The organism is Aestuariimicrobium sp. p3-SID1156, assembly GCF_025144225.1.
GTDB lineage: Bacteria > Actinomycetota > Actinomycetes > Propionibacteriales > Propionibacteriaceae > Aestuariimicrobium.
On sequence record NZ_JALXXB010000012.1, the window covers coordinates 1 to 56,426 of the forward strand.

At 67.3% G+C, this 56,426-nt stretch carries 54 protein-coding genes and 2 riboswitches (1 of these 56 running past the window's edge); of the genes, 30 read left to right on the plus strand and 24 right to left on the minus strand.

Annotation, left to right across the window (positions count from 1 at the left end; translation table 11 throughout):
* The coding region (locus tag M3G03_RS11380) for an HNH endonuclease signature motif containing protein (protein ID WP_259810007.1) at positions 1-559 on the plus strand (559 nt) is incomplete at its 5' end.
* A 31-nt stretch (positions 560-590) separates the two neighbouring features.
* Here M3G03_RS11380 and M3G03_RS11385 read toward each other — a convergent pair.
* Entirely contained in the window at positions 591-2,096 is a 1,506-nt protein-coding gene (locus tag M3G03_RS11385) for a bifunctional ADP-dependent NAD(P)H-hydrate dehydratase/NAD(P)H-hydrate epimerase (protein ID WP_259810009.1), read from the minus strand.
* Positions 2,093-2,446, minus strand: coding sequence for a holo-ACP synthase (locus M3G03_RS11390; protein WP_259810011.1), 354 nt, complete (start codon positions 2,444-2,446; stop codon positions 2,093-2,095). Before M3G03_RS11390 ends, M3G03_RS11385 begins: the two co-directional genes overlap by 4 nt.
* 82 nt (positions 2,447-2,528) lie before the next feature.
* Positions 2,529-2,645: riboswitch (SAM riboswitch) on the plus strand.
* A 91-nt stretch (positions 2,646-2,736) separates the two neighbouring features.
* Between M3G03_RS11390 and metB the strand changes: the two genes are divergently transcribed.
* The 4 genes from metB to M3G03_RS11410 are packed head-to-tail and all read left to right on the plus strand — an operon-like array spanning position 2,737 to position 8,780.
* On the plus strand, positions 2,737-3,909 hold the full coding sequence (gene metB, locus M3G03_RS11395) for a cystathionine gamma-synthase (RefSeq protein WP_259810012.1): 1,173 nt from the start codon (positions 2,737-2,739) through the stop codon (positions 3,907-3,909).
* Positions 3,906-7,547: a methionine synthase gene (metH, locus tag M3G03_RS11400; RefSeq protein WP_259810014.1), complete on the plus strand. Its 3,642-nt coding sequence runs from the start codon at positions 3,906-3,908 to the stop codon at positions 7,545-7,547. The genes metB and metH overlap by 4 nt, the downstream gene beginning before the upstream one ends.
* Positions 7,548-7,565: 18 nt before the next feature.
* Positions 7,566-8,339, plus strand: coding sequence for a methylenetetrahydrofolate reductase (locus M3G03_RS11405; RefSeq protein WP_259810016.1), 774 nt, complete (start codon positions 7,566-7,568; stop codon positions 8,337-8,339).
* 36 nt (positions 8,340-8,375) lie between these two features.
* Complete coding sequence (locus M3G03_RS11410; protein WP_259810017.1) at positions 8,376-8,780, plus strand: GNAT family N-acetyltransferase; 405 nt, start codon at positions 8,376-8,378, stop codon at positions 8,778-8,780.
* A 35-nt stretch (positions 8,781-8,815) separates the two neighbouring features.
* Here the strand turns inward: M3G03_RS11410 and glmS are convergent, their stop codons facing one another.
* Entirely contained in the window at positions 8,816-10,660 is a 1,845-nt protein-coding gene (gene glmS / locus M3G03_RS11415) for a glutamine--fructose-6-phosphate transaminase (isomerizing) (RefSeq protein ID WP_259810019.1), read from the minus strand.
* 91 nt (positions 10,661-10,751) lie between these two features.
* Here glmS and coaA point away from each other — a divergent pair, with 91 nt between their 5' ends.
* Positions 10,752-11,702, plus strand: a complete 951-nt coding sequence (coaA, locus tag M3G03_RS11420) for a type I pantothenate kinase (protein ID WP_259810021.1) — start codon at positions 10,752-10,754, stop codon at positions 11,700-11,702.
* Positions 11,703-11,711: 9 nt separating this feature from the next.
* Here the strand turns inward: coaA and glmM are convergent, their stop codons facing one another.
* From glmM to rplM, 4 genes are all read right to left on the minus strand, one after another.
* Positions 11,712-13,067 (minus strand): phosphoglucosamine mutase, encoded by a 1,356-nt coding sequence (glmM, locus tag M3G03_RS11425; protein ID WP_259810023.1) that lies wholly within the window; start codon positions 13,065-13,067, stop codon positions 11,712-11,714.
* Positions 13,068-13,084: 17 nt separating this feature from the next.
* Positions 13,085-14,362 carry a TerC family protein gene (locus M3G03_RS11430; RefSeq protein ID WP_259810024.1) on the minus strand — a complete coding sequence of 426 codons (1,278 nt, stop codon included), beginning with the start codon at positions 14,360-14,362 and terminating at the stop codon, positions 13,085-13,087.
* Positions 14,363-14,632: 270 nt separating this feature from the next.
* Positions 14,633-15,163, minus strand: a complete 531-nt coding sequence (gene rpsI, locus M3G03_RS11435; protein WP_259810026.1) for a 30S ribosomal protein S9 — start codon at positions 15,161-15,163, stop codon at positions 14,633-14,635.
* Positions 15,164-15,187: 24 nt separating this feature from the next.
* On the minus strand, positions 15,188-15,631 hold the full coding sequence (rplM, locus tag M3G03_RS11440) for a 50S ribosomal protein L13 (protein ID WP_259810027.1): 444 nt from the start codon (positions 15,629-15,631) through the stop codon (positions 15,188-15,190).
* Positions 15,632-16,036: 405 nt separating this feature from the next.
* Here rplM and M3G03_RS11445 point away from each other — a divergent pair, with 405 nt between their 5' ends.
* The 12 genes from M3G03_RS11445 to M3G03_RS11500 all read left to right on the plus strand — a co-directional run bounded on the left by M3G03_RS11445 (position 16,037) and on the right by M3G03_RS11500 (position 27,768).
* Entirely contained in the window at positions 16,037-17,257 is a 1,221-nt protein-coding gene (locus M3G03_RS11445) for a glycoside hydrolase family 125 protein (protein WP_396121955.1), read from the plus strand.
* Positions 17,248-17,976, plus strand: a complete 729-nt coding sequence (trmB, locus tag M3G03_RS11450) for a tRNA (guanosine(46)-N7)-methyltransferase TrmB (protein WP_396121954.1) — start codon at positions 17,248-17,250, stop codon at positions 17,974-17,976. The genes M3G03_RS11445 and trmB overlap by 10 nt, the downstream gene beginning before the upstream one ends.
* Positions 17,973-18,827 carry a tRNA pseudouridine(38-40) synthase TruA gene (truA, locus tag M3G03_RS11455; protein ID WP_259810031.1) on the plus strand — a complete coding sequence of 285 codons (855 nt, stop codon included), beginning with the start codon at positions 17,973-17,975 and terminating at the stop codon, positions 18,825-18,827. Before trmB ends, truA begins: the two co-directional genes overlap by 4 nt.
* Complete coding sequence (locus tag M3G03_RS11460; RefSeq protein ID WP_259810032.1) at positions 18,824-19,426, plus strand: class I SAM-dependent methyltransferase; 603 nt, start codon at positions 18,824-18,826, stop codon at positions 19,424-19,426. The genes truA and M3G03_RS11460 overlap by 4 nt, the downstream gene beginning before the upstream one ends.
* Before the next feature lie 120 nt (positions 19,427-19,546).
* On the plus strand, positions 19,547-19,756 hold the full coding sequence (locus tag M3G03_RS11465; protein ID WP_259810033.1) for a CsbD family protein: 210 nt from the start codon (positions 19,547-19,549) through the stop codon (positions 19,754-19,756).
* A 123-nt stretch (positions 19,757-19,879) separates the two neighbouring features.
* Positions 19,880-20,986, plus strand: a complete 1,107-nt coding sequence (locus M3G03_RS11470) for a prenyltransferase/squalene oxidase repeat-containing protein (RefSeq protein WP_259810034.1) — start codon at positions 19,880-19,882, stop codon at positions 20,984-20,986.
* 41 nt (positions 20,987-21,027) lie between these two features.
* A riboswitch (cobalamin riboswitch) is annotated at positions 21,028-21,167 on the plus strand.
* Between the two features lie 112 nt (positions 21,168-21,279).
* Positions 21,280-22,413: a hypothetical protein gene (locus M3G03_RS11475; RefSeq protein WP_259810035.1), complete on the plus strand. Its 1,134-nt coding sequence runs from the start codon at positions 21,280-21,282 to the stop codon at positions 22,411-22,413.
* Positions 22,413-23,471, plus strand: coding sequence for a hypothetical protein (locus tag M3G03_RS11480; protein WP_259810036.1), 1,059 nt, complete (start codon positions 22,413-22,415; stop codon positions 23,469-23,471). Before M3G03_RS11475 ends, M3G03_RS11480 begins: the two co-directional genes overlap by 1 nt.
* Complete coding sequence (locus M3G03_RS11485) at positions 23,468-24,652, plus strand: energy-coupling factor transporter transmembrane protein EcfT (RefSeq protein WP_259810037.1); 1,185 nt, start codon at positions 23,468-23,470, stop codon at positions 24,650-24,652. Before M3G03_RS11480 ends, M3G03_RS11485 begins: the two co-directional genes overlap by 4 nt.
* Positions 24,649-26,250 carry an ABC transporter ATP-binding protein gene (locus M3G03_RS11490; RefSeq protein WP_259810038.1) on the plus strand — a complete coding sequence of 534 codons (1,602 nt, stop codon included), beginning with the start codon at positions 24,649-24,651 and terminating at the stop codon, positions 26,248-26,250. The genes M3G03_RS11485 and M3G03_RS11490 overlap by 4 nt, the downstream gene beginning before the upstream one ends.
* 13 nt (positions 26,251-26,263) lie before the next feature.
* On the plus strand, positions 26,264-27,043 hold the full coding sequence (locus tag M3G03_RS11495) for an ECF transporter S component (RefSeq protein WP_396121956.1): 780 nt from the start codon (positions 26,264-26,266) through the stop codon (positions 27,041-27,043).
* Between the two features lie 107 nt (positions 27,044-27,150).
* A complete protein-coding gene (locus tag M3G03_RS11500) occupies positions 27,151-27,768 on the plus strand; it encodes a superoxide dismutase (RefSeq protein ID WP_259810040.1) in 618 nt (205 codons plus the stop codon).
* A gap of 42 nt (positions 27,769-27,810) precedes the next feature.
* Here M3G03_RS11500 and M3G03_RS11505 read toward each other — a convergent pair whose 3' ends face one another.
* Complete coding sequence (locus M3G03_RS11505; protein WP_259810042.1) at positions 27,811-29,091, minus strand: serine hydrolase; 1,281 nt, start codon at positions 29,089-29,091, stop codon at positions 27,811-27,813.
* A 71-nt stretch (positions 29,092-29,162) separates the two neighbouring features.
* On the opposite strand from M3G03_RS11505, the gene M3G03_RS11510 reads away from it, so the two are divergent.
* Together M3G03_RS11510 and M3G03_RS11515 are read left to right on the plus strand one after the other, a co-directional pair.
* Positions 29,163-29,303 carry a Fe-Mn family superoxide dismutase gene (locus M3G03_RS11510; protein WP_259810044.1) on the plus strand — a complete coding sequence of 47 codons (141 nt, stop codon included), beginning with the start codon at positions 29,163-29,165 and terminating at the stop codon, positions 29,301-29,303.
* 207 nt (positions 29,304-29,510) lie between these two features.
* Complete coding sequence (locus M3G03_RS11515) at positions 29,511-30,152, plus strand: hypothetical protein (RefSeq protein WP_259810045.1); 642 nt, start codon at positions 29,511-29,513, stop codon at positions 30,150-30,152.
* Positions 30,153-30,349: 197 nt separating this feature from the next.
* Here the strand turns inward: M3G03_RS11515 and M3G03_RS11520 are convergent, their stop codons facing one another.
* The 3 genes from M3G03_RS11520 to M3G03_RS11530 form a co-directional block, all read right to left on the minus strand.
* Positions 30,350-30,973: a transglutaminase domain-containing protein gene (locus M3G03_RS11520; protein ID WP_259810178.1), complete on the minus strand. Its 624-nt coding sequence runs from the start codon at positions 30,971-30,973 to the stop codon at positions 30,350-30,352.
* Between the two features lie 2 nt (positions 30,974-30,975).
* Positions 30,976-32,097 carry a glycosyltransferase gene (locus M3G03_RS11525; RefSeq protein WP_311197551.1) on the minus strand — a complete coding sequence of 374 codons (1,122 nt, stop codon included), beginning with the start codon at positions 32,095-32,097 and terminating at the stop codon, positions 30,976-30,978.
* 134 nt (positions 32,098-32,231) lie between these two features.
* Complete coding sequence (locus M3G03_RS11530) at positions 32,232-33,314, minus strand: ROK family transcriptional regulator (protein WP_259810047.1); 1,083 nt, start codon at positions 33,312-33,314, stop codon at positions 32,232-32,234.
* A 79-nt stretch (positions 33,315-33,393) separates the two neighbouring features.
* On the opposite strand from M3G03_RS11530, the gene M3G03_RS11535 reads away from it, so the two are divergent.
* From M3G03_RS11535 to M3G03_RS11550, 4 genes are read left to right on the plus strand one after another with little or no spacing between them, the layout of a single operon-like run.
* Entirely contained in the window at positions 33,394-34,641 is a 1,248-nt protein-coding gene (locus tag M3G03_RS11535) for an ABC transporter substrate-binding protein (protein ID WP_259810049.1), read from the plus strand.
* A gap of 23 nt (positions 34,642-34,664) precedes the next feature.
* Positions 34,665-35,636 (plus strand): carbohydrate ABC transporter permease, encoded by a 972-nt coding sequence (locus tag M3G03_RS11540; RefSeq protein WP_259810050.1) that lies wholly within the window; start codon positions 34,665-34,667, stop codon positions 35,634-35,636.
* Complete coding sequence (locus M3G03_RS11545; protein ID WP_259810052.1) at positions 35,636-36,517, plus strand: carbohydrate ABC transporter permease; 882 nt, start codon at positions 35,636-35,638, stop codon at positions 36,515-36,517. The genes M3G03_RS11540 and M3G03_RS11545 overlap by 1 nt, the downstream gene beginning before the upstream one ends.
* The gene (locus tag M3G03_RS11550) at positions 36,514-38,265 is read left to right on the plus strand and encodes an alpha-glucosidase (RefSeq protein ID WP_259810054.1); all 1,752 of its coding nucleotides are present in this window, start codon (positions 36,514-36,516) and stop codon (positions 38,263-38,265) included. Before M3G03_RS11545 ends, M3G03_RS11550 begins: the two co-directional genes overlap by 4 nt.
* Positions 38,266-38,330: 65 nt before the next feature.
* Here the strand turns inward: M3G03_RS11550 and rplQ are convergent, their stop codons facing one another.
* From rplQ to infA, 7 genes are all read right to left on the minus strand, one after another.
* Positions 38,331-38,813: a 50S ribosomal protein L17 gene (gene rplQ, locus M3G03_RS11555; protein WP_259810056.1), complete on the minus strand. Its 483-nt coding sequence runs from the start codon at positions 38,811-38,813 to the stop codon at positions 38,331-38,333.
* 51 nt (positions 38,814-38,864) lie between these two features.
* Positions 38,865-39,872, minus strand: coding sequence for a DNA-directed RNA polymerase subunit alpha (locus tag M3G03_RS11560; protein ID WP_259810057.1), 1,008 nt, complete (start codon positions 39,870-39,872; stop codon positions 38,865-38,867).
* A gap of 133 nt (positions 39,873-40,005) precedes the next feature.
* On the minus strand, positions 40,006-40,611 hold the full coding sequence (gene rpsD, locus M3G03_RS11565) for a 30S ribosomal protein S4 (RefSeq protein WP_259810058.1): 606 nt from the start codon (positions 40,609-40,611) through the stop codon (positions 40,006-40,008).
* 27 nt (positions 40,612-40,638) lie between these two features.
* Complete coding sequence (gene rpsK, locus M3G03_RS11570; RefSeq protein WP_259810059.1) at positions 40,639-41,043, minus strand: 30S ribosomal protein S11; 405 nt, start codon at positions 41,041-41,043, stop codon at positions 40,639-40,641.
* 59 nt (positions 41,044-41,102) lie between these two features.
* Positions 41,103-41,474, minus strand: a complete 372-nt coding sequence (gene rpsM, locus M3G03_RS11575) for a 30S ribosomal protein S13 (RefSeq protein ID WP_259810060.1) — start codon at positions 41,472-41,474, stop codon at positions 41,103-41,105.
* Between the two features lie 324 nt (positions 41,475-41,798).
* Entirely contained in the window at positions 41,799-41,912 is a 114-nt protein-coding gene (rpmJ, locus tag M3G03_RS11580) for a 50S ribosomal protein L36 (protein WP_002514836.1), read from the minus strand.
* A 153-nt stretch (positions 41,913-42,065) separates the two neighbouring features.
* A complete protein-coding gene (infA, locus tag M3G03_RS11585; protein WP_203569059.1) occupies positions 42,066-42,287 on the minus strand; it encodes a translation initiation factor IF-1 in 222 nt (73 codons plus the stop codon).
* Between the two features lie 145 nt (positions 42,288-42,432).
* Between infA and M3G03_RS11590 the strand changes: the two genes are divergently transcribed.
* Positions 42,433-42,717, plus strand: coding sequence for a YciI family protein (locus M3G03_RS11590; RefSeq protein ID WP_259810140.1), 285 nt, complete (start codon positions 42,433-42,435; stop codon positions 42,715-42,717).
* Positions 42,718-42,732: 15 nt separating this feature from the next.
* Here M3G03_RS11590 and M3G03_RS11595 read toward each other — a convergent pair whose 3' ends face one another.
* From M3G03_RS11595 to M3G03_RS11605, 3 genes are read right to left on the minus strand one after another with little or no spacing between them, the layout of a single operon-like run.
* Positions 42,733-43,107 carry a DUF1707 domain-containing protein gene (locus tag M3G03_RS11595; RefSeq protein WP_259810141.1) on the minus strand — a complete coding sequence of 125 codons (375 nt, stop codon included), beginning with the start codon at positions 43,105-43,107 and terminating at the stop codon, positions 42,733-42,735.
* Positions 43,108-43,116: 9 nt separating this feature from the next.
* Positions 43,117-43,767 carry a YigZ family protein gene (locus M3G03_RS11600; RefSeq protein WP_259810142.1) on the minus strand — a complete coding sequence of 217 codons (651 nt, stop codon included), beginning with the start codon at positions 43,765-43,767 and terminating at the stop codon, positions 43,117-43,119.
* Positions 43,764-45,845 carry a prolyl oligopeptidase family protein gene (locus tag M3G03_RS11605; RefSeq protein WP_259810143.1) on the minus strand — a complete coding sequence of 694 codons (2,082 nt, stop codon included), beginning with the start codon at positions 45,843-45,845 and terminating at the stop codon, positions 43,764-43,766. Before M3G03_RS11605 ends, M3G03_RS11600 begins: the two co-directional genes overlap by 4 nt.
* Positions 45,846-45,918: 73 nt before the next feature.
* On the opposite strand from M3G03_RS11605, the gene M3G03_RS11610 reads away from it, so the two are divergent.
* Positions 45,919-47,079 carry a GNAT family N-acetyltransferase gene (locus tag M3G03_RS11610; protein WP_259810144.1) on the plus strand — a complete coding sequence of 387 codons (1,161 nt, stop codon included), beginning with the start codon at positions 45,919-45,921 and terminating at the stop codon, positions 47,077-47,079.
* A 9-nt stretch (positions 47,080-47,088) separates the two neighbouring features.
* Here M3G03_RS11610 and map read toward each other — a convergent pair whose 3' ends face one another.
* The 3 genes from map to secY are packed head-to-tail and all read right to left on the minus strand — an operon-like array spanning position 47,089 to position 49,833.
* Complete coding sequence (gene map / locus M3G03_RS11615; protein ID WP_259810145.1) at positions 47,089-47,940, minus strand: type I methionyl aminopeptidase; 852 nt, start codon at positions 47,938-47,940, stop codon at positions 47,089-47,091.
* Between the two features lie 4 nt (positions 47,941-47,944).
* The gene (locus tag M3G03_RS11620) at positions 47,945-48,529 is read right to left on the minus strand and encodes an adenylate kinase (protein WP_259810146.1); all 585 of its coding nucleotides are present in this window, start codon (positions 48,527-48,529) and stop codon (positions 47,945-47,947) included.
* Positions 48,526-49,833, minus strand: a complete 1,308-nt coding sequence (gene secY / locus M3G03_RS11625; protein ID WP_259810147.1) for a preprotein translocase subunit SecY — start codon at positions 49,831-49,833, stop codon at positions 48,526-48,528. Before secY ends, M3G03_RS11620 begins: the two co-directional genes overlap by 4 nt.
* Before the next feature lie 302 nt (positions 49,834-50,135).
* Between secY and M3G03_RS11630 the strand changes: the two genes are divergently transcribed.
* From M3G03_RS11630 to M3G03_RS11645, 4 genes are all read left to right on the plus strand, one after another.
* Positions 50,136-51,980 (plus strand): ABC transporter family substrate-binding protein, encoded by a 1,845-nt coding sequence (locus tag M3G03_RS11630; protein WP_259810148.1) that lies wholly within the window; start codon positions 50,136-50,138, stop codon positions 51,978-51,980.
* A 351-nt stretch (positions 51,981-52,331) separates the two neighbouring features.
* On the plus strand, positions 52,332-53,894 hold the full coding sequence (locus tag M3G03_RS11635) for an ABC transporter permease (protein WP_259810149.1): 1,563 nt from the start codon (positions 52,332-52,334) through the stop codon (positions 53,892-53,894).
* Complete coding sequence (locus M3G03_RS11640; RefSeq protein ID WP_259810151.1) at positions 53,891-55,237, plus strand: ABC transporter permease; 1,347 nt, start codon at positions 53,891-53,893, stop codon at positions 55,235-55,237. The genes M3G03_RS11635 and M3G03_RS11640 overlap by 4 nt, the downstream gene beginning before the upstream one ends.
* On the plus strand, positions 55,234-56,426 hold the 5' portion of the coding sequence (locus M3G03_RS11645) for an ABC transporter ATP-binding protein (protein WP_259810153.1). It continues 745 nt past the right edge of the window; 1,193 of the gene's 1,938 nt are visible here — the first part of the coding sequence; it begins with the start codon at positions 55,234-55,236; its stop codon lies off the right edge, out of view. Before M3G03_RS11640 ends, M3G03_RS11645 begins: the two co-directional genes overlap by 4 nt.

The window sequence follows — 56,426 nt, forward strand, 5'->3', positions numbered from 1 at the left end:
GGGGCGCAAGGGTTCGGTGCCGCCGAACCTGCTCGCCCACATCACCTGCGATGGTTCAGTGCGTCCGGTCTGGGAGAGGGAGGGGGTGCCTGTGTCGGTGGGCCGCACCCAGCGGATCGTGCCGCAGCGGACTCGTCGCCTGGTGGAGGATCGCGACGGGGGCTGTCGCTACCCGGGATGCCCCGCCACCGGCTTCCTGGAGAACCACCACATCGTGCCGTGGAGCGAGGGCGGGGCCACCGACATGGATTCACTGGTGTCGCTGTGTTCCTTCCATCATCGGGAGCACCATCGCGGCCAGTTCACCATCAGCGGGAACCCCAACACCCCCGATGGCCTGGTCTTCCTGACCAGGGACGGCTGGCGGATCGGCAAGTACCTCCCGCAGACGCCGCTGGACCTACCCGAGAAAGTCCCCCGGCCACGGTATGGCACCGGAGGCGCCGTGCGCGGGGAACGACTCGACTACGGCGCAGTGTACTTCCGTGATCCCGCCACCGACGCCCTGCCCGACCCCATCGCCGATCGTGACATCGACTACCCGACGGACGACCCCTGATGCTCGAGTGACGTGCGGATCACATCCCGGGTCAGCCGTGGGGTGCGTCGTGGTCGTGAAGCTCGGCCTCTTCGTGGACTTCGTGCGCAGCAGGCCGGTCGGGTGTCGACGTCCATGAGGCGATGACGTCAGGGAAGTGCTCCACGAGCCGATCTGGAGGCCACGGCCCGGGGTGGGCGCTCGCGGTGAGTGCCTGCAGGCTGGCCGCCACCGCAGCCGCCCTGGCGGCGTCCATACCGCTGGCCAGCAGCGCCCCGCAGGCACCAGCCAGCACATCCCCCGATCCGGCCTGACCGGTCCAGGCGGGTCCGCGCACGGCCAGCCACACGGTGCCATCGGACTGTGCGATGTACTGGCTGGCGCCCTTGAGCAGGACCGTCGTGCGCCACCGGGCCGCAGCCTGGCGGGCGTGGCCGATCGGGTCCGCCTCCACGCGCTCACGGTCGACTCCCAGCAGCGTCGCGAGCTCGCCGGCGTGGGGGGTGAGCAGCGAGCCGCTGGGAAGCTTCGACGGTAGGTCCAGCAGGGCGCCAGCGTCCAGCACCATCGGGACGCCGTCGGCCAGGCGCTTGACCAGCCTCTTCGTGTCGGCCTCCGGCCAGCCCGAACCACAGACCCAGGCCTGGACCCGTCCCTCGCCCGGCACGATGGAGGGGTAGCGGTTGATCACCCGATCGACCACCTCGCGGTCCGCCGCATGCCGCACCATGCCGCAGCCGGTGAACAGCGCGCCAGCGGCCCCGAGGAAGGCGGCGCCCGGGTAGTCGGTGGAGCCGGTGTCCAGGCCGACCACCCCACGGGAGTACTTGTGCGAGGACGAATCCGGGAAGGGGTACCACTGCGCGAGGTCGGAGGACTCGACCTGCCAGATGGCGCTCGGTTCCCCGTCGGCGGTTTCCATGCCCATCCCGGGGTCCACGCCGATGTCGATCAGGTCCACCATTCCACACCGATCCGCCGCCGGAGCAGCCAGCTGGCACACCTTGTGCGCGATGAAGGTGACGGTGCGGTCGGCCCGGAACGAGGGCGCGCCGCCGGCGGTCACGCGGTCGGCGGCCAGCCCGCTGGGCACATCCACGCTCAACACCGGGACGCCCGCAGCCCGGGTGGCGTCCGCGAACTTCTCCACGGTGTCGGTCAGCCCCCGGCGACTCCCTATTCCGGCCACTCCGTCAATGACCAGGGCAGCGCCATCCAGGGCATCGAGGGCCTCCGCACGCGACACCAGTCGGGCCCCCGCCTGCAGGGCCGCCTTCAGGCCGCCGGGATGGGTCTTGTCGGCAACCGCCCAGACCAGTACCTCGGCGTCCAGCTCGGCGGCAGCAAACAGCGCGTCCCCGGCATTGTTCCCCTGACCAGCGGCCACGACCACCCACGGGCGCTCACCGCTCACTACTCCCCCATGCCGGGCCAGCATCCGGCGCGCGACCTTTGCGACCGCCGTGGCGGCGCGTCCCATCAGGTCGACCCCGGGGTGGTGGCTCCAGAAGGCCTCCTCGGCGCGGCGGATCTGGTCGGCGGTCAGGATCGGCCTCATGGTCGCTCCACGATGACGTAGGCAATGGCCAGACCAGCGTCGTGGCTCAATGACAGATGCGCAACCGTACCGCCGACCTGCTCGAGTCGGGCGGCGACAGTGCCCCGCAGCTGAAACTCCGGGCGTCCGTGGTCATCGTTGACGACCTCACAGTCCTGCCAGGACATCCCGCCCGGCGAGCCGAGCGCCTTGGCCAGCGCCTCCTTCGCCGCGAAGCGAGCCGCCTGGGAGGCCAGCGGTCGCCCCGCCTCTCGTGGGGTGAGGAGGCGTTCGGCGATGCCGGGACGACGCTCTAGCATCTGCTGGAAACGTTCGACGTGGCACACGTCGACCCCGACCCCGATGATCATGCCCACACACTAGTGGAGCCCGGACTCCCAGTGGCTGAGACGGATTTCTCACGCGATGGTGAAGGGCGCTAACGTGATGAGTCATCCATCACGACCGACCGAGGGACCAGGCCCGTTGACGTCGGGGCAGCCTCCGAGGGGAAGCTTCGGAAAGGTGCCACCTCCTGCGGGTCCGATGCCGGGTACCGAAAGATGGGTTGGGTCCTGCCCCCGTTCCGGGCAACCCTTCCCTGCTTTCCTGCCTGGGGTGAACCGCTCGACGTGGCGGTCGATACCTGGAGGAAGGCACCATGACTGAGCTCACCCGGCTGACCCGCGGACTGCGTACCGGCATCGACACCGACACCGCCCACGGCGCGGTCGTCCCTCCGATGTACCTGTCCAGCAACTTCAGCTTCGAGGGCCTGGGCATGGGACGCACCTACGACTACAGCCGCTCCGGCAACCCCACCCGCGACCAGCTGGCGGACGCGCTGGCGACGCTGGAGGGTGGGTGCGGCGCAGTTGTCACCTCCAGCGGAATGTCGGCGGTCACCCTGGTCGCCCTCGCGCTCGGCTCAGGGGGCACGATCGTCATCCCGCATGACTGCTACGGCGGCACCTGGCGCCTGTTCACCCACCTGGCCGCCCGGGGCCTGATCCGTCTCGAGACCATCGACTTCACTGACACCGCCCAGCTGGCCGGTCTGGGCGACCTCCACCCCGACGTGGTGTGGCTGGAGACGCCCTCCAATCCGCTGCTGCGAATCACCGACATCGCCGAGGCTGCCCGGGTGGCCCATGCCGCCGGTGCCCTCGTGGTGGCGGACAACACCTTCTGCTCGCCGCTGCTGCAGCGTCCCCTCGCACTGGGCGCCGACGTGGTGGTGCACTCCACGACCAAGTACATCAATGGGCATTCCGACGTGGTCGGGGGCGCCGTGGTCGCCGGAAGCGAGGAGCTGCAGGAGAAGCTCGCCTTCTGGGCCAACACCCTCGGAGTCACCGGAGCCCCCTTCGACAGCTACCTGACCCTGCGCGGGGTGCGCACCCTGTCGGCGCGGATGCGCGTCCACCTCGAGAATGCCCGCGCGGTGGTCGACCTGCTCACCAGCCACCCGGCCGTCTCGGCGGTGCACTACCCCGGCCTCCCCGACCACCCGGGCCACGAGCTGGCCAGCCGCCAGCAGGAGGACTTCGGCGCCATCGTCTCCTTCGAACTCGCCGGCGGTCGGGACGCGGTGGCTCGCGCTGTCCAGGGCCTTCGATGTTTCACCCTCGCCGAGTCGTTGGGCGGGATCGAATCACTGGTCGCCCATCCGGCCTCGATGACCCATGCGTCGATGACTCCCGAAGCGCAGGAACAGGCCGGCATCACCGAGGGGCTGCTGCGCCTCTCGGTCGGCATCGAGGGTGCCACCGACCTGGTCAACGATCTGCGCGAGGCACTCGACCGCAGTGCCGCCGATGGGAACCAGCCATGAGTCGGGTCCACCACCTCCGCTCCCAGGCCGAGGAGCGCATCCTCATCCTCGACGGCGCCTGGGGATCCATGCTCCAGCAGGAGCCCCTCACCGAGGAGGACTTCCACGGCGACCGCACCGACTCCGACCCCACAACCCGCGATCGCACCCTCAAGGGCAACTTCGAGCTGCTCAACCTGTCGCGCCCGGACGTGATCGAGAAGGTGCACCGCGCCTACTTCGAGGCCGGGGCCGACATCACCACCACCAACACCTTCTCCGCGACCACCATCGCCCAGGCCGACTACGGCACCCAGGCGCTGGTGACCATGATCAACGAGCACGGCGCGCGCATCGCGAGACGGGCAGCCGAGGCCGCCCAGGCCGCCGATGGGCGTCCCCGATTCGTCGCGGGAGCCGTTGGACCCACCAACCGCACCGCCTCGCTGTCGCCCGACGTCGAGCGGCCCGAGCTGCGCACCGTCACCTACGAGCAGCTGCGCGCGGCCTACCGCGAGCAGGTGGACGCGCTGCTGGCGGGGGGCGCTGACCTCATCCTGGTGGAGACGGTCTTCGACACCCTCAACGCCAAGGCCGCGCTGCACGCGATCGCGGACGCCGGAGAGGCGCTGGGGCACACGATCCCGATCATGCTCTCGGGCACCATCACCGACGCGTCCGGACGCACGCTGTCGGGGCAGACGCCGACCGCCTTCGCGATTTCCACCGAGCATGTCGACCTGTTCTCGATCGGCTTGAACTGCGCCCTCGGTCCCGAGGCGCTCCGCCCGCACCTGCGTGAGCTGAGTGCCGCCTCGGAGGCGCTGCTCTCCACCCACCCCAATGCCGGGCTGCCGAATGCCTTCGGCGGTTACGACGAGACCCCCGAGCAGATGGCCGAGGTGCTCGGGGGGTTCGCCCGCGAAGGGCTGCTCAACATCGTCGGCGGCTGCTGTGGCACCACCCCCGACCACATTCGCGCCATCTCCGAGGCCGTCGACGGTGTCACCCCGCGCCCCCGACCGCAGTTGCCCGCGCAACTGCGTGCCAGCGGCCTGGAACCCTTCGTCCTCACCCCCGAGACGAACTTCGTCAACGTCGGCGAGCGCACCAACATCACCGGCTCGCCGAAGTTTGCCAAGGCCGTCGCCGCCCAGGACTGGGACGCGGCCCTCCAGATCGCGCGCCAGCAGGTCGAGAACGGCGCCCAGCTGGTCGACGTGAACGTCGACGAAGGCATGGTCGACGGCCCGGCGACGATGACCCATTTCCTCAACCTGATCGCCTCCGAGCCCGAGATCTCCCGGGTGCCGATCATGGTCGACTCCTCCCGGTGGGAGGTCCTGGAAGCCGGCCTGCGCTGCCTGCAGGGCAAGGGCGTGGTGAACTCGATCTCGCTCAAGGACGGCGAGGAGGCATTCCTGGCACGCGCCGCCCTGGTGAGGCGCTATGGCGCCGCCGCGGTGGTGATGGCCTTCGACGAGAAGGGTCAGGCCGACAACCTTGAGCGCCGCATCGAGGTCTGCTCGCGGGCCTACCGCCTGCTCACCGAGCACGGCTGGCAGCCCCAGGACATCATCTTCGACCCCAATGTGCTGACCGTCGCCACGGGCATGAGCGAACATGATCGCTACGCCCTGGACTTCATCGAGGCCACCCGCTGGATCAAGGAGAACCTGCCCGGCGCGCTGGTCAGCGGCGGCATCTCCAACATCTCCTTCAGCTTCCGCGGCAACAATGCGGTGCGCGAGGCGATGCACGCGGTGTTCCTCTACCACGCCATCAACGCCGGACTCGACATGGGCATCGTCAACGCCGGCATGCTTGCGGTCTACGACGACATCGACCCGGTGCTCCGCGAGGCCGTCGAGGACGTCATCCTGGCCCGGCGCCCCGATGCCACCGAACGCCTGCTGGAGATGGCGGAGGGCTTCCGTCGCGACAAGACTGCCGGAGTCCCCGTGGAGGAGGCGGCGTGGCGAGCGGCGCCTGTGGCCGAGCGGCTGCGGCACGCGCTGGTGCAGGGCATCGCCGACTTCGCCGTCGAGGACGCCCAGGAGGCCTACGAACAGCTGGGTTCCCCTCTCGCCGTGATCGAGGGCCCACTGATGGACGGCATGGACGAGGTCGGCGACCTGTTCGGCAGCGGACGCATGTTCCTGCCGCAGGTGGTCAAGTCTGCCCGCGTCATGAAGAAGGCCGTCGCCCACCTGGAGCCGCTGTTGGAGGCCGAGGCCGCCGGCCGTGGCGGGCGTTCGAAGGGGCGGATCGTGATGGCGACGGTGAAGGGTGACGTCCACGACATCGGCAAGAACATCGTCGGGGTGGTGCTGGCCTGCAATGGCTACGAGGTCACCGACCTGGGCGTGATGGTGCCGGCGGAGAAGATCCTCGACACCGCCGCCGAGATCGATGCCGACCTGATCGGGGCGTCCGGATTGATCACCCCCAGCCTGGACGAGATGGTCAGCCTGGCCACCGAAATGCAGCGGCGCGGGGTCACCACGCCCCTGCTGATCGGCGGCGCCACCACCTCGGCCGCGCACACCGCAGTCAAGATCGACCCCGCCTATGAGGGCATCGTCGTGCACGTGGCCGACGCCTCTCGGTCGGTGCAGGTCGCCTCCGAGGCCATCGGACGCCCGGAGTCGCTGCGTGATCGTCTTGCGCAGACCTACGGGGAGCTGCGCGAACGGCATGGCCACCGCGAGGTGAAGCTGGTCGACTTCGACCAGGCGCGGGCTGATTCGCGCGGGGTGTCGACTGCGACCCAGCCGGCGCCGAACTGGCTCGGGGTGAAGCGGATGGCCCCGGGCCTGGAGCAGCTGGCCGAGATCATCGACTGGACCCCCTTCTTCACCGCCTGGGAGCTGCGCGGCAGCTACCCCAAGATCCTGGATGATCCGAAGGTGGGTGAGCAGGCGCGGGAGACCTTCGCTGACGGCCAGGCGTGGTTGCGTCGCATCATCGACGAGGACCTGTTGGAACCGCGCGGAGCCGTCGGACTGTGGCCGGCCCACCGCCACAGCAACGGCGAGGACATCATCCTCGACACCGGCGGCGGGTCGAGCGAGACCTTCTTCGGGATCCGGCAGCAGAAGCTGCGCGAGGGCGGGGAGTACGCCTCGATCGCGGACTTCGTGGCACCCGAGGATGACCACCTCGGGGCGTTCGCGGTGAGCATCCACGGCGCCGAGGAGCTCGCGACCAGGCTCCGCGAGCAGGACCATGACGACTACGGCGCGATCATGGTCCAGGTGCTGGCCGACCGGCTCGCCGAGGCCTTTGCTGAATGGGTGCATCGCGAGGTACGCCGCGACCTGTGGGGTTACGCCGCCGAGGAGGACCTTCCCCTGCAGGAGCTGATCCGCGAGCGCTACCAGGGAATCCGGCCCGCGCCGGGGTACCCGGCACAGCCTGACCACACCGAGAAGATGACGATCTGGCGCCTGCTGCAGGCGTCCGAGTTGGGCATGGAACTGACCGAGCACCTGGCTGTCACGCCCACGTCGGCGGTCTCGGGGCTGATCATCGGGCACCCCGATGCGCGCTACTTCGCGGTGGGGCGGATCGGTGAGGACCAGCTGACTGACTACGCCGAACGCAAGGGCTGGACGATTGAGGAGGCCCGGCGTTGGCTCGGGCCGCTGCTCCGGTGACGGGCCGAAGGACGGACGATGACACGAATCTCAGTGGAACTGGTGCCACGCTCGATCGAGGCGTTATTGGCCGAAGCCGGCGGGCTGGCCGAGCACGCGCCCTGGGCCGACACCATCAATATCCCCGACCTGACCCGCTTCGAGTTGCGGGCCTGGGACGCGTGCGCGGAGCTGCTGGGCAGCATCTCGCACCCCTCCGGCGGGGCGTACCGGACGATCCCTCACATCCGGGCGGTCGATTTCGACCCCGACCAAGACCTGCCCTTCGTTGCGACACTGCTGGAACACGGCATCGACGAGGTCGTGGTGATCTCCGGGGACGATGGCGAGTGGTTCCGGCCCAGCTACCCGGTGGACGCCGTCGACGTGGTGCGACGCTTGAAGGGCGAGCTGCCCGAACTGACGGTCTGGGCAGGCTTGGACCCCTACCGGCAGGGTATCGCTGACGAGCTGCGCTATGTGCAGCGCAAGATCGCCGCCGGAGCCCAGGGCCTGTTCACCCAGCCCTTCTTCGACCTGAACCTGGTCCGGTCGTGGGCCTCGGTGCTGCCGCGCGACCTGCCGGTGTGGTGGGGGGCAACCACCGTCACCACCCCGGCGAGCATGGGCTACTGGCGTCGGCGCAACCTGGCCGCGTTCCCCACCGACTTCCAGCTCACCCTGGAATGGCAGCGGAACTTCGCCCAGTCGCTGATCAGGGAAGCCTGCGAGATGGGCCAGAACGTGTACCTGATGCCGGTGCGCACCTCGACGGCCGACTACCTTTCGGGTATCGAGGTGCCGAAAAACTGATGGTCGTCCACTCTGGTCAGCGCTAGCGTTGGCGCCATGATCGAGTACGTGACCCACCGTGAGGCCGTCAGCCCCGACATGGTCGAAGGCTTTTTCGTCGGCTGGCCGGAGCCTCCTTCGGCGGAGACGCTCATCCAGGTGATGGACGACAGCTATCGCCGCATCTGGGCGGTGGAGGACGGGCGCGTGGTCGGCTACGTCAACGCGATCAGCGACGGGGTCCTGAACGCCTTCATCCCTTGGCTGGAAGTGCACCCCGACCACCAGGGGCGCGGCATCGGGGGCGAGCTGGTGCGGCGGATGGTGGCGTCCCTGGAGGGGATGTATGCCATCGACCTGATGTGTGAGGCCGATCTGGTGCCGTGGTACGAGGACCTCGGCTTCCAAGGAGCGACCGGCGCGGTGATGCGAAACCGCTCAGCCCTCCAGCGCCACCCCTGAGCGGTGAGGTCAGTGGGCGAAGGCCGGGGGTCAGATCACTCCACGGTGACGGACTTGGCCAGGTTCCTCGGCTGGTCGACATCGTGGCCCAGCTGGGTGGCCAGTTCGCAGGCGAAGACCTGCAGCGGGATCGTGGCCACCAGCGGCTGCAGCAGGGTCGAGACCCGAGGCAGCGTGAACCAGAGGTCGGCGTAGGGCTCCACCACGGTGTCCCCCTCCTCCGCGAGCACGATGGTGCGGGCCCCCCGAGCGCGAATCTCCTGGATATTGGAGACGACCTTCTCGTGCAGCTGGTCGCGTCCCTGCGGGGGGACCACCACGAAGACCGGCAGGCCCTGGTCGATCAGCGCGATCGGGCCATGCTTCAGCTCGCCGGCCGCGAAGCCCTCGGCGTGCAGGTAGGCGAGCTCCTTGAGCTTGAGCGCACCCTCCAGGGCGACCGGGTAGCCGACATGGCGGCCCAGGAAGAGGATCGACTTCTCGTCCTTGAGCTGGGCAGCAAGCTCCATGACGGGCTCGATCGAGTCGAGCACCTGCTGAATCTTTTCCGGCATGCCCATCAGCTCGTCCATGATCGACTTGATCTCGTCGCCGTACTTCATGCCGCGCACCTGGGCCAGGTAGAGGCCGAGCAGGTAGCAGGCCACCACTTGGGTGATGAAGCCCTTGGTCGAGGCGACGCCGATCTCGGGGCCGGCGTGGGTGTAGATCACCGCATCCGACTCGCGCGGGATGGTTGCCCCGTTGGTGTTGCAGATGGCGATGACCTTGGCGTGCTGCTCGCGGGCGTGGCGCACGGCCATCAGGGTGTCGGCGGTCTCACCGGACTGGGAGATGGTGACCACCAGGGTCATCGGGTCGATGATCGGATCGCGGTAGCGGAACTCGCTGGCGATCTCGACCTCACAGGCGATACGGGTCCAGTGCTCGATGGCGTACTTGGCGACCATGCCGGCGTAGAAGGCGGTGCCGCAGGCGACGATGACGATCTTGTTGATGCGCCGCAGCTCCTCAGGGCTGATCCGGATCTCGTCCAGCACCAACTCGCCACGGGCGTTGAAGCGGCCCAGCAGCGTGTCGGCCACGGCGCGCGGCTGCTCGTAGATCTCCTTGCGCATGAACCAGTCGTAGCCCTGCTTCTCGGCGGCCGAGAGGTCCCAGTCGACGTGGTAGGGGCGGGTCTCGGCGGGGTTGCCGTCGAAGTCGGTCACCTCGACGCCCTCGCGGGTGATGGTGACGACCTGGTCCTGGCCCAGTTCGATCGCCTCGCGGGTGAACTCGATGAAGGCCGCCACGTCGGAGGCCAAGAAGTTCTCGCCCTCGCCCAGGCCCACCACGAGCGGGGAGTTGCGGCGCGAGGCCACCACGCGCGAGGGGTCCTCGATGTCGAAGGCGACCAGGGTGAAGGCGCCGGTCAGGCGGCGGGACACGTTGCGCAGGGCCTCGCTGACGTCGATGCCCTTGGCGACCTCACGGCCCAGCAGCTGGGCGGCCACCTCGGTATCGGTCTTGGAGAGGAACTCGATGCCCTCGGCCTCCAACTCCGCGCGCAGCTCGGCGAAGTTCTCCACGATGCCGTTGTGCACCAGCGCGACGCGGCCGTTCTGCGACAGGTGCGGGTGTGCGTTCTCGTCGGTGGGGCCGCCATGGGTGGCCCAGCGGGTGTGGCCGATACCCTGGGTGGCCTCGGGGATCGGATGGGCCTCCAGCTCGGCCTCCAGGTTGGCCAGCTTGCCCGACTTCTTGCGGGCCTCGATGCCCTCCGGCCCCGGTACTGCGATGCCGGCGGAGTCGTAGCCACGGTATTCGAGACGGCGCAGGCCGCCGATCACGACGTCCCGCGCGTTGCGATGGCCCACGTATCCCACGATTCCACACATGGCAAGAAACGTACACGACCTGTGAGCGCACCCCAAGTCGACCAGCCGGGGCCCCGCGCCGTGAGGCTCCCCTTCGTGAAAAGCTAGCGGAATGGAGCCGCACGACTCGCACGCATCGCCCTATGTGGAACTCTCCCGCCAGGAGTGGGCTGACCTGGCCGACCATACCGACATCGACCTGGACGAGTCGACGCTGGAACGGCTGCGTTCCCTGGGCGACCCCACCGACCAGGTGGACGTGCGCGAAGTCTACGTGCCCCTCACCCAGCTGCTCCACCTGCACATCCGCCACACCGGGCACCTGTACCGGGCCTCCAACGCCTTCCTCGAGCTCGACGTCGAGCGAACGCCCTTCGTCATCGCCGTGGCCGGGTCGGTCGCGGTCGGCAAGTCCACCACTGCCCGCCTGCTGCAGGAGCTCCTGCGCCGCGCGCCGGGCTCACCACGGGTTGACCTGGTCACCACCGACGGATTCCTCTACCCCAACGCGGAGCTGGAGAACCGCGGCATCCTCGCGCGCAAGGGTTTCCCGGAGAGCTACGACCGTCGCGCCCTGCTGCAGTTCGTCGCCGACGTGAAGTCAGGACGCCACGAGGTGAAGGCTCCGGTCTACTCCCACCACTCCTATGACATCGTGCCCGGCGAGTTCCAGGTGGTCACCAAGCCGGACATCCTCATCCTCGAGGGGCTCAACGTCCTGCAGCCGGCCCGCGTCCACAGCGATGGGCATGCCGGCCTGGCGGTGAGCGACTACTTCGACTTCTCGGTCTACGTGGACGCCGACGAGGACGACATCAAGCGCTGGTTCCTCGAGCGGTTCATGGCGCTGCGCCCCCAGGCCATCTCGGACCCGAACAGCTTCTACCGCCAGTTCGCCCACTACACCGACGAGCAGGCCACGGAGATGGCGATGACCGTGTGGGCCGAGATCAATGGACCGAACCTGGAGTTGAACATTCGCCCAACCCGGGAGCGGGCCACCGCGATCCTCCACAAGGGCCCTGACCACGGGGTTGAGCGCATCCACATCCGGAAGGTGTGACCGGCGGGCTCAGAGGCTGGCGCGTTCCCTGACCAGCTCGGCGAGCCGGTCAGCGACCTCCTGGGCGCGCTCGGTGGACTCCGCCTCGACCATGACGCGCACGACGGGCTCAGTGCCCGAGGGTCGCAGCACCACGCGTCCGGAGGTGCCCAGCTCGTGGTTGGCCCGGGCGACGGCACCGTTGATCTCGGGGTCGATGCCGGCGCGCAGCTTGTCGACGTTCTTCACATTGATCAGCACCTGCGGCAGGCGGGTCATCACGCCGGCCAACTCCTTCATCGACTTGCCGGTGCGCGCCATGCGAGCGGCCAGGTGCAGGCCGGTGAGGACACCGTCGCCGGTGGTGGCGAACTCCGACATGATCACGTGGCCGGATTGCTCCCCGCCCAGCATGAAGCCATTGGCGTTCATGGACTCCAGCACGTAGCGGTCGCCGACCTTGGTCTGGTCGACCTTGATGCCGTTGTCGCGCATGGCGTTGACGAAGCCGAGGTTGCTCATGATGGTGGCAACCACCGTGTTGGAGGCAAGCTTGTGTTCCTCCTTCAGCGCCAGTGCCAGGATCGCGAGGATCTGGTCGCCGTCCACGTCATTGCCCTCGGCGTCCACGGCCAGGCAGCGGTCGGCATCCCCGTCGAAGGCCAGACCGAGGTCGGCCCCCTGCTCCACCACCACCCTGCGCAGATCGTCCATGTGGGTGGAACCGCAGTTCTCGTTGATGTTGAGGCCTGAGGGAGTGTTGTGGATCGCGACCACCTCGGCGCCCTGGGTCTCGAAGGCAGCCACCGCCGTCATCGAGGAGGCACCATTGGCGCAGTCGAGGACGACCTTGATGCCCTCCAGGCTGGAGTCCCGACCGAGGCTGGAGACCAAATGCGCGACATAGGCCTCGAGGGCACCCAGGTCGTCGCTGACGCGACCGACGTCGGCACCGACCGGGCGAGCCCAGTGCTCGCCCATGCGCTGCTCGATGGCGTCCTCGAGGGCATCGTCGAGCTTGGCGCCACCGGTGTTGAAGAACTTGATGCCGTTGTCGGGCATCGGGTTGTGGGACGCCGAGAGCATGACGCCCAGGTCAGCCCGGTACTCGTTGACCAGATAGGCGACCCCGGGGGTGGGCACGATGCCCACCCGGATCACGTCGACCCCCGCCGAGGCGAGGCCGGCCACGACGGCAGCCTCCAGGAACTCACCGCTGGCGCGCGGATCCCGTCCAACCAGAGCGCGGGGGCGGGCCTTGTCCTTGAACAGACCCACCTCCCCCAGCACGTGGGCGGCGGCGACCGAGAGGTCGAGCGCGAGTTCAGCGGTCAGGTCCGTGTTTGCCTTGCCACGGACGCCATCAGTTCCAAAGAGTCTGGCCACCGGGCCAGCCTAGCGCCTCAGTCCTGGTTGACTCGCACAGTCATCGGACGCGCGGGACGTTCTCGGCGACCGATGCGGAGACCGGGGAAGTAGGTGGTTTCCTTGTTGGACACCCGCTGGTCGTGGAGTTCGCGGGCCGCGGAGAACAGGTCCATGAGCTCGTCCTCCCCCCGCACCTTCTCCAGGTGCTTGGCGGGCAGCAGGGAGATGGTGGCCATCTCCTTCAACAGCCGCGCATAGGTGATTTGCATCGACGCCTCGTCGGTCTTGTAGGTGTCGTCGAGGTACTCGATGGCGTAGCGGCGAGCGTTGTTGACCGCAGTCTGCGCCTTGCCCTTCGGTGAGACCAGCGAGGCGATGATGGTGATCGCCAGCACGCCGATGATCACGCTGAGCGACAGACCGATGCTCACCTCGACGACGTGCACCGGCTCGCCGCCGTTGATGAAGGGCACATTGTTCTCGTGCAGTGCGTGCAGGATGAGCTTGACGCCGATGAAGGCCAGGATGGCCGACAGGCCGTAGCTGAGGTAGATGAGCCGGTCGAGCAGTCCGTCAATCAGGAAGTACAGCTGCCGCAAGCCCATGAGCGAGAAGGCGGTGGCGGTGAAGACGATGAAAGTTGACTGGGTCAGGCCGAAGATCGCCGGAATCGAGTCCAGGGCGAACAAGATGTCGGTGCCGCCGATCGCCACCATCACCAGCAGCATCGGGGTCATCACCTTCTTGCCGTTCTCGATGGTGAACAGCTTGTCTTTGTCGTAGTAGTCGGTGGTGTGGAAGATCTTGCGCGCAGTGCGGATGATGAAGTTGTTGGCGTCGTCGTCGTGCTCGTCCTCGCCTTCCTTCTTCAACATGTTGCCGGCAGTCAGCAGCAGGAACAGGCCGAAGATGTAGAAGGCGGCCGAGAAACGGTTGATGATGGCAGCGCCCACAAAGATGAAGGCGGTGCGGGCGATCAGGGCGAACACGATGCCGAACAGCAGCACCTTCTGCTGGTCAGCACGGGGCACCTTGAAGCTGGCCATGATGATCAGGAACACGAACAGGTTGTCGACGCTGAGTGCCTTCTCGGTCACGTAGCCAGCGAAGTACTCCGCCCCTGCCTGGTGGCCGCCGAAGGCCCACAGGCCCAAACCGAAGGCGACGGCGAGGCCGACGTAGATCGCCGACCACACGGCTGCCTCACGCAGCGTTGGAATGTGTGCCTTGCGCACGTGGAAGACAAAGTCGAACAGCAGCAGGGCCGCGATCAGGACGACTGTGCTAATCCAGACATAGGTGGGGACGTTCACTCAAGCTCCAGAGAGTTGTGCAGGGGCGGAAGGGCCAGGAACCAGAGCCGCCGCGAGGGTGCGAAGGCACCACCCAAGGACCGCAGGAATCCACGGAGCTTCACGGAGGTCTGGGAACGGGACCAAAGGGGTCACGCGTTCGGACGGGCGGCGAGCCACCCACAACAAGGCAACACTACCACCGCACGCAAGAACCCCGAAAACGCACAACCCCGACAACGCAGAACCCCCGCTCCGGGCGGGGGCTCTGTGGAGTACGTCAGTACAGGATCAACGCTTCGAGTACTGGGGAGCCTTGCGGGCCTTCTTGAGACCAGCCTTCTTGCGCTCCTTGATACGGGCGTCGCGGGACAGCATGCCGGCCTTCTTCAGGGCGGGGCGGCTGGCCTCCTCATCGATCTGGTTCAGCGCACGGGCGATGCCCAGACGCAGTGCACCGGCCTGGCCGGACGGGCCCCCACCCTGCAGGCGAACGACGATGTCGTAGGAACCCTCGACACCGGCGGTGGTCAGCGGCTCGGTCACGATCTGCTGGTGCACCTTGTTGGGGAAGTAGTCCTCCAGGGTGCGGCCGTTGATGGTGATGGTGCCGGAGCCGGGGGCGAGGCGAACGCGGGCGATGGCCTCCTTGCGGCGTCCGGTGCCGGTGCCAGCGGCGATCACGGCCGGCCGGCTCGCAGTGCCGGCGGCAGCGGCCGGGTTGGAATCGCTGCGGTAGGCGATCTCACGATCGTTCTCGTCGGTGAACGCCTGTTCGGCGTCGTAGTCGACGTTCTCGTCAAGTTCAACAGTGTCAGTCACGGTCTGTCCTCAGGTCTTCGCAGATCACTGGGAGATCTGGGTGATCTCGTACGGCTGGGGCTGCTGGGCAGCATGGGGGTGCTCGGGGCCGGAGTAGACCTTGAGCTTGGAGATGAGCTGGCGGCTCAGCTTGTTCTTGGGCAGCATGCCCCACACGGCCATCTCGACAGCCTTGCGGGGGTCCTTGGCCAGCAGCTCGCCGATCGGGGTGGCGGTGAGACCACCAGGACGGCCGGAGTGGCGGTAGCGCAGCGAATCGGTGCGCTTGTTGCCCGACAGCGCGATCTTGGAAGCGTTCACGATGACCACGAAGTCACCACCATCGATGTGGGGTGCGAAAGTAGCCTTGTGCTTGCCGCGAAGCAGGGTCGCTGCGGTCACGGCGAGGCGGCCGAGGACGACGTTCTCGGCGTCGATCACATGCCAGTTCCTGGTGATCTCGCCAGGCTTGGGGCTGTAGGTAGTCACGGTCAGGGACCATCTTCCAGTAGTTTGCGTGGACGGACGTGGTGCGCCGGCTGCTCAGACCCCACTGCGGCTGCGGTTCCCCAGCAGCGTCCAGTGTCGGGCAGGCTCAGGCGCGACAGCGCACAAGGTTACCGCCCGAAGCAGCCAGCGCAAAATCGGCGCAGCCCACCGCGGAGGCCTGTTGAGTTCTTGTCGGGGCGGCCCTGTAACGTGACCTGCGTGAACTCGCCGCGTTGGGCCCAACCGCACCGGTGGGGCGGCCTGCTTCGCGGACTGTCCCAGTTTGCCACGCGCCCACGCCAGGTCGACGCCCGGGAACTGCTGGACAGACTACCGGTGACCCAGCCTGCCAGTGCCGAGGTGCTCCAGGTCATCGGCACGTACGCCGACAGGATCAATGGGGCCATGGGCTCCCCCACCCATGGTCGCCTGTTCACCCGGCTGATGCTGAACACGTGGCAGACCACCATCACCAGGGGCAGCGACGGTTCGGCCTTCGTGATCACCGGTGACATCCCGGCGATGTGGTTGCGTGATTCCGCAGCACAGATGCGGCCGTTCATCCCCCTGGCCGTCGAGTCGGTGGAGATTGCGGCCTGCCTCGAGGCGATCGTCGCCAAGCAATGGGAGTGCATCGAGCGCGCCCCCTATGCCAATGCCTTCAATGCCGGCCCCACCAATGACTCCTGGCATGCCGGCGACCTGTGCAGCAACCCATGGGTGTGGGAGGAGAAGTACGAGATCGACTCGCTTGCCTTCCCCGTGCAACTTGCCTGGCAGCTGTGGCGGGTGAGTGGACGCGACGAGGTGCTCGACCCCCTGCGGCACCGTGCCCGAATCGTGGTCGACCTGTGGCGCACCGAGCAGGACCACGCCGAACGCTCCCCCTACCGCTTCGTGCGCCCCGGCACCAGCGACACCCTGGCCCGGTGGGGCCGGGGCGGTCCGGTGGCTCGCACCGGCATGACATGGTCCGGTTTCCGGCCCAGCGATGACCCCTGCACTTTCGGTTACAACATCCCCGGCAACCTGTTCGCGGTCCACGCCCTGGAACTCGTCGCCGACATGGCCACCGAGGCCTGGCAGGACGAGGAGCTCGCCATCGAGGCCAGCAGTCTGGCCGACGAGATCCGCGAAGGCGTGATGAAGCACGGGATCGGCCCCGAGCGCGTCCTCGCCTATGAGGTCGACGGCCTGGGCAACCAGCTGATGACCGACGACGCCAACATGCCCAGCCTGTTGTCCCTGCCGCTCACCTCCAGCATCTCCCGACATGACCCCCTCTACCGGTCGGCGCGGAGGTTCGTCCTCTCACAGGCCAACCCGCAGTACTTCCTGGGCACCCACGCGTCCGGGGTCGGCAGCCCGCACAGCCCCGAGGGCTGGGTGTGGCCGATCGCGCTGGCGGTGCAGGGCCTGACCTGTCGGACCGATGACAAGTTCCGGTTGCTCGCGACCCTGGCCCGCACGGACGGCGGGACCGGCATGATGCACGAGAGCTTCAACCCCCACGACCCCCAGGAGTTCACCCGCCCCTGGTTCAGCTGGGCGAACTCGATGTACTGCGAGCTGGCCCTGGCCACTGCTGATGTCACCCTCGACGACGTGACCCGGAGATGGCAGTGAGCGAGCGGGTCCACCGCGAGATCGTCTCCTTCGTCCGCCGCTCCGCTCGGATGAACCCGAGCCAGCAGAGGGCCTGGGAGCGCTACTCCCCCACTCATGTCGTTCCCGTGGAACGGCGCGGGACGAGCACCTCCGTCGCCGAGCAGCCCGTGCCCGACTGGGCTGCGATCTTCGGACGCGAGGCTCCGCTGGTGGTCGAGATCGGCTCGGGCACCGGCGATTCCCTGGTGCCGATGGCGGCCGGGCGCGCCGAGGCCAATGTGGTGGCCTTCGAGGTCTTCGAGCCAGCCGTGGCGAGCACCCTGTCGAAGATGGGCCGGGAGGGCGTCGACAATCTGCGGATCGTGGTCGCCGACGGCGCGCAGGGTCTGGCCACCCTCTTCCACCCCGGGCAGGTCAGCGAGCTGTGGACCTTCTTCGCCGACCCCTGGCACAAGAGCCGCCACCACAAGCGCCGTCTGGTGAGCCCCGAACTCGCGGCCACCGTCACCCGCCAGCTCGCCCCCGGGGCGCTGTGGCACCTGGCCACCGACTGGGAGGACTATGCCCAATGGATGCGCGAAGTGCTCGACCCCTTCCCCGGTGTGGAGAACGTGCACGCCGCAGAGGGCGGCTGGGCCCCACGACTCGCGGCGCGTCCCCTCACCAAATACGAACGTCGCGGGCTGGACGTCGGACGCGAGATCCATGACCTCACCTATCGCGTGATGCCCCGATGAGGCTTCGGCTCGACCTCGCCTACGACGGCACCGACTTCTCCGGATGGGCCACCCAGCCCGGGCTTCGCACGGTGCAGGGCGAACTCGAGGGCTGGATCACCCAGGTCCTCCGCCTGCCCGAACCTGCGCAGCTGGTGGTCGCCGGGCGAACAGATGCGGGCGTCCATGCCACCGGCCAGGTCTGCCACCTCGACCTGCCCGAGGGCTGGCGCGTGCCGGTGCGCGACGGTGAACGAGAGGACGTCGACGCCCTGCTGGGGCACCGGCTGCGGCGCGTGCTGCCTGCCGATGTCGTGGTGCACGCGGTTCGGCCGGTCCCCACCGACTTCGACGCCCGTTTCTCGGCGCTCTGGCGCCGCTACACCTATCGGGTGTGGGACGAGCGGACCCACCGTGACCCGACCCTGCGCCGGCGTTCGGCCACGGTGCGCGGCAGCCTTGACGTCGACGCCATGAACTCCGGCGCCCAGGTCCTGCTCGGGCTCCACGACTTCGCCGCCTTCTGCAAGCCCCGACAGGGAGCCACCACGATCCGCACCCTGCAGCGGCTGGAGGCGGTGCGCAACGAGGCCGGCGAGGTGGTGGTGATGGTGGTGGCGGACGCTTTCTGCCACTCCATGGTGCGTTCGCTGATGGGGGCGCTGTGTGCCGTGGGGCAGGGGGTTCCCAGCCGGGTGCGCCGCGACGAGGAGTGGCTCGCCGCCTTGTTGCGAGCGACAGGGCGGGACTCCTCGGTCCTGATGATGCCCGCGAGTGGCCTGACCCTCAGCGAGGTGGGTTACCCTGCCGAGGACCAGCTCGCCGCCCGAGCGGTCCAGGCCCGCCGACGCCGAGACGAGGAACCCGCGTGAGCCACTACTTCACCTCCCCGGACGGACCCCAGAAGCAGCGGGAGATCCGGGCGTCCATCTGGGGTCGGGACTACACCTTCACCACCGCCAACGGTGTCTTCTCGGGGACGCGGCTCGACCCCGGCACGGCGACACTCTTCCGCGAGACCGAACCGCCGCAGCGTCCGGGTCGCTTCGCCGACATCGGCTGCGGATTCGGCCCCATTGCCCTGGCCCTGGCGACCGAGTGCCCGGGGGCTGTCGTCGATGCAGTCGATGTGAACGACCGTGCCCTGGCACTGACCAGGCTCAACGCAGAGAACCTGGGCGTGGTGGACCGCGTTCGCGTCCTGCGCCCCGAAGACGTGGGACGCGACGCCCAGAGCGACCAGCGCTACGACCAGCTCTGGTCGAATCCGCCCATCCGCATCGGGAAACCAGCCCTGCACGCCTTGCTGCTGGAGTGGCTGCCTCGGCTGGCGCCCGGCGGACAGGCCTGGATGGTCGTGAGCAAAAATCTGGGGGCGGACTCGTTGCAGCAGTGGATTGGTGCCCAGGGCTGGTCGTGCGAGCGTGCGGCATCGTCGAAGGGATTCCGCATCCTGCACGTCGAGGGCTGAGCGACCCTCACCCGACGAGAATCGTTTCTCGTTTCCCAGCGCGGAGCGGGTCGAGCGCCTAGCGTGGAACACACGGCTGGATGACACCATCCGGACGCCACCTACAGAAAGGACCACACCATGGGACTGGGTGACAAGATTTCGAACAAGGCCGAGGAGCTCTCTGGCAAGGCCAAGGAGAAGTACGGCGATGCCACCGACAATGCAGGCCTTCAGGCAGAGGGTCTGGACGACCAGGCCGATGCCCGCGTGAAGCAGGCCGGTGAGGACGTGAAGGATGCCGCCAAGGATGTGGCTGACCACGCTTCCGACGCCAAGGACCGCTTCTGAGGCGCCATTGTCCTGATTCCGGATAGCCCCCCACCACGATGTGGGGGGCTTTCCCGTCTCCGGTCCGAATCAAGTAGCGTGACCTGCGGGCCCGCAAGCTAGTGGGCCATTGAAAGGATCCCCATGAACCTCCGCACCCGCCTCGCGGCGCTCGCCTGCGCCGCCTCTCTGGGCCTGACCGGCCTGTCCCTGGCTCCCATGGCTCAGGCCACGATCCGCCCTGCCATCTCGGTCGCCGCCATCGAGGGCTACTGCCCTGCTGACGTCGAGGTTGCCGCCGTCGAGTGGGTCGCCTCCCTGTGGGAGAACAAGAAGGACGCCTTCACCGCCGGCTTCACCGCCGAGTCGGTCTTCGCTCTGGCTGCCGTCGGAGCCGAGGAGGGTCTCATCGACGAGCTGCTGGCACACCTGAGGACGCTGGCTCCGAAGTACACCGAGAACCCGGGTGGCGCTGCCAAGCTCGCGATCGCCCTGCAGGCGATGGGCGAGGACCCTGAGAACTTCGCCGGCCTGGACCTGGTCAAGATCATGCAGGACGCGCTGGCCAAGGACCCGACCGCCGAGGGCATCTACAACCTGCCCTACGTCGTGATCGCCCTGGTCCGCGAGGGTGTCGAGGTCCCCGATGCCGCAGTGAAGGCCCTCCTCGAGTCGCAGGACGCCTCCGGCGCCTGGGGCTTCCAGGACTGGCAGGACAAGACCAAGTTCGTCGCCGACGCCGACACCACCGGCGCTGTGCTGATGGCGCTGGCCGGGCTGGAGGAGGTCGCCAAGGAGGCCAAGGCCACCGATGACCAGGCCGCCGTCAAGGCTGCCGCTGCCAAGGGCATCGCCTGGCTCTCCTCGACCCGCAACGCCAAGGGCTACTGGGACGGCTACTCCCCGGTCAACACCACCGCCATGGTCCTGATGGGCCTGCGGGCCTGGGACAAGGATGAGGCCGAGACCAAGGCCTTCGACTACCTCCTCAAGGCCCAGGAGCAGGCCGGCGGCAAGGGCTTCCCGAACTCCCCCACCGGCACCGAGCCCGAGCTCTACGCCACCGTGCAGGCGATCCAGGGCCTGAGCGACATGACCCTGCTCAACCTCGAGTGGGCCATGGCTGAGTGCGCGGACGTCGAGACCTCGGCGACGCCGACCGCCAGCGCGACCGCCACCCCGACCGCAGGCGCCAGCACCAGCACCAGCACCAAGCCGACCCCGGGCACGATGCCCAAGACCGGCAACTGAGCTGGGACGTATTCCCACCACCATCCACGGATCGGGCTCTGGTGTCGCACACCGGAGCCCGATCCGTTACATTTGGCCCTGCATGGACACGGAGGGGAATCCGGTGCAAACCCGGAACTGACCCGCAGCCGTGAGGGAGAAATCCCGAGTCGGAATGCCTTCGCGTCCATCGACCCTTGTGCATGACTTCCTGTCATGTCCGTCGTGGCCAGCGGACCGGGTCTGGAGCATTGAGTCTTCGGGAACCGTCGTTGGCATCGTGAACCGCCACAGGTTCCTGAAAGGACTCTGCCGTGTCTCTTCGTACTCGCCTCGCCGCTGCCGGGTTTGCGGTGGCGCTCGGCCTCGCCCCCTACGCTGCTCCCGCCCAGGCCACCGCACCCACGTTCGTGCTGCCGGCTGCCGGCTCGGTCTGTGCTGTCTCCAATGACAGCGCCCGCCAGGCCGCCGACTGGCTGGCCGCTTACTGGAAGGACCACAAGGCCCAGATCGGCGGGGGCCAGCTGGCTGACGCCATCATCGGCATGTCGGCCTCCGACAGCCACCCCGACGTGGTCGCTGAGATGGTCGCCAAGCTGAAGACCGAGGAGTACCCCACCTATGGTGCGGGACCGGCCGGCAAGTCCATCATCGCCGTTGCCGCCGCTGGTGAGGACCCGACGAACTTCGGCGGACGGAATCTGCTCACCCTCCTCAAGGATGCCGTTGCCGACGAAGGTCCGCAGAGCATCAACAACCTGCCGTACGTGATCCTGGGCTACCTCCGCACTGGTGAGAAGGTTCCGGCCGCGCTCATCGACCGGGCCGTCACCCTGCAGGACAAGGGCGGCTCCTGGGGATACGTCGAGAGCTGGAAGAACCCGCCGGCCTTCAAGACCGATCCCGACAGCTCCGGCGTCATGATCTCCGCGCTCGCGGGCCTGAAGCAGTCCGGCCAGGGTGGCGACAAGGTCTCCACCGCGCTGGACAAGGCGCTCACCTGGGCCAAGGGCGCCAAGACCCCCGGCGGCTACTGGGACAACTACTCCCCCGTCAACACCACCGCCATGATCCTGCAGGGCTACACCGCCGCCGGACGCACGGACGCAGACGCGCTGAAGTTCCTCCGCGCCCAGCAGAAGCTCACCGGCACCGGCGCGCTGTCCAATGTGCTGGACGGCAAGGAGTCCAACCTGATGGGCACCACCCAGGGCCTGGTCGCCCTGGCCGAGGACAGCCTGCTCACGGTGACGCTCGACAAGGGCTGCGGCGCTCCATCGGAGCCCTCCTCCCCGGCCTCCAGCGCCGACCCCTCCCCCTCCGCGAGCCAGGGCCAGAGCACCGGTGGCCAGTCGAGCAGCCAGCAGTCCACTGGCGGCGCGTCCACGGCAACCGCCACCACCAGCACCGACAACGGCGGCCGGCCCATGCCGGAGACGGGTCGCTGATGCGGTTCCTCCGAAGCCTTGTCGTCCTGACCATGCTGCTGGCCCCCGCCCTCGTGGCGGGGCCGGCGGCCACGTCGGCTACGGCGTCCCCGCTGCCTGGCGACCTCTCACAGCGGCTGCCCCTGGCTGGTGCCCGTGACTGCGTGTCCTCGGGCCGGGTCTACGTGCTGGCGGTCAACGAGAACGGCGGTGTCGTCGCGTCTGGCTGCACCAGCAGCTTCCGCAACGGCAAAGCTGCGCTGACCTCGGTGGCCAGCGTCACCGAGCGGGACCGCGACCCCGGCTTCGTGTGCCAGATCAACGGCTCCCCGAACGTCTGCTACGAGGGCAAGGACTTCAACGGCCCTGCCCAGAGCAAGTACTGGCAGTACTGGCAGGGGACCCCCGGGGGCAGCTGGTCCTACTCCAACTGGGGTTACATCCCCTATGAGCCCAAGCCGGGCTCGGTCGAGGGCTGGTGCTACGGACGCACCGGTGAGAGCTGCCCGGGGCTGTTGAACAACATCATCAACATCAAGGCGCTGAGCACCCAGCCGGAGCCGACGCCGACCCGCAAGCCGACCCGCAAGCCGGCCCCGAAGCCGACCCAGAAGGCGACCCAGAAGGCACAGCCGCCGGTGGTGGCCACGACCCGCCCGACCCAGCCGAAGGCCGCCACGACCCGGCAGGCACCCACCCAGCCGGCCACGACACGATCCGCCACGACCCCGCCGGCCCGGTCGACCAGCAGCGCGCCGTCCACCCAGCACACCGCTCAGCGTTCGAGCCAGCAGCCGACCCCGACGGCACCCAGCTCGGCGCGTCCCAGCACCAGCGCCTCGCAGTCGCCGAGCAGCCCGGCCACGGCGAGTGGCTCCCACTCCCCGGTGTCCAGCGAATCCGATAGCCAGTCGGCGCAGTCTTCGGGCAATCCGACCGCTGTCGAGACCGCCCCGGTCTCTTCTCCGCCCGGCGGGACCAACGGGACGCCCTGGGCAGCCATCGCCACCGGCGGGCTCATCGCCTCCGCGGCAGCCGCCTTCGGCATCACCCGACTCCGGGGTCGATCCGAGGAGTGACCCGCACTGCACGTCGCCCCGGCCCTGAGCCGGGGCAGGGGCAGGACGCCGCCGCTGGGAGCGACCAGCTCAGCCACACCGCCCGCCGACCCGGCCCCAGCACCCACCCGTGGGCATGGTGGGGCTGGGCGATGGGCGCAGCCATGGCGGCCAGCACCTCCAACAATCCGCTGTTCCTCGGGCTCCTGCTCACCGCGGTGATCATGGTCGTCCTGAACCGGCGCACGGACGCCCCCTGGGCGCGGGCGGTCGGCGCCTACCTGACCCTCGCGCTCATCGTGATCATCTTCCGGGTCGCGCTGATGGCCCTCCTGGGCGGTCGCCGCGACGGTGTGGTGCTCTTCACCCTCCCTGAGATCCCGCTGCCGGCCTGGGCTGCCGGCATCCGCTTCGGGGGGCCCGTGACGGCCAATGCCCTGCTGGCGGCCGGCTATGACGGTCTCCGGCTGGCCAGCCTGATGGTCTGCATCGGCGCGGCGAACACTCTGGCCAACCCCCGCCAGGCCCTCAAGAGTGTCCCCGCCGCCCTCAACCAGCTCTCGGTCGCGGTCATCATCGCACTCGCCCTGGCCCCGCAGCTGGTTGAGTCCCTGCTGCGGATCCGTCGCGCGCGTCGCCTGCGCGGCGGCGCCGGAACCGGCTGGCGTGCGGTCAAGGCCGTTCTGGTGCCCGTCCTCGAGGACGCCCTGGACCGCTCGATGCGGCTGGCCGCGGCGATGGAGTCCCGTGGCTACGGCCGGGCGGTGGATTCCCGCGGCCAGGCCTGGCCGACCAGCCTCCTGCTCATCCTCTCGCTGTGCGGGCTGGTCTTCTCCACCTACGCCCTGCTGTCGATGCCGGAGCTGGGCAGGCTGCCGTGGGCGATCCTTGGGGCGTCCGTGGTGGGCGTGATGGCAGGCCTGCACCTGGCGGGCCGGTCGCACCGCAGCACGCGTTATCGCCCCCATCGTTGGCGGCCCAACGACACGATTCTGGTCGCCCTCGGGGTGGGAGCAGCCGCGCTGGCCTTCTGGCTGCAGCAGGACCACTACGCGGTGATGAACCCGCGCACCACCCCGCTGCAGTGGCCGCAGCTCCATGGGGCGATGCTGCTGGCCGTCGCCATGCTCGCCCTTCCGGCGTTCATCACTCCCCCGCCGGCCACCCGAACCACCGCCCACAGGAAGAAGGCTGCCCGGTGATCACCTTCGACGACGTCACCATCAGCTACACCGAGTCCGCGCCGGTGCTGCGCAACGCCTCCTTCACCATCCGCGAGGGCGACCTGTGCGTGGTGGTCGGTCGCACCGGCAGCGGCAAGTCGACGATGCTGGGAGCGATCAACGGCCTGGTCCCCCACTTCACCGGCGGACACCTGTCCGGGGAGGTGCGCGTGGACGGCCGTTCGACCCGCCACCACCGCCCCCGCGACATGGCCGATGTCGTCGGCTACGTCGGACAGGACCCGATCACCGGTTTCGTCACCGATGTGGTCGAGGATGAGGTTGCCTACGGCATGGAACAGCTGGGCATTCCGCCCACCGCCATGCGCAAGCGCGTCGAGGAGACCCTGGACCTGATGGGCATCGCCGAGCTGCGCCGCCGCCCGCTGATGGCCCTGTCGGGCGGCCAGCAGCAGCGCGTGGCGATCGCCTCGGTGCTGGCGGCCCAGCCGCGCGTGGTGGTGCTGGACGAGCCCACCTCGGCCCTCGACCCGACCGCCGCCCAGGACGTGCTGTCGGCGATCACCACCCTGGTCCACGAGGTGGGCCTGACCGTTGTGCTCGCCGAGCACCGCCTCGAGCGTGTCATGCACGCCGCCGACTCGATGCTGTGGCTCACCGGTGATGGACGCGCGGAGCTGGGCGATCCGCGCGATGTGCTCGCGGTCGCGTCTGTGGTGCCGCCCCTGGCAGACCTGGCCCACAGCCTCGGGTGGGGACGCGTCCCCCTCAGCGTGCGGGAGGCCCGGCGCGAGGTGGCCGAGCTGGGCCTCGTGCCCCAGGTCACTCCCCCCACGACGCCGACCCCCGGTCCGGTCGCGGCCTGGGTCGAGAAGCTCACCGTCCGCTACGGCAGCACCGTCGCCCTCGACGAGGTCAGCCTGTCATTCCACTCCGGTCAGGTGACCGCACTGATGGGTCGCAATGGCGCTGGCAAGTCGACCCTGCTGTGGGCCATGCAGGGGGCCATCAGCGGGCGCGGACGCGTCGAGGTCGACGGTATGGACCCGCGCAAGACCAAGCCTGCCGAGGTCCGCACCCACATCGCCCTGGTACCGCAGACCCCCGGCGACCTGCTCTACCTGCCCACTGTCGCCGAGGAGTGCGAGCAGGCCGACCGCGAATCGGAGGCACCGGCCGGGTCGACGCGGGCCCTGCTCGACGAGCTCGGCCTGGCGCTCGACCCGCACGCCAACCCCCGCGACCTGTCCGAGGGGCAGCGACTCGGGCTGGTGCTGGCGATCCAGCTGGTCGCCAACCCTCGCGTCCTGCTGCTGGACGAGCCCACCCGCGGCCTGGACTACTCGATGAAGCACCAGCTGACCGGCATCCTCCAGCGCCTCGCAACACAGGGCACCTGCATCCTGGTCAGCACCCACGACGTGGAGTTCGCCGCCGCCAGTTCCACCCGAACGGTGGTGCTGGGCGATGGTGAGGTGGTCGCCGATGGTCCGACGCGCGAGGTCTGCACCAGCTCGCCGGCCTTCTCCCCGCAGGTGGCGAAGGTCTTCTTCCCCCACCCCGTGCTGACCACGGCAGATCTCACCGACGCTGGGCTGGGGGTGGCCCGTGGCTGAGCCGACGAACGGGCTGGACGTGCGTCCGGCTCCGGCGCTGCGCCTGTCCACCCGCTCGGTGGTGATGCTGGTGGTCTCCGCGCTGATGTGCGTGGTCGTCTTCGGCTGGCCGCTACTGATGGCCCCGGGCTCCGACCTGTCCACCAATGAGCTGGCGCCGATGCTGCTGGTGCTGGTGGTCCCGCTGCTACTGGCGGTGGTCAGCGCGCAGATCGCTGGCGACCAGACCGATGTGAAGGCGCTGGCGCTGCTGGGGGTGATGTCGGCCGTAGTGGCGGCCGTGCGTCCGCTGGGGGCGGGAACCGCCGGGATCGAGACCGTCTTCCTCCCGATCCTGCTGTCCGGGCGCGTCTTCGGGCCCGGCTTCGGCTTCGTGCTGGGCAATACCGGTCTGTTCGCCTCGGCGCTGATCACCGCCGGCGTCGGGCCCTGGCTGCCCTACCAGATGCTCGCCGCCGGCTTCCTCGGCCTGCTGGCCGGCCTGCTGCCCCCGCTGCGCGGCCGCGCAGAGATCCTGATGCTCGTGGTGATGGCCTTCTTCACCAGCTTCCTCTACGGCTGGATGATGGACTTCTCCTACTGGCCCTTTGCCGTGGGGCAGGACTCGCAGATCTCCTACCAGCCGGGAGCGCCCGCCCTGGAGAACCTGCACCGCTTCGTGCTGTTCAACGTCGCCACCTCGATGGGCTGGAACCTGGGACGCGCGCTGACCACGGCCGTGCTGCTGGTCATCCTCGGCCCGCCGCTGCTGAGAATCCTGCGCCGCGCCGCGCGCAGGGCGTCCTTCAGCTGATCGATCTGGTCCATCCGCTGCGACTCTTGGACCAACCCAATAGGCTCGTGACACAAGCATCATCCGCTGTTCGCCCGCAATCGGCGGGCGCTGACGAAAGGCTGACTGTGGCTGTCTACACGCTGCCCGACCTCCCCTACGACTACGGCGCACTCGCCCCCCACATCGCTCCCGAGATCCTGGAGCTGCACCACGACAAGCACCACAAGGCCTACGTGGACGGCGCCAACAAGGCGCTGGACCAGATGGCCGAGGCTCGCGAGAAGGGCGACTTCGCCGCGATCAACAAGCTGGAGAAGGACCTGGCCTTCAACCTCGGTGGCCACATCAACCACTCCGTGTTCTGGAAGAACATGTCCCCCGACGGTGGTGGCCAGCCCGAGGGTGAGGTCGCCGCTGCGCTGACCGAGTTCTTCGGTGGCTTCGAGGGCTTCCAGAAGCAGTTCAACGAGTCTGCCAAGGGCCTGCAGGGCTCCGGCTGGTCCATGCTCGTCTGGGACGTCCTGGGCCAGCGCCTCAACATCAACCAGCTCTTCGACCAGCAGGGCAACCTGCCGGCCGGCCAGATCCCGCTGCTGCAGCTGGACATGTGGGAGCACGCCTTCTACCTGCAGTACAAGAACGTCAAGGCTGACTACGTTGACGCCTGGTGGAATGTCGTCAACTGGGCCGACGTCGCTGAGCGCCTCACCCGCGCCCGCGGCACCCAGGGCCTGATCGCCTGACGCTTCCCACCCAGCAATGACGCCCCCTCACCTGAGGGGGCGTCATTGTCGTTGACGGGGATCAACGCTGGCAGGTTGCTTCCAGCATGGGAACCAGGACCTGGTTGATGCTCCAACGCCCCTCGACGCTGGACAGGTCGCGCCCGATGGCACCCGCGAGATCGAACGCTTCCCGTCAGCGGAGGTGAAGGCGACGCTGAGAGTGCCCATCGCAGCCCCGTCGTGGCCGTAGAACCAGGGCTCCGCACCAGCCGACGGGCAGGGGCCGGGGATGCGGTAGAGCCCAAGCCCGTACTGCAGGGCCCCGGAGGAGGCCGGCGTGGACATCTGGGCCAGCAGCGGTCGGCTGATGAGGCGGCCCGAGACGAGGGCGCGCGTGAAGCTGTTCAGGTCCTCGGTGGTCGACAGCACAGCACCTGCCGCGCCGAAGACATCCGGGTCGAAGGTGTCCAGCTCCATCCATCCGTCGCTGCCGCCCAGCCAGGCGTCCTCGGCGAGGCTGGGGCCCTTGAGCCCGGGGTCGGTCAGGTAGGAGCTGTGCTTCATGCCTGCCGGACGGAAGACTCGCTGCTGGAGCAGTTGCTGGAGCGGCTGCTTGTTCTGGGTCTCCAACAACATGCCGAGGGCGATGTAACCAGCATTGGAGTAGAGGAACTTGCCCGGCTCGGTCCAGGGCACCGCGTTGACCAGGTCAATGTGCTGTTGCGGGGTGTAGTCGCGGCTCAGGGCCGCGACGAGTTCGGCTTCTGAGGTGGGGTCCTTGACCTGGGCGGCGAGCAGTTCAGCGGTGCCATTGGGGACGCCCGCCGTGTGGCTGAGCAGCTGTCGGAAGGTCACGTCCTGGTGTGCCGGGAACAGGTGCGGCATCACCGTGGCGACGCGCTGGTCCAGCGACCAGACACCCCGGTCGACCTCCTGCAGCACCAGGGTGGCGATCATCATCTTGGTGTTGCTGGCCACGCGGAAGCGGTCCTGGCGTCCGGCCGGCGCGCCGCGGTCCTTGTCACGCAGACCTGCGGCACCGCTCCAGCTCAGGGCGGGGGTCTGGACGCGGGCGGTCGCGCCGGTGGCACCGGACTGCACCATCTGCGCCAGCGCGGCGTCCAGGGCACGAGTGGTCTCGGTGGCGCGACCGGGTGGGGTCTTCTTCTGCTTGATGCGGGTGGCTGCCGACGTGGCAGCCGAGGTGATCTGCCGAGCCTGGGTGGAGTTGTCGGCTCCGCGTGGCGACTGCCGGGGTGCAGCCTCAGCGGGGAGGGCCAGGCTCAGCGCGCAGGCGGCGGCGGCCAGGCCGGTGAGGACGCGACGGGCGGGGCTGGGCATCGGTGAGTACCTCTCGACAAGTCGGACGGGTCCACCGAAAACCTAACGCGCGAGCGGTTCACCCTCAGTCGGTGACGCCCTCCCCGAACCCGCGGTACAACCAGCGCGGCAGCGGATTGCAATCCAGCCACGGTGAGGTGGCCGTGTGGAATGTCGTCAACTGGCCCGACGTCGCTGAGCGCCTCTCCCGCACCCAGGGCCCCATCCCCTGACGGTTCTCCGCAATCCCTGGACGTGGATATTCCCGCATCAGCCGCGGGGTTTCTCCACCTTCCTAAGTTTCTCGTTAAACTCTCCTGAAATTCCTTGACCGCTCATCCTCGTGCTGTTTTGCTCTGGGCCACGGGTTGGCGCCCACTCGACTCATCGGGGCCCCGACGCTGCGGCTCTTGACCCGTCACCTTGGACTGGAGTATCTCATGGACAGAAAATTCTCTCGCCGCTTGGCTCTGGTCGCGACAGGCGCTGCAGGACTTGCGGCGTTCGGTTACGTCGCCACTCGCTCTCGGCAGCCATCAATCGTTGACATCACAGCTGACTATCCCTACTTCGCCAACCTTGATGACATCGCCGCGGCAGCAGATGCGGTCGTCGTCGCCCAGTACCTTTCCTCGCACGAGGAACTCATGCTACCCGACGCACACGGAGGAGATCTTCCCAAGGATCCCCAGCGGGGCATCACTCTGAGCGAGGAGCAACGCCGCGACATGGGGGTTCCAAGCACCATCAGTGTCATGAGTGTGTCACGTGTTCTCAAGGGGTCGCTGAAGCCCGGTGAGCAGATCAAAGTGACGCAACTGGGAGGAACCAGGGACGGCACCCGCTTTCGCGAGTCCAGCACACCGCTCTTGGGCAAATTTGCAGAGAAAGTGCCGAACAAGACATTCCTATTGACGCTGAAAAAGTATGGCGATGTCTACGATGCCATCAATCCAACCATGGGAATTCATGGAGTCGATCCGCAGGGTGGTCTCTTGACGCTGGACGCTCGAGACGGTGCGGTCCTGGCCGCCACGAGCGGAACGAGGCGCCTCACGGTCGAGGACTTGGAGCAGCCTTGACTCCGCATGCATGAAGAACGTCCCCCCTGAGGAGGGGACGTTCTTCATGCTTATCGGTGGTCGGCGAGGGCAAGTCCCGTCCCGCTTGGGGCCACGGCGCGATCGATACTACGGCCTCATGGGAGCCGAACAGATCACAGCTATTGGGAGGTGCTGAGACCGAATGCCTACCGCTGGCGGGGATGAAGGCGGACAGCTCACTCGGTGACGCCCTCCCCGAAGCGGCGGTACAACCAGCGCGGCAGGGGTTTGCGTTCCAGCCACGATCGCCAGGTGGCTGCCACCGCGATCGGCGCCAGCCCCAGCGTGGTGTCGACATAGGTCAACCCGCGGAAGGGACGCACCGGGGTCATCGGGGTGAACTCCACGTCCCCGGCGGTGTTCTCGATCTTGGACGCGCAGACATCGCGCGTGTCGCCATCGATGGTGACGTGCAGCCAGGTGTGGCCGACATGCCACCACGGGGCCCGGTCCAGGCGCACCCGGGCGGCGTGGACGGTCCGGACTGTGAAGCCGAGTGCCCGCAGCACCCTGGCCAGGGCGGTGTTGTACTGGTTCGACTGGCCCCGGCTGCGCTCGAAGGCCTGCCGGGGTGTTTCCCACCAGTGGTAGGCCGAGTAGTAGGAGTACTTGCGAAAGACCAGGTGGGTGGCCTCGTCGACCAGGTCCCAGCCCCGTGTCCCGGTGGCGCGACAGTGAGCGACCGCGTCCTCGATCGTCTCGATGCCATCGGGGGTCAAGCGGTCCGGTTTCGGGGCAGCTGCCACCACCGGCGCCACGGCCGCTGCCAGGGCAGCCGCGACCAGGCCGACACGCTTCAGCCTCATCCTTTTCCCCTTCCGTTGCGTGCGAAGCGGCGGCGAGGACTGCCGCCCTCCTCCGCCAGTCGAGTGTGCAGTTCGAGCATCTTGTCCACGCTGTTGGCCCAGCTGTACTGCTCCGCCCTCGCCCGCGAGGCGACACGCAGCTCGGGCCCCAAGCGGGCGATCAGGCGCTCGGTGGCATCAGCGATGCCGCTGGCATGCGGCGGCCCGAACTCCCCGCTGGTCGGGTCGACCAGTTCGTGGGCGCCGCCACGGTTGCTGGTCACCACCGGAGTGCCGCAGGCCAGCGCCTCGAGCACCGCCAGGCCGAAGGTCTCGGCCGGGCAGACCGAATAGGAGATGTCGCTGTTGGCGAACCGACGCGCGACCTCCTCGCGTCCCTTGACGAAACCGTGGAAGACCACCGGGGCGTCCCCGGCGAGCTCGCGCAGCGGCTCGGTGTCGGGCCCGGTGCCGTACATGTTCAACTCGATCGGGACGCCGCGGCGATGCAGCTCAACGGCGGCCGCCACCCCCAGTTGCGGGCTCTTCTCGTGCGACATCCGGCCCACGTAGCAGAGCTGGACAGGACGCTGGAAGCTCCCATCAGGACCCAGGACAGGGCCGTTCTCGACATCGCGGCGGTCCGGCCGGAAGTTCTCCAGGTCCACACCGAGGGGGACGTACCAGAGCTTCGCGCCCGTGTGGGCGAACTCCTCGGCGGCATAGCGGGAGGTGACGACGACCGCGTCGAACTCCTTGCTGAGGCGACGATTGAGGGCGCCGACCGCGGCCTCCACGCCGAACTGGCTGCGGAACCACATCGAGAGCATGTCGTCCAGCCGCTCGTGGCTGAACAGCGCTGCCCCGAGCCCACGGCGATGGGCCCACCTGGCAGCCGGCGAGAGCGTCCACTTGTCGGAGACCTCGATGGAGGTCGGCTGGAACCGGTCCAGCACGTCGAGGGCACGCCAGGGCGTGGCGATCATGCGGTAGTCCTTGTGCAGGCGCGGGGCACGGACGGTGATGACCTGGCCCAGTTCGGTCTCCGTGACCGAGTCCTCCTTGCCCGGGATCACCAGGATGCGCTCATGTCCTGCCTCGACATAGCCCTTGCCCAGGGCGTCGATGGCGACGCGCATCCCGCCGGAGACGGGGCCCACGAAGTTCGCGAGCTGGGCAATGCGCAATCGAGGAGGCACGTCGCCCAGCCTATCGGGAGCGGAGGCGTCAGCTGGGGGCAGAAGCGGCGGGGTGTACGTGTGGGAGCACCGACTCAGGACTCGCCGAAGACCCAGCTCAGCGCCTCCACGGCCGCTCCCCGGGCCCAGAAGTCGAAACCGGTTTCATGGATCTCGACCGGTAGCTCACACGCCAGCGGGTGGCGGTACTCGGCCACCCCGCGGGCCAGGGCATCCTCATGCCCACGCAGCAGGTGGGCGGATTCGCCGGCGACCAGCGCCCGCTGGGGGAAGGTGAAGGCGGAGGCCTGGCCTATCAGGCACCCGAGGCGGTGTGCTGCTTCCTCCAGCCCCGGGGCGCCGGGCTCCAGCTCGCTGAACTGCGGCAGCCCGTCCAGCAGCGGCCCGACCATCGAGCCATGGCCGGAGTCTGCGTCCACGACCACCCTGCGGTCGACCACCAACGAGTAGCCGACGCCGATCCCGATGGTCACCACGATGAACCGGTCGGACGCCAGACCCAGTCCGAACCAGAGTTCTGCACGCGCGAGGGCGGCGAGGTCGTTCTCGAGTCGCACCGGCAGACCGGTCGCGTGTTCGAGCAGGTCGGCCAGCGGGACGTCCTCCCAGCCCAGGAAGGGCGCGCGCTGGACGGTCCGCCCATCGGGCACATTGCCACCCATGGACACCCCCACAGCAATCAGCTCGCCCGGGACTTCGGTCAGCTCCGTCCGCAGTTCGGCCACCAATGCCGCAATGTCAGCGACTGCGCGGTCCAGGTCGACCACCCCTGAGCGGGTTTCCACCGGGCGGGTTCGGGACGCCAGCACGCGGGCGGTCAGGTCGGTCACCACGACGGTCACCTCGGCATGGGTGAGGGCCACGCCCACCAGGAGGCCGGCCGCGGGCACTGCTTTGAGCGGGATCGAGGGGCGGCCCTGCGCCTCGCGTTCACCGTCCGAAGAACCGCCGGATCGCCCGTACTGCGGGCGTCCCTCGACGACCAGACCGGCCCGCAGGAGCGGCACCACCATGCGACTGAGGCTCGCCGGGGAAAGGCCCAGGGCAGCGGTCAGCTGCGTCCGAGACGCCGGCCCGAAACGCAACAACTGCAGCAGGATTCGCCGCGACGAATCGGGCAGCCTCCCCCACCCCTTCGGCAACGAATCGGCAAGCATGTATTGACAGTAGCTTATTTGCGGGGTGAAACTAAGCAAGGATCGAGTACCGCATCCATCGCCTTCGAAGGAGAAGAAGATGATCCGACCAACCCGCCGGGCGGTCCTGCTCGGCGCCGCAGGGGTCGCGGCCGCGTCCGGCCTGAGCGGCTGCAGCTCAGGCGGTGACTCGAAGAACCTGGAGTTCTTCCAGTTCAAGTCCGAGGCCATCACGCTGTTCGACCAGATCTTGCGGGAGTACAACAGCGGCCACGACGTCCACTTCAAGCAGAACTTCCAGGCCGACAATGTCACCGCCCTGCGGGTGCGCCTGGTCAAGGAGGACATGCCGGACGCCATCACCATCAACGGCGACTACAACTACGGTTCACTGGCCCGTTCCGGCGTCTTCTACGACTTCGCCAGGACCAAGCTGCTGGACCACGTACAGGAGGGCGTGGCCAAGATCCTCCCCTCCCTGGGCACCGGGGGCGAGGGACAGGTCAACGGCCTCCCGCTGTCGACCAATGGCTCGGGCGTGATCTACAACAAGACCGTCTTCGACAAGCACGGCGCCACGCCGCCGAAGACCTGGGGCGAGTTCATCGAGCTGTGCGACATGTTCACCGCCAAGAAGGTCAACCCCTTCTACTGGGGCTTCAAGGACAACTGGACCGGCGCACCGATGTTCAGCTCCATCTCCGGGGGCTACCTCACCGAGGGCGTGGCGACCTGGTACGACAAGCGGCTCAAGGGCGAGGCCGGCTTCGACCACCTCAAGCCCGTCATGGAGAAGATGCTGAAGCTGGCCAGCTACGGCAACTCCAACAAGTTCGAGCTGGGCTACAACGATGCCAACCAGGGCTTCGCCCAGGGCAAGGCGGCGATGTACCTCCACGGCACCTACGCCATTCCGGCGATCCGCAGCTACAACCCCGACGTGAAGCTCGGCACCTACGCGACCCCCGCGGAGGACGAGAAGGACACCCGGGTCGTCTCCGGCGTGGACGTCGCCCTGCTGCTCCCCCAGGCGCCCCGCCATGAGAAGGAGAGCCTGCAGTTCATGGAGTACCTCATGGAGCCCAAAAACATGACCGCCTACTGCGATGCGCAGGTCGCCTACCCCACCCTCAAGGAACTCAAGCCCCAGGACGAGGCCCTCCAGGGCCTGCAGCCCTACTTCGACGCCGACCGGGTGGCCACCTACTCCGACCACAACTTCCCGCAGGGGATGAACTTCAACAACTACCTGCAGCAATTCCTCATCAACCGCGACGTGAACGGTTTCGTGAGGACCCTCGACGAGCAGTGGAACAAGGTCACTGCCCGACTCGCCCAGACCCGCTGACCAGGGCCGACAGGAGGAATGTCATGAGCATCGCATCATCGACCCAGAGCACGTCAGCACCCGACGCCCCACGCGGTGAGGGCGGCCGCGGCTGGACCGCCGAGGAACTCAAGCAGCTCTCCAGCACCGAGGGCCGCAAGAAGATCGACCCGGCCCACCTGTGGATGATCGTCCCCGCAGTGGTCCTGTTCACCGGGCTGCTGATCTACCCCCTGCTGCAGGGCATCTTCTACACCTTCACCAATTACCAGGGCTATGGCCAGTGGCGCTTCGTCGGGCTGACCAACTACATCAACCTATTCCAGGACGACATCATCTGGCAGTCCTACGGGTTCACCTTCCTGTACGCCATCAGCGCCACCGTGCTCACGAACGTGATCGCGCTGTTCCTGGCGGTGATGCTGAACTCCAAGATCGTCGGACGCAATGGGTGGCGTGGGCTGTACTTTCTGCCCAACATCCTGCCCGTGCTGATCGTTGCCTACATCTTCAGCTACCTGTTCACCAACAACCTGCCCAAGCTCGGGCAGTGGCTGGGGTGGGAATGGTTGTCGACCTCGCTGCTGGCCAATGAGCAACTCGCCTGGCTCGCGATCGTCTTCGTCGGCGTCTGGCAGGGCGTGGCCTTCACCACCATCATCTACCTCGCCGGGCTGCAGACCATCCCCGAGGAGGTCTACGAGGCGTCCTCACTCGATGGCGCCGGCACCTGGAAGAAGTTCACCCAGATCACCTTCCCGCTGATCATGGGCTTCTTCACCATCAACGTCGTGCTCAGTTTCAAGAACTCCCTGGGCGTCTTCGACCAGGTGGTCGCCATGACCAATGGTGGGCCGGGCACCTCCACCCAGTCGATCGCCTTCCTGATCTTCAAGAACGGCTTCCAGGGCGGCGAGTACGCCTACCAGACCGCCAATGGCGTCGTGTACTTCATCATCCTGATCGTCCTGAGCTTCGCCCAGCTGAAGTTCCTCCAGTCGAGGGAGCAAATCTGATGTCCACGGCACACGTCGGCAGACGACTGCCTGCCACCCACGACGGGCTCAAGGTCCGCCCGGACCGGCGCCAGATCAACTGGTGGGCCACTGGCCTGATCGCAGTCCTTTCGCTGACCATCCTGATCCCGCTCTACTTCGCCCTCGTCACCGCCTTCAAGACCTCACCGGAGCTGGCCGAATCGGGCTTCGCGCTGCCCCAGCAGTTCACTCTGGCCAACTTTCGCCAGGCCTGGGACCTCACCGACTTCCCCAGCCGGCTGCTGACCAGCTCGATCATCACCGTCGGTGCAGTGGTGCTGACCCTGCTGACCAACTCGATGGTCGCCTACGCCCTGTCGCGCAACCTGCACCGCAAGAGCTTCAAGGCGCTGTACTACTACTTCTTGGCGGCGCTGTTCATCCCCTTCCCGATCATCATGCTGCCGGTGGTGAAGGAGACCGCCGCCCTCGGGATCGACAACGAGGCCGGCCTGATCCTGATCTACGTGGTCTACGGCCTGGCCTTCAACATCCTGATGTACACCAGCTTCCTCAAGGCGGTCCCCGAGGAACTGGAGGAGTCCGCGCGCATCGACGGGGCCAGCACCTGGACGGTGTTCTGGAAGATCATCTTCCCGCTGCTGGCGCCGATGAACGCCACCGTGGGCATCCTAACCGCGCTATGGGCCTGGAATGACTTCCTGTTGCCGCTGGTCATCCTCTCTGACCCGGGGACGCAGACGCTGCCCCTTGCCCAGTACGTTTTCCAGGGCCAGTTCAACACGAACTACCCGGCCGCCTTCGCCTCCTACCTGATGGCGATCGCCCCGATGGTGCTGGTCTACGTCTTCGCCCAGAAGTGGGTCATCTCCGGTGTGATGAGGGGGTCGCAGCGATGACCGACATTGAAGCCAACCTCCTGCGTCCCGACCTGAACCAGCCGGGCTGGTGGCGGGATGCGGTGGTCTACCAGATCTACCCGCGTTCCTTCGCCGACGCCAATGGCGACGGCATCGGGGACCTGCGCGGCATCATCAACCATGTCGACCACTTGGCCGACCTGGGGGTGAAGGTGCTGTGGCTCTCGCCGATCTACCGCTCCCCCATGGACGACAACGGCTACGACATCTCCGATTACCAGGCCATCGACCCGCTCTTCGGGACCATGGCCGACTTCGACGAGTTGCTGGCGGCCCTGCACGCCCGTGGCATCCGACTCCTGATGGACCTGGTGGTCAACCACACCTCCGACGAGCACGCCTGGTTCGAGGAGTCCCGTTCCAGCCGGGAGAACCCGAAGCGGGACTGGTACTGGTGGCGTGACCCCGCGCCGGACGGTGGCCCGCCGAACCCCTGGCGGTCCTTCTTCAGCGGCTCGGCCTGGCAGCTCGACGAGACCACCGGGCAGTACTACCTGCACCTGTTCAGCCGGAAACAGCCGGACCTGAACTGGGAGAACCCGCAGGTGCGGCAAGCCGTCTTCCAGATGATGCGCTGGTGGCTGGACCGGGGCGTCGACGGGTTCCGCATGGATGTCATCAACCTCATCTCCAAGCGTGTGGACGAGGTCGACAACCCGTACTCGCTTCACTCCTTCAGCGGCAGCGCCAACGGGCCGCGGCTGCAGGAGTACCTGCAGGAGATGCACCGCGAGGTCTTCGACAGCTACCCCGATCGGGTCTTCCTCACCGTCGGCGAGATGCCGGGCGTGGACGCCGGGACAGCGCTGGAGGTCACCGACCCCGCCAACCGCGAGTTGGACATGGTGTTCCAGTTCGAGCACGTCGGGCTGGACCAGGAGGGCGACAAGTTCGTCCCGAGGGCCATCACGCTGGCGACCCTGGCCGGCAACCTGGCGCTCTGGCAGGAGACCATGGGCACCACCGGCTGGAATTCGCTCTACCTGGAGAACCACGACCAGCCGCGCTCGGTGTCACGGTGGGGTGACGACGACCCGGCTTGGCAGGCCAGATCGGCCAAGGTCCTGCTCGGCATGCTGCACGCCCACCGCGGAACGCCCTATGTCTACCAGGGCCAGGAACTCGGCCTCCCGAACCTGGACTGGGAACGGCTGGACCAGTTCCGCGACCTGGAGACGCTGAACTACGTCGCCGAACAGGCCGAGATGCATGGGCGCGGCTTCGAGGAGCTGCTCCCCGGTCTGGCCAGGTTCAGTCGCGACAATGCCCGCACCCCGATGCCCTGGACCGCTGATGCGCAGACGGCCGGGTTCACCACCGGTGAGCCCTGGATCGGTGTCAACGCGGCATCTGCCCCGATCAACGTGGCTGCCCAGGTCAACGTGGCTGCCCAGGTCGATGACCCAGGCTCCGTCCTCGGCTTCACCCGCCGGCTGATCGGTCTGCGCAAGGAGGAGACGCTGCTGGTGGAGGGCGGCTTCGAGCTGTTGAGCCCCCTGGAGGGTGATTCCCGACTGTGGGCGATCCGCCGCCGGGCCGAGGGACGCGAGTTGCTCGCGCTCGGCAACCTTTCCCGCGTCCCGCTGGCCTTCCCCCGTGAGTGGGTTCCGCAGGGAGCGCGGGTGCTGTTGGACAGCCTGGACGCTCCCGACGGCCTGGGGGCACCGGACGGTGCTGTCCCGGAGGAGCTCAAGGGCTGGCACGTGGTCTACCTCATCACCGGCTGACCACCCGGACACACGACGACGCCCGCCCCCGAGAGGGAGCGGGCGTCGTTCGTGTCAGCGGTGGATCAGGCCTTCTCGGCCTCGTCCTCGGTGTCGACGACGGTGACGTCCTCGACCGGGGCCTCCTCAGCAGCGGCCGCCTCCTCCGCAGCCGAGGCGGCGGGCTTGGCAGCCTTCTTCTTCGGCTGGACCTTCTCGGTCACCAGCTCGATGACGGCCATGGGAGCGTTGTCGCCCTTGCGGGGGCCGATCCTGGTGATGCGGGTGTAACCGCCCTCACGACCCTCCATCAGGGGGGCGATGTCGGCGAACAGGGTGTGCACGACCGACTTGTCGGTGATGACGCTGAGCACCTGGCGACGGTTGTGCAGGTCACCACGGGTGGCCTTGCTGATCAGGCGGTCGGCCAGCGGCTGGACGCGCTTGGCCTTGGCCTCGGTGGTGGTGATGCGACCATGCTCGAACAGCTGGCTGGCCAGATTGGCCAGGATGATCCGCTCGTGGGTCGGGGTGCCGCCGATGCGGGGACCCTTCGTGGGCTTGGGCATTGTTTCTCCAGAGGTTCTACCGGGCGTGGGCCCGATGGGTGCGTGTGCGGATCAGTACTGCTCGGTCTCGGTGTAGTCGTCGTCCTCGTAGCGGTCGACGGCTGCCAGCGGGTCGAAGCCGGGGGCGCTGTCCTTCAGCGACAGGCCCATCTCGGCCAGCTTGGCCTTCACCTCGTCGATCGACTTGGAGCCGAAGTTGCGGATGTCGAGCAGGTCCTGCTCGGAGCGTCCCAGCAGCTCACCGACGGTGTGGATGCCCTCACGCTTGAGGCAGTTGTACGAACGCACGGTCAGGTTCAGGTCCTCCACCGGCATGGCGAGGTCCTGGGCCAGCTGCTCGTCGACCGGCGAGGGGCCGATCTCGATGCCCTCGGCGTCGTAGTTCAGCTCACGGGCCAAGCCGAAGAGCTCGACCAGGGTGCGTCCGGCCGAGGCCACGGCGTCGCGAGGCAGCATCGACTGCTTGGTCTCCACGTCAACCACGAGGCGGTCGAAGTCGGTGCGCTGCTCGACTCGGGTGGCCTCCACCTTGTAGCTGACCTTCAGCACCGGGGAGTAGATCGAGTCGACCGGGATGCGGCCGATCTCGGCGTCAGGACTGTTGTTCAGCGCGCTGGAGACATAGCCACGACCACGCTCGACCACCAGCTCCATCTCGATCATGCCGTCCTCGTTGAGGGTGGCGATGTGCAGGTCGGGGTTGTGCACCTCGACGCCGGCAGGAGCCTCGATGTCAGCGGCGGTCACGTTGCCTGCACCCTTGTTGCGCAGGTACATGGTCACCGGCTCGTCCTCCTCGGAGGACAGCACGAGGTTCTTGATGTTGAGGATGATCTCGGTGACGTCCTCGACCACACCGGGGAGGGTGGAGAACTCGTGCTGGTTGCCCGCGATCTTGATGCTGGTCACGGCAGCACCGGGGATCGAGCTCAGCAGGGTGCGACGCAGCGAGTTGCCGAGGGTGTAGCCGAAGCCGGGCTCGAGGGGCTCGATGACGAACCGCGAGCGGTAGTCGTCGATGACCTCTTCCGAGAGGGTCGGACGCTGTGCGATGAGCATGGTGTTTCCTTCCCGCGACACCCACTATTTGATGCCGCGACAGGTCCCGCAGACCGATTCTGCGGGAGCAGTACTGAGGGGGCGACGGAGGCCGTCCCACACCTGTGTGGCGGGGACGGCTGCCGCCATGGGCTCACTTGGAGTAGAGCTCGACGATCATCTGCTCCTGGACGTCCACGACGATCTGCTCACGGGTCGGGAGCTGGTGGACCAGGATGCGGCCGCGGTTGGGGCGGACGGTCAGCCAGGCGGGAACCTCGCGCTCGCCGTGGGTCTCACGAGCCACGACCAGCGGGTGCAGGTCGGTGGACTTCGGGGCCACGTCGATGATGTCATGCTCGCTCACGCGGAAGCTGGGGATGTTCACCTTCTGGCCGTTGACCAGGAAGTGGCCGTGCGAGACCAGCTGACGGGCCTGGCGACGGGTCTGGGCCAGCCCAGCGCGGTAGATCACGTTGTCCAGTCGGGACTCCAGGATCTGCAGCAGGACCTCACCGGTCTTGCCGGGGAGGCGGTCGGCCTCCTGGTAGTAGCGGCGGAACTGCTTCTCGAGGACGCCGTAGGCGTAACGCGCCTTCTGCTTCTCGCGCAGCTGCTGGGAGTACTCGGAGTCCTTGGTGCGTCCGCGGCCGTGGACACCCGGGGGGTAGGGGCGGCGTTCGAACGCCTTGTCGTTGCCGACCAGGTCCACGCCGAGGCGGCGGGACTTGCGGGTCATGGGGCCGGTGTAACGGGCCATTGTTCAGTCCTTCTCTCTCGTCTCGGGTCAGTTGCGGCGCGGCTTGGGCGGACGGCAACCGTTGTGGGGAACCGGGGTGACGTCGGCGATGGCGCCGACCTCGAGACCGGCAGCGGCCAGCGAGCGGATGGCGGTCTCGCGGCCCGAGCCCGGACCCTTGACGAAGACCTCGACGCGCTTCATGCCGTGGTCCATCGCACGACGGGCAGCGTTCTCAGCGGCCATCTGGGCGGCGAACGGGGTGGACTTGCGGGAGCCCTTGAAACCGACGGTACCGGCGGAGGCCCACGAGATCACCGCACCGTTGGGGTCGGTGATGGCGATGATGGTGTTGTTGAAGGTCGACTTGATGTGAGCCTGACCAACGGTGACGTTCTTCTTCTCCTTGCGGCGCACCTTGGGTGCGGCGGCCTTACGACCTGCAGTAGCCATTGTGTGTTCTTCTCCTGGAAGTTCTTCGTGTCAGAGGAGTCCGGTACGCGAGGTACCGATCACTTCTTCTTCTTGCCGGCGACGGCCTTCTTCTTGCCCTTGCGGGTACGAGCGTTGGTCTTGGTGCGCTGTCCGCGAACCGGCAGGCCGCTGCGGTGACGGCGACCCTGGTAGGTGCCGATCTCGATCTTGCGGCGGATGTCGGAGGCGACGGTACGGCGGAGGTCACCCTCCACCTCGTAGTTGGCCTCGATGTGGTCGCGCAGGGCAACCAGCTGCTCATCAGTGAGCTCGTGGACACGAAGATCCCCGGAGATACCGGTGGCGTTGAGGGTCTCGTGGGCGCGGGTGCGTCCCACACCGAAAATGTAGGTGAGTGCGATCTCGAGGCGCTTCTCGCGCGGGAGGTCGACACCGATGAGGCGTGCCATGTGGCGAACCTTTCTGGATTCGGGATTCTCCTCGCCCCAGTCGTTTGGCTGTCGGCTTGGTGAGTCCCCGGTCGCCGCTCCCCCTGTTTCCCGCAGGGTGTCTGGAGTCGGGCTGTGACCGCGAAGGTGTGGCGGCGTGATGCGTCCCCCCGCCCGCTGGGTGACCGACCGTGCGTCGGACGCCTGACGGACTGTGAGGTGGGGCCCCGGCCTTCGCCCGGGGGTGGAACCAGAGCAGCTGCCCCGGCCTTGCATCACGTGGTGGGTATGGAGTTGTCAGAAGCAGTCAACGACTGCGGTGGTGCGAGCTCGCGGGCCCAGGACTCAGCCCTGGCGCTGCTTGTGCCGCGGGTTGTCGCAGATCACCATCACACGACCGTGCCGGCGAATCACCTTGCACTTGTCGCAGATCTTCTTGACGCTCGGCTGAACCTTCATCGAGCAACTTTCTGGTCTGAACCGGGGCGGGCCGTGGCCCACCACGATCGTGGTGAATGGATGCGAGCCGAAACGCGTCCGCACAGGGCGATTCCTCGCCCGACATCGGCGCTCCAGCAGAAAGTGGTCAACTCCCGGCGGACCGGGCGGGGATCACTTGTGTCGGTAGACGATGCGGCCGCGGGTCAGATCGTAGGGAGACAGCTCCACGACGACGCGGTCAGAGGGCAGGATACGAATGTAGTGCTGTCGCATCTTTCCGCTGATGGTCGCGAGAACCCGATGACCGTTGGCCAGCTCAACGCGGAACATCGCGTTGGGCAGGGCTTCGACCACGGTGCCCTCAAGCTCGAGTGCTCCTTCTTTCTTCGCCAAGGCGTTCCAATCTCTTGATCGGCTGCCCTTCCGAAGGTGGGCAGACTCGTCTGTGGCCATGGTTGACCGACATGCAACTGTACGCCACACTTCCGCCTGACCCAAATCGAGGCCGACGGCCGCTCCCGGCGTGGGAGGATGAGCCATGAGCTTCTTCGCCGTGACCTACACCTACTCCGACGACGTGGACGCCCGCGACCGGCTGCGCCCCGAGCATCGCGCCCATCTCGCCAGTCTGGCCGACAGTGGCGAGCTCTATGCTTCGGGTCCCTGCCCCGGTACCACCCCGGCCAGCGCCCTGCTGATCTTCCGGGTGGACAGCGCCGAGAAGGTCGAGGAACTCCTGGACGCCGACCCCTTCCAGAAGAACGGCATCGTCGCGCAGCGTTCGATCGTGGAGTGGGACCCGGTCATCGGCCAGATCCGCTGAGGCCCCGTCGCGGGATCAGAAGATGACGATGGCCAGCAGGAGGAAGAGCAGCACCGCCAGGATGCCACCGCCGACGACGGCGACGAGCGCGAGCTTGTTGGGGTTGCCTCCAGAGGCCACCAGTTCACCGGGTGCGGCTGATCCCTGCTGGGCCACGATTGCGGGCTGGTCGTGGGTGGCCCGGGCGGGAAGCACCTCGGCAACCGGGACCAGGTCGCCATTGGTACGGGCTGCGAAGACCACGTCCAGCAGCCGGCGGTAGTCGTCCTCGTCGACCTTGCCGCGTGCGAACTCCTCGTTGAGGCGCGTGGCCAGGTCCTCCCGCTCGGCCTCAGTGATGGGCTTGTCGGGCTGGCTCCGGTACTTCGACGAGATCGGCAGATTGTTCACATGACGAGCCTACCCGCGCGTGAGGGTCCCGGCGGGAATCTCGGCCTCGACCATTCCCACATCCTCGACGTGGGCAGCACCGCCGCTGAGGCTCGCCACCTGTTCAATGGCCCGATCGGGGTCCGGCACGGCGATCCGCAGCTCCACTTCGGAGGCCCGCCAGGTGCGCTCGTGGGGCACCATGCCAGCCACCTGCAGGGCGGACTCGAGCGCACCCGCCCGCCCGAGGTCCACGGTGACCGCCAGTTCTTCCAGCGTCTCGACCCGCACCACGTCCAGGCCCACGAGCACCTCGCGGACAGCATCGGAGTAGGCGCGCACCAGGCCACCGGTCCCGAGCAGGACTCCCCCGAACCAGCGCACCACCACGACCGTGACCTGCCCCAGCCCGTGCCCGCGCAGCACCTCGAGCATCGGACGCCCGGCCGTGCCGCTGGGCTCGCCATCATCGGAGGAATGCTCGATGTCGTGCTGCCCCGGGCTGGACACGATGAAGGCAGAGCAGTGGTGGCGGGCATCAGGGTGGTCGGCGCGGACGCTCTCGATGAAGGCGCGTGCGGCCACCTCGTCGGGAGTGGGTTCCAGCAGCGCCAGGAACCGTGAGCGCTTCACCTCGATCTCGGCACGACGCGGGGCCGCCGGCCGCAGCTGGTGAATCATCGGTCCAGCACTGCGCTACCCGACGGCTCCAGCCCGGTGAAGTGGGCGGCGAAGGCCAGCACGTCGGCCCACTCCGCGGCCTGCATCCCCAACGGCTTGCCGGCACCGTGCCCGGTCGCGACCTCGATACGACTGGCGATGGGACGCCGCGGGTCGGCGTCCTGCACGGCCTGCAGTGCGGCGGTGAACTTGTGGGAGTGGGCAGGCACCACCCGGTCGTCGTGATCGCCGGTCACCACCAGGGTGGCCGGGTAGCGCTCCCCTTCGCGCACGTTGTGCAGCGGGGACCACCCCAGCGCCGTGGCGAAGTCCTCGGCGTCCTCGGGGTTGCCGTAGTCGCTGGCCCAGGCGGCACCGATGGTGAACAGGTGGAAGCGCAGAAGGTCCAGGACGCCCACCTGAGGGATGGCGGCGGCGAAGAGGTCAGGGCGTTGGGTCATCACCGCGCCCACCAGCAGGCCGCCATTGCTGCGGCCGTAGACCGCGAGCTGCTCGGGGGTGGTCACCCCGGTGGCGACCAGGTGCTCCGCGACCCCGATGGCGTCGTCGAAGACGTTCTGCTTGTGCGTCTTCTTGCCCTGGTCGGCCCACTCCTGGCCGAACTCGCCACCGCCACGCAGGTTGGCGATCACGAGCTGGCCGCCGGCTGCCAACCACCCCGCCCATCCGGCGCGGTAGTCGGCCAGGACAGGGATGGAGAAGCCGCCGTAGCCATAGAGGAGCGTGGGACAGGGCCCTTCCGCGGTCGGCACCTCAGGGGTGATCAGGAAGTAGGGAACCCCGGTCCCGTCCGCACTGGTGGCCCGATGCCGCTCGACCCGGACGCCGGGCATCGCGACGCGTGCCTGCGAGGGAAGCTCGCTGAGTTCACCACTCGACGCGTCCAGTCGATGGACGACGGTCGGGGAGGTGACCGAGCTGAGCCCGAGGAAGACCTCGGAGGAGTCCGGTTCGGCGTTCAGCCCGACCACTGCTCCCCCGGTCACCGCGACCTGCCCGAGTCGCTCGCCGGAGACTGACCAGCGCTCCAGGTTCGGCGAGGCATCGACCAGACTGGACACCACCAGCACGCCGTCGGCGAGCACCGCTCCCTCGAGCGTCGCCTCCCCCTCGGGGACGACCACGCGCGGGGGGTCGTTCGGGGCGCCGAGGTCGTAGGCCACCACCCGCCGCCTCGGGGCGTCCTCGTCAACGACGCAGAAGAGTTCGGCACCGTGGACGCCGATGGTCCAGCGGCCCGCATCCTCGTCGGGCTCGAGCTCGATCCACTCCCCCAGCGCGCCATCCTGCAGCGGGGCCACCCACAGGGCGGTCTCGCGAGCTGTGCCGTGACCCAGGGTGCAGACCGCCCAGTCCTGGGAGGAACCTCGGTGGACCTCGACGTGGATCATGCGCCGGCGATCCTCGGGGAAGCTCAGCAGGTCCTCATCGTCCTGCCGGCCCAGGCGATGGAGCATCAGGTGCCCCTCTGCGAGGGCCTGGGTCTCGGTCCCCTCAGCACGCCCGGAGTCGGGAAAGCTGGTGTAGAAGAAGCCGGAGGAATCAGGGAGCCATTCCGGCCAGCTGAACTTGGCCATCACGTCGTCGGGCAGCAGTTCCATCGACTCGATGTCCAGGACCCGGATCCGCGTCCAGTCCGAGCCGGCCTCACTGATGCCGTGGGCCAGCAGCCGGCCATCCGGGGAGAGCCGGGCCACCGCCAGGCAGGTGGTGCCATCCTCCGACCAGCCGTTGGGGTCGAGCAGGACCCTGGGCGAGGAGACCAGTTCGTCCAACGACCGCGCCCCGACAAGGACGTCCTGGTCCTGGCTGCCGTTGTTGACCAGGCGCAGGTACCAGCCGCCGCGATGCCAAGGGGTGGACGCGCGCGCCTGGCGCACCAGCTGGTCCATGCGCTCCTGGAACCAGGCGCGTTCGGGAATGTCGGCAAAGACCTGCTCGCACCACTCTCGCTGGGCCTCGACCCAAGCCCTGGTCCGGTCGGAGTCGGGGTCCTCCAGCCAGCGATAGGGGTCGGAGACCTGGTGGCCGTGCAGGGTCTCGACGACGTCGTCGCGCTCGGTGTGGGGTGCGGTCATGGACCCCATCCAAGCACTGGGGTCCAAGAAAACCCGTTGCGCGGGTTGTCCGCACTCCGGTTGCATGGTGCCCATGACAGAGACCACGTCCGGCGGGACCGCGCCGATCACCATCTGCCTGCTCGACGCCCCGCCGGAGGGAGGCGACCCCGGCGCCATCCTGGAGGTCTTGCGCCGCGCCTCGGCAATGACCGAGGAGGTCTGGTTCGACCGGTTGGGCCACAAGGACTTCACCGAGCTGCCCGAGGCGAACCTCAACGGGCTGCTCCACCAGCAGTACGCCCGCAAGCGCGAGGTCATCGCGCTCGAGGGCGAGGTCACCGGTCTGGTCGATGGCCCCGAGGGCCTGCCCTACGTCGTGCCCACCACTGACCTGGCTGATGCGCGGGTGGTCGCCAGCTGCTACGTGATGAACAGCCGCGAGGACAACCCGCACCTGCTCAGCGAGGTCGAGATTGCGGTCGCCGCCGGTCGACGCCACCAGGGCATCGGCACCCGCATGCTCGCAGCCCTGGAGCAGTTGGCGCGGGCCTGGGGTGCGACGACGATATCGGGCTGGGCGAACTACCTCGGCATTCCCGAGGGCGAGAAGGTCATGCCCACCGACGGGCCGTTCGGCGTCCCGGTCGAGGACGAGGTCACCCGCTTCCTGCAGAAGCACGGCTTCGCCCTCGCGCAGACCGAGCGACACTCCATCCAGCCGATGGACGGCGACCTGGGCGTGTTCGGGGAGCCCGCCGCGCCGGAGGGTTACACGCTGGAGGTCTGGTGTGGCCGCATGGACCCAGCAGTCGCCGAGGACGTGGCCCACCTGTCCACCGTGTTCGAGGCCACCATGCCGCACGGCGAGCTGGATTTCCAGCCCGAGACCTACACCGCCGAACGGGTCCTCGCCGGCAACGAGGTCACCCACAAGGACAGCGACACCGTCAACGTCGCTGCTCGTCACCTGGCGACGGGCGAGATGGTGGCCCGCACCACGCTCGCGAAGTACCTGCACAAGGACGAGGCGGCCTGGCAGGGCGTCACCGTCGTGCTGCCGGCCCACCGCGGCCACGGCCTGGGTCGCGCCATCAAGCTGGCAGCCATGCACGAAGCCCGCCGCCGCTGGCCGAAGTTGGAGCGCGTGCACACCTGGAATGCGGGGGAGAACGACCACATGTGGGCGATCAACGAGTCCCTCGGCTACCGGACCGCAGGGGTCTGCGGCGCCTGGCAGAAGAAGCTGTCCTGAAGGAGCTGGTCAGTCGGCGAGCGGCCCGAAGGGCAGGCCGCGGCGGGTCAGTTCCTCCTCGCCACCGTCCTCCAGGGTGAGGACCCACAAACCGTCCTTGGTGGCGGTCACGGTGTTCTCCCAGTGGGACGCCAGCGAGTTGTCCGCGGTGACGATCGTCCACTGGTCATCGAGTTCGACGGTGTCCTCGGTACCGAGGGTGCACATCGGCTCGATGGCCAGCACCATGCCCTCGACGAGCTTGGGGCCCCGACCGGCACGCCCCCAGTTGGGCACATCCGGTTCCTGGTGCATCTGGGAACCGATGCCGTGACCGGTGTACTCGCGAATGATGCCGTACTCCTCCCCCGACGCCATCGGGTGGGCAAGGATGTACTGCTCGATGGCGGCCGAGATGTCCCCCAAGCGACCCCCGAGACGGTAGGCGCCGATACCAGCCCACATGGACTCCTCGGTGACCCTGCTCAGTTCGCGGGCCTCGGGCGTAACCTCACCGACCAGGAAGGTCCTGGCAGCGTCCCCGTGGAAGCCGTCGAGGTGGGCACCGAAGTCGACCGAGACGATGTCGCCCTCGGCCAGAGCGCGATCGCCCGGGATGCCGTGGACGATCTCCTCGTTGACCGAGATGCAGGTGACCGCGGGGTAGGGTGGCGCGCCCCAGCCCCCGCCGTAGTGGAGGAAGGAGGAACCGGCGCCGTGCTCGGCCAGGGCATCGCGGGCGATCTGGTCCAGCTCAGCAGTGGTCATGCCGGGGCTGACCGCCTGGCCGACCCGTACCAGGGTGCGAGCCACGACCAGACCGGCCCGGCGCATCGCCAGCAGTTGGCCGGGCTTCTTGATCTCGATGCCGCGACGGGCCATGGACTCAGGCGTCCAGTTCGCCGCGGTTGCCGGAGAGGAAGGCGTCAAGTTCACGGACCACGCGCTCGGTGACCTCGTCGATCTCGCCCTCGCCGTCGACCTCGACCAGCAGGCCCCGCTCGGCATAGGTCTGCAGCAGCGGCTCGGTCTCGGCGGTGTAGACCTGCATCCGGGTGCGGATGGTGTCCTCGTTGTCGTCTGAGCGTCCCTCGATCTCGGCGCGCTTGAGCAGCCGCTGGATCAGGTCCTCTTCGTCGACCAGGAGCGAGATGACGGCGTCGACCTGGTGGCCGGCCTCGTCCAGCGCGCTGACCTGGTGCAGGTTGCGCGGGTAGCCGTCCAGCAGCCAACCGCTGGCGCAGTCGTCCTGGGAGAGGCGGTCGGCGACGATCTGGTCAGTGATCTCATCGGAGACCAGCTTCCCAGCGTCCATGATCTCCTTGACCTTCACGCCGAGCGGGGTTCCCTCGGCAATGTTCTGGCGGAAGATCGAGCCGGTGCTGATGGCGGGGATGTCGTAGCGCGCGGCGATGCGCGATGCCTGGGTGCCCTTGCCGGCCCCGGGCGCACCCATGATGAGCAGTCTCACTTGAGGAACCCTTCGTAGTTGCGTTGCTGCAGCTGACTCTCGATCTGCTTCACAGTGTCAAGGGCCACACCGACAATGATGAGGATGCTGGTGCCGCCGAAGGGGAAGTCCTGCTGGGCACCAAGGGCGATGAACGCGAGCGTCGGAATCAACGCGATGATCGCCAGGTAGAGGGAGCCGGGAGCGGTCAGGCGGCTGAGCACGTAGGCGAGGTAGTCCTCGGTCGGCTTGCCGGCACGGATGCCCGGGATGAAACCGCCGTACTTCTTCATGTTGTCGCTGATCTCCACCGGGTTGAAGGTGATGGAGATGTAGAAGTAGCAGAAGGCGATGATGAGCAGGAAGAAGGCCAGGTTGTATGCCCAGTGGTCGCCGCGCGTGAAGTTGGCGGCCACCCACTGGCTGAACTTCTGCTCGGGGCGGAAGGTGGAGTACAGCACCGGCAGGTACAGGATCGAGCTGGCGAAGATCACCGGGATCACGCCGGACTGGTTCACCTTGAGCGGGATGTAGGTGGTGGTTCCACCGATGAGCCGCTTGCCCACCATGCGCTTGGCGTACTGGACCGGAATCCGGCGCTGGGCCTGCTCCACGAAGAGGATGGCGAGCATGACCAGCATGCCGATCAGGATGACGGTGCCGAAGACGAACCAGCCGTTGGCGCCGGGGCGTCCGACCTTGAGCGACCACAGCGAGACCGGGAACTGGGCCGCGATCTGGGTGAAGATCATGATGGACATGCCGTTGCCGATGCCGCGTTCGCTGATGAGCTCGCCCATCCACATGATCACGGCGGTGCCGGCGGTCATGGTCATCACCATGACGATGATGGGAAAGACGTCGGTGGAGTAGACCACGCCGGTACAGCCGGGGAAGAGCTGGCCGTTGACGGCCAGGGTCACGAAGGCGGTCGAGTTGAGCACGGCCAGGAAGAGGGTCAGCCAGCGGGTGTACTGGGTGATCTTCGCGGTGCCGGCGGCACCCTCCTTCTTCAGCGCCTCGAGCCGGGGGACGACGACGGTCAACAGCTGCAGGATGATGGAGGAGGTGATGTAGGGCATGATGCCGAGCGCAAAGATCGACAGCTTCAGCAGCGATCCACCCGAGAACAGGTTGATCATCGAGTAGAGGCCCGCCTGGGCGCCGGTTTCGGCGATCTTGCGACAGGCGTCGATTTGGCCCAGGTTCACGTTCGGGGTCGGGATGACCGAACCAAGACGGAAGATCGCCAGGATCATCAGGGTGAACAGCACCTTCTTGCGCAGCTCAGGCGTCTTCCAGACGTTGCCGATTGCAGAAAGCATCCAGGGTCTCTCTCGTGGTCCGTTTCCCGGGGACGCCGACGGCGACCGGGCGCACAACTTCCGCGTCCCCCGAGGGGGCAGCATGGCAGCCACGGCAGCTTATCAGGGCCGGCGCCATCCCCCTATCCACCGAAGTGCTGCCCGCGTGACCCTTTCGTGACCCAAAGGCCCTCCGGCGGGCCGCTTTGTAACAATCAACTCACAGCCTCCTCATGGACTGTGGGATCGTGCGAAACCGTGGATAGGTTGACGCTCACGTACCCCCCACCCGCGACGACCGCGGGTCGACCCATGGAGGAACCTTGAGCAAGAAGCTCACCAGCGCCTTCGCGCTGCTCGTCGCCGGTTCGCTGGCGCTGAGCGCCTGCAGCGGCCCGGAGAAGGAGCCCGGCAAGTCGGGCGAGTCCGGCAAGTCCACCAGCAAGTCCGGCGGCTCTGTGTCCGTGATGTGGAACCAGCCGCTGTTCTCGCTGAACAACAACACCTCGTTCGGCAACGCGACCGCGAACGCCAACATCGTCTACATGACCAACGACGGGTTCAACTACTACGACAAGGACTTGAACCTGGTCAAGAACGAGTCGTTCGGCAAGTACGAGAAGGTCTCCGACGACCCGCTGACCATCAAGCTGACCCTGTCGGAGAAGGCCAAGTGGTCTGACGGCACCCCGGTCACTGCCGAGGACATCATCTTCAACCACGGCGCCATCTCCGGCCTGTACAACACGGTCGACGAGAAGGAGAAGGAGGGCCTCCAGAACGAGGACGGCACCCTGAAGAAGACCACTGGCGACAAGGTCTACTTCGACTCCTCTTCCCCCTCCTGGTCCCTCATCAAGGAGTTCCCGGTCGTCGGCGACAACGGCAAGTCGTTGACCTACAAGTACTCCAAGCCCTTCGCTGACTGGGAGAAGACCCTGCTCGGCCCCGGCCTCCCGGCCCACGTCGTGGCAGCCCGCGCCCTGGGCGAGTCGGACGCCACCAAGGGCAAGCAGCTCGTCGCTGACGCCTTCAAGAAGAAGGACAACGCGACTCTGTCCAAGCTCGCCAACGCCTGGAACTCCGATTGGAACATCACGTCGATGCCCGCCGAGAAGGACAAGAACCTCCTCGTCGGCAGCGGTCCCATGAAGATCACCGACTTCAAGAAGGACCAGTACATCCAGCTCGAGCGCAACGAGAACTACGAGGGCGACCACAAGCCCAATGTCGACAAGATCACCGTTCGCTACAACGAGGACCCGGCTGCCGCCGTCTCCGCGCTGAAGAACAACGAGGTCCAGCTGATCAGCCCCCAGTCCACCGCCGACATCCTGAAGTCGCTCCAGGGCGCCAAGGGCATCAAGGTCGAAACCGGCACCGAAGGCACCTACGAGCACGTCGACCTCACCTACAACAACGGTGGCCCCTTCGACCCGAAGACCTACGGTGGCGACAAGGAGAAGGCCCGCAAGGTGCGCCAGGCCTTCCTGATGACCGTCCCGCGCGAAGAGATCGTCAACAAGATCATCAAGCCGCTGCTGCCTGACGCCACGGTCCGCAACTCGTTCATCAGCCTCCCCGGCTCGCCGAACTACGCCGACACCGAGGCCAAGAACGGCATGAACAAGACCTACGGCAAGGTCGACATCGAGGGCGCCAAGAAGCTGCTGGCCGAGGCCGGCGCCGCCAAGCCCAAGGTTCGCATCCTCTACGCCAAGGGCAACAAGCGCCGCGAGGCCGAGTTCGCCCTGATCAAGGCGTCGGCTGAGCAGGCCGGCTTCCAGGTCGTCGACAACGGCAACCCCGAGTGGGGCCAGAAGCTGGGCGACAAGACCTACGACGCCTCCTTCTTCGGCTGGCAGTCCACCTCGACCGCTGTGGCCGAGTCGCAGGCCAACTACATCACCGGCGGCCTGAACAACTACGGCGGCTACTCCAACCCCGAGGTCGACAAGCTGTACGACCAGCTGCTGGTCGAGACCGATGCTGCCAAGCAGAAGGAGCTCATGATCCAGATCGAGACCAAGCTGGTTGACGATGCCTTCGGCCTCACCATCTTCCAGTTCCCCGGCATCTCGGCCTGGAGCGAGAAGATCCAGGGCGTCAGCAAGATGAGCATCTCGCCCACCATCTTCTGGAACTTCTGGGAGTGGAAGGTCGCCTGATCCGTCTGGCTCAAGCACCACAACATTGCCACGAGGGGCGTCCCGTTTCGACGGGGCGCCCCTCGTCCATTGCATGGCGAATGCGCTGGTCAACGGCAAATCATCCACTGGCCGAACATGCCGTCCCACAACGTGGAATCCCTTGACAACCGGGTGCTTCATCAGGATTTGTTGCCTGTTTGTAACTGCACGCTCTGGCCTCGGTGGCCACATTGAGGCAGAATGCATCCGTCACAGGACGCGCTCGCGCCGACCCAAGCTCTCGACCACTGCGTCAGCCCGGGGGTGCGAGGGCGTCCGTTTCGCAGCATCCCCGGCCGGGGTTGCTGGTCCATCCACTGAAGGCCCTCAATGATTCGCTTCCTGCTGCGGCGGTTCGTCACGGCGATTGGAATCCTGTTCGCGATCTCGATCGTCACGTATGCCCTCCTGACGCTGGCTCTTGACCCTCTCAAGGACCTCCGGGAGTCCACCGCCCTCAACAAGGCCGACCTGATCGCCTCGCGCACGCGCATGTTGCGCCTGAATGACCCCTGGTATGACCGCTACATCTCCTGGCTGGGCAACCTCGTCCAGGGCGACTTCGGAACGGCCTGGCGCACGGGCCAGCCGGTGAAGGCCCTGCTCCCGGGCGCCATGGCCACCTCGGTGCAGCTCGTCTTCGCGGCGACGTTCATTGCCCTGCTCATCGGTGTGACGATCGGTGTCGTTTCGGCGCTGCGGCAGTACACGGCGTTTGACTACGCGATCACCCTGGTGTCTTTCGTGCTCTATGCCCTGCCAGTGTTCTGGGTCGCCGTGCTGCTCAAGGAGTACCTGGCCATTCGCATGAACGACTACCTGGCCGACCCAGTGCCCAACTGGCCCTTCCTGCTGGCCCTCAGCCTCATCGCCGGACTGTTCTGGACGGGGGCCCTCGGTGGCTCACTGAAGCGCCGCCTGGCGATCTTCCTGATCGCCTTCCTGCTCACCCTCGGCCTGCTGGCCGGCGCCATCATGTCAGGGTGGATTCTGAACCCCCGCCTGACCGTGGTGGGGGTGGCCGTGGTCGGCGTCGCTGCCGCCTTCCTGTTCACCATTCTGTTTGCAGGCATGAAGAACCGTCGCGCGCTGTACTCGGCCCTCACCATGGCGGTTCTGGGCGCCATCCTGTACTTCCCACTGCAGTACCTCTTCGTCCTCCAGGCGGACGCCATGGCGAGCCAGGTGGTCGGTTCCGTCACCCTCGGCACGATCCTGGGGATCGGCGGAATACTGCTGACCATCGGCATCGGTTGCCTGGTCGGCTGGCTGTGGGGCGGTGATGATCGCGGGGTCTCCATGCGCATCGCGGCCATCACCGGCCTGGTCGTGGCGGGCACCATCTGGGTGGACCAGCTGATGCAGTGGTGGTCGATCTACTTCGACAACCCCGAGGTCCGCGGTCGCCCCATCGCCACCATCGGTTCGGTCACCCCCGGCTTCCACGAGAACTACTGGCTGAGCCAGATCGACAAGGCGACGCACCTGGTGCTGCCGACCATTGCCCTGGTGTTGATCTCCTTCGCCGGCTACGTGCGTTACGAGCGTGGCGCCACCCTCGAGGTTCTCTCACAGGACTACATCCGCACCGCCCGTTCCAAGGGTCTGTCGGAGCGCGTCGTCATCGTCCGCCATGCCCTGCGCAATGCGCTGATGCCGCTGGCCTCGATCATCCCCGTCGACATCGTCAGCCTGCTGGGCGGTGCCGTCATCACCGAGACCATCTTCGGCTGGTCCGGCATGGGCAAGTTCTTCATTGACTCCCTCGCCGGCGACATGATCGACCCCGTGATGATCTACGTGATGATCACCGGCGCCCTGGCGATGGCCGCCAACCTCATGGCCGACATCCTCTACGGCCTCCTCGACCCACGAATTCGGATCAACGCATGAACAACGACGAGAACATGAACTCCGAGGAGCGGCTCGACCGCCTCGCCGAGACCCGCTCCCAGCCCGGAGACCACTCCCCCGCCGGAGAGGAGTTCGTCGGCGAGGAGGGCCCCATCTCGATCGGCGCTGTGGAGACCGAGGAGGACGGGGACCCGGCCACCAGCACGCAGCTCGATGACACGGACGCCCACGGGCGGGGCGAAGGCGTGGGTGAGGCCCAGGAGGTCCAGGGCCTGTCGCAGGGACAGATTGTGCTGCGTCGCTTCCGCCGTCACCTGGGAGCCATCTTCGGCCTGATCACCTTCTTCCTGATCGCCCTCGTCAGCCTGCTGTCGATGGGCCTGGGACCGATCAATGGTCTCTGGCGCAACCAGGACCCCAACAAGTACTTCGACCCTGTCAACGGCGGCGAGCCGACCCTGCAGTTCCCCAGCTGGCTGGGTGGCTCCGCAGGTGGCTGGTTCAAGCTCGGACCGTTCCCCTTTGGCCAGGACGAGCTCGGAGCCGACAACTTCGCCCAGGTGATGCAGGGCGTGCAGACGTCCCTGATGGTCATGCTGGTCATGGGCATCATCGTTCTGATCATCGGCGTCACCATCGGTGCGCTGGCCGGCTATTACCGCGGCTGGGTCGACAACCTGTTGATGCGACTCACTGACACCGTCATCACCCTGCCAGTGATCGTGGTGGGCGCGGTGCTCGGCAAGTTGGTCTACACGCTGCCCGCCAAGCTCAACGCCCCGGACAAGGTCATCAACGCCATTCAGGACTACATGCCCGTGGAGCTGGCGATCGCCCTGGGTCTCATCCTGTGGCCCTCCATGGCTCGTCTGCTGCGCGCGGAATTCCTGTCCCTGCGTGAACGCGAGTTCGTCGACTCCGCGCGGGTCTCGGGAGCGAGCAACTTCCGTATCATCACCAAGCACATGCTGCCGAACGCCATGGGCATCATCATTGTCAACATCACCCTGCTGATGTCGACCGCTGTGGTGTTGGAGACCGCCCTGTCCTACCTGGGCTTCGGCATCCAGAGCCCCAACATCTCGCTCGGCAAGTTGATCTCCACCAATCAGGGCGCCTTCGCCACCCGCCCGTGGCTGTTCTGGTGGCCCGGCCTGTTCATCATCCTGATCGCCCTGAGCATCAACTTCATCGGCGACGGGCTCCGGGACGCCTTCGACCCACGCACCAAGCGCATTCCCTCGCAGGCCAAGATGGACCGTGCCTTCGCCCAGCGGGCACGACTGCAGGGAGCCGGAGCTGCTGGCGTCCCGACTGGTGGCCCGCAGGTTGACGGCCCCTCGACCACGGGCGCCACCAGGAGCGGGAAGGAGAAGCGATGAGCAACGACCAGCACTCCCCCGACCACCTGAGCACTTCCAGCACAGAGAGCAACCACCTGATGGATGAGACCCCGCGTCACGCCGACCCGTCGCCCGCCGGCCAATCCGCACCCGTGGACCCCACGGCCGAGCGGCACGTGGTGACTGACGAGGCGGTCAAGGCTGATCTCGACCTGTTGCCCGAGGACACCGAACTCCCCGAGGAGCTCCGCAATGAGGTGGCCCGTGGCGAGGTGATCCTCGACGTGAAGGACCTCAGCGTCAACTTCTGGGTCAACAACGACTGGTTCACCGCCGCGAACAAGCTGAACTACCAGCTGCGCGCGGGCGAGGTCCTGGCGATCGTGGGCGAGTCGGGCTCCGGCAAGACCCAGTCGTCGATGTCTCTGGTCGGCCTGCTGCCTCCGAACGGACGCTCGTCGGGTTCGGCGAAAATGCGCGGCGTGGAGCTGGTCGGCCTGAAGGGCCCCAAGCTGCGCGCCATCCGTGGCAAGGAGATCGCCGTCATCTTCCAGGAGCCGATGACAGCGCTGAACCCGCTGTACACCGTCGGCTTCCAGATCGCGGAAACCCTGCGCACGCACTTCGTGATGAGCCCCCATGCCGCCAAGGAGAAGGCGCTGGAGCTGATGCGCCTGGTGGAGATCCCCGAGCCCGAGGTTCGCTACAACTCCTACCCGCACCAGCTCTCCGGCGGTCAGCGCCAGCGCATCATGATCGCACAGGCACTGTCCTGCGAGCCTGCGCTACTGATCGCCGACGAGCCCACCACCGCACTCGACGTGACGGTCCAGGCCGAGATCCTGAAGCTGATGCGCGACCTGCGCCACCGCGTCAACGCCGGCATCATCCTCATCACCCACGACATGGGTGTGGTGGCCGACATGGCCGACCACATCATCGTGATGAAGGACGGCGAGGTCGTCGAGGGCGGCTCCTCCGCAGAGATCTTCGGCGACCCGAAGCACCCCTACACCCGCCAGCTGCTCGACGCGGTCCCCCACCTGGGCTCCTCCACCGAGGGCCACGATCACTCAGTCGTCACCACGCTGGTGGCACGCGAGGGCGAGTCGGTGCCGCTGATGGAGGGCCCGGCGGACGTCACCCCGGCGCTCCTCTTCGAGAATGCGGCCATCGAGTACCCCAAGCAGGGGCGCAAGCCGGCCTTCCGCGCGGCCCACGACGTCAA

What these genes read in the sequence shown, in the direction of transcription:
- M3G03_RS11385 (WP_259810009.1), bottom strand. Translation starts at nt 2,096, where the DNA reads ATGAGGCCGATCCTGACCGCCGACCAGATCCGCCGCGCCGAGGAGGCC.
- M3G03_RS11390 (WP_259810011.1), bottom strand. Translation starts at nt 2,446, where the DNA reads ATGATCATCGGGGTCGGGGTCGACGTGTGCCACGTCGAACGTTTCCAG.
- metB (WP_259810012.1), top strand. Translation starts at nt 2,737, where the DNA reads ATGACTGAGCTCACCCGGCTGACCCGCGGACTGCGTACCGGCATCGAC.
- metH (WP_259810014.1), top strand. Translation starts at nt 3,906, where the DNA reads ATGAGTCGGGTCCACCACCTCCGCTCCCAGGCCGAGGAGCGCATCCTC.
- M3G03_RS11405 (WP_259810016.1), top strand. Translation starts at nt 7,566, where the DNA reads ATGACACGAATCTCAGTGGAACTGGTGCCACGCTCGATCGAGGCGTTA.
- M3G03_RS11410 (WP_259810017.1), top strand. Translation starts at nt 8,376, where the DNA reads ATGATCGAGTACGTGACCCACCGTGAGGCCGTCAGCCCCGACATGGTC.
- glmS (WP_259810019.1), bottom strand. Translation starts at nt 10,660, where the DNA reads ATGTGTGGAATCGTGGGATACGTGGGCCATCGCAACGCGCGGGACGTC.
- coaA (WP_259810021.1), top strand. Translation starts at nt 10,752, where the DNA reads ATGGAGCCGCACGACTCGCACGCATCGCCCTATGTGGAACTCTCCCGC.
- M3G03_RS11445 (WP_396121955.1), top strand. Translation starts at nt 16,037, where the DNA reads ATGGGCTCCCCCACCCATGGTCGCCTGTTCACCCGGCTGATGCTGAAC.
- trmB (WP_396121954.1), top strand. Translation starts at nt 17,248, where the DNA reads ATGGCAGTGAGCGAGCGGGTCCACCGCGAGATCGTCTCCTTCGTCCGC.
- truA (WP_259810031.1), top strand. Translation starts at nt 17,973, where the DNA reads ATGAGGCTTCGGCTCGACCTCGCCTACGACGGCACCGACTTCTCCGGA.
- M3G03_RS11465 (WP_259810033.1), top strand. Translation starts at nt 19,547, where the DNA reads ATGGGACTGGGTGACAAGATTTCGAACAAGGCCGAGGAGCTCTCTGGC.
- M3G03_RS11470 (WP_259810034.1), top strand. Translation starts at nt 19,880, where the DNA reads ATGAACCTCCGCACCCGCCTCGCGGCGCTCGCCTGCGCCGCCTCTCTG.
- M3G03_RS11480 (WP_259810036.1), top strand. Translation starts at nt 22,413, where the DNA reads ATGCGGTTCCTCCGAAGCCTTGTCGTCCTGACCATGCTGCTGGCCCCC.
- M3G03_RS11505 (WP_259810042.1), bottom strand. Translation starts at nt 29,091, where the DNA reads ATGCCCAGCCCCGCCCGTCGCGTCCTCACCGGCCTGGCCGCCGCCGCC.
- M3G03_RS11515 (WP_259810045.1), top strand. Translation starts at nt 29,511, where the DNA reads ATGGACAGAAAATTCTCTCGCCGCTTGGCTCTGGTCGCGACAGGCGCT.
- M3G03_RS11525 (WP_311197551.1), bottom strand. Translation starts at nt 32,097, where the DNA reads ATGCGCGTCGCCATCGACGCCCTGGGCAAGGGCTATGTCGAGGCAGGA.
- M3G03_RS11530 (WP_259810047.1), bottom strand. Translation starts at nt 33,314, where the DNA reads ATGCTTGCCGATTCGTTGCCGAAGGGGTGGGGGAGGCTGCCCGATTCG.
- M3G03_RS11535 (WP_259810049.1), top strand. Translation starts at nt 33,394, where the DNA reads ATGATCCGACCAACCCGCCGGGCGGTCCTGCTCGGCGCCGCAGGGGTC.
- M3G03_RS11540 (WP_259810050.1), top strand. Translation starts at nt 34,665, where the DNA reads ATGAGCATCGCATCATCGACCCAGAGCACGTCAGCACCCGACGCCCCA.
- M3G03_RS11545 (WP_259810052.1), top strand. Translation starts at nt 35,636, where the DNA reads ATGTCCACGGCACACGTCGGCAGACGACTGCCTGCCACCCACGACGGG.
- M3G03_RS11550 (WP_259810054.1), top strand. Translation starts at nt 36,514, where the DNA reads ATGACCGACATTGAAGCCAACCTCCTGCGTCCCGACCTGAACCAGCCG.
- rplQ (WP_259810056.1), bottom strand. Translation starts at nt 38,813, where the DNA reads ATGCCCAAGCCCACGAAGGGTCCCCGCATCGGCGGCACCCCGACCCAC.
- M3G03_RS11560 (WP_259810057.1), bottom strand. Translation starts at nt 39,872, where the DNA reads ATGCTCATCGCACAGCGTCCGACCCTCTCGGAAGAGGTCATCGACGAC.
- rpsD (WP_259810058.1), bottom strand. Translation starts at nt 40,611, where the DNA reads ATGGCCCGTTACACCGGCCCCATGACCCGCAAGTCCCGCCGCCTCGGC.
- rpsK (WP_259810059.1), bottom strand. Translation starts at nt 41,043, where the DNA reads ATGGCTACTGCAGGTCGTAAGGCCGCCGCACCCAAGGTGCGCCGCAAG.
- rpsM (WP_259810060.1), bottom strand. Translation starts at nt 41,474, where the DNA reads ATGGCACGCCTCATCGGTGTCGACCTCCCGCGCGAGAAGCGCCTCGAG.
- rpmJ (WP_002514836.1), bottom strand. Translation starts at nt 41,912, where the DNA reads ATGAAGGTTCAGCCGAGCGTCAAGAAGATCTGCGACAAGTGCAAGGTG.
- M3G03_RS11590 (WP_259810140.1), top strand. Translation starts at nt 42,433, where the DNA reads ATGAGCTTCTTCGCCGTGACCTACACCTACTCCGACGACGTGGACGCC.
- M3G03_RS11600 (WP_259810142.1), bottom strand. Translation starts at nt 43,767, where the DNA reads ATGATTCACCAGCTGCGGCCGGCGGCCCCGCGTCGTGCCGAGATCGAG.
- M3G03_RS11605 (WP_259810143.1), bottom strand. Translation starts at nt 45,845, where the DNA reads ATGACCGCACCCCACACCGAGCGCGACGACGTCGTCGAGACCCTGCAC.
- M3G03_RS11610 (WP_259810144.1), top strand. Translation starts at nt 45,919, where the DNA reads ATGACAGAGACCACGTCCGGCGGGACCGCGCCGATCACCATCTGCCTG.
- map (WP_259810145.1), bottom strand. Translation starts at nt 47,940, where the DNA reads ATGGCCCGTCGCGGCATCGAGATCAAGAAGCCCGGCCAACTGCTGGCG.
- secY (WP_259810147.1), bottom strand. Translation starts at nt 49,833, where the DNA reads ATGCTTTCTGCAATCGGCAACGTCTGGAAGACGCCTGAGCTGCGCAAG.
- M3G03_RS11635 (WP_259810149.1), top strand. Translation starts at nt 52,332, where the DNA reads ATGATTCGCTTCCTGCTGCGGCGGTTCGTCACGGCGATTGGAATCCTG.
- M3G03_RS11640 (WP_259810151.1), top strand. Translation starts at nt 53,891, where the DNA reads ATGAACAACGACGAGAACATGAACTCCGAGGAGCGGCTCGACCGCCTC.